Source organism: Priestia taiwanensis, assembly GCF_014638355.1.
Lineage (GTDB): Bacteria > Bacillota > Bacilli > Bacillales > Bacillaceae_G > Priestia_D > Priestia_D taiwanensis.
This window is the reverse complement of sequence record NZ_BMFK01000001.1, coordinates 721,946-779,616: the sequence shown is the minus strand read 5'-3', so window position 1 is coordinate 779,616 and position 57,671 is coordinate 721,946. Positions and strand designations below refer to the sequence as shown.

The 57,671-nt window shown below is 35.8% G+C and carries 63 protein-coding genes and 1 pseudogene (2 of these 64 running past the window's edge); 16 read left to right on the top strand and 48 right to left on the bottom strand.

The features are described 5' to 3' along the window. On the bottom strand, positions 1–126 hold the start of the coding sequence (locus IEV41_RS04165) for a GNAT family N-acetyltransferase (RefSeq protein WP_188387173.1). 330 nt of this gene lie to the left of the window's left edge; only the first 126 of its 456 coding nucleotides appear in the window; its start codon is at positions 124–126; the stop codon falls past the left edge of the window. A gap of 234 nt (positions 127–360) precedes the next feature. Here IEV41_RS04165 and IEV41_RS04160 point away from each other — a divergent pair, with 234 nt between their 5' ends. Continuing rightward, positions 361–1,566: an MFS transporter gene (locus IEV41_RS04160; RefSeq protein WP_188387172.1), complete on the top strand. Its 1,206-nt coding sequence runs from the start codon at positions 361–363 to the stop codon at positions 1,564–1,566. Positions 1,567–1,691: 125 nt separating this feature from the next. On the opposite strand, the gene IEV41_RS04155 is transcribed toward IEV41_RS04160, so the two are convergent. From IEV41_RS04155 to IEV41_RS04130, 7 genes are all read right to left on the bottom strand, one after another. Continuing rightward, entirely contained in the window at positions 1,692–2,537 is an 846-nt protein-coding gene (locus IEV41_RS04155) for a DUF2785 domain-containing protein (RefSeq protein WP_188387171.1), read from the bottom strand. A 281-nt stretch (positions 2,538–2,818) separates the two neighbouring features. After that, positions 2,819–3,685, bottom strand: a complete 867-nt coding sequence (gene fakB, locus IEV41_RS04150; RefSeq protein WP_188387170.1) for a DegV family protein — start codon at positions 3,683–3,685, stop codon at positions 2,819–2,821. 105 nt (positions 3,686–3,790) lie between these two features. Further along, positions 3,791–4,261 carry a GNAT family N-acetyltransferase gene (locus IEV41_RS04145; RefSeq protein ID WP_188387169.1) on the bottom strand — a complete coding sequence of 157 codons (471 nt, stop codon included), beginning with the start codon at positions 4,259–4,261 and terminating at the stop codon, positions 3,791–3,793. Positions 4,262–4,278: 17 nt separating this feature from the next. Further along, positions 4,279–4,965, bottom strand: a complete 687-nt coding sequence (locus IEV41_RS04140; protein ID WP_188387168.1) for a class I SAM-dependent methyltransferase — start codon at positions 4,963–4,965, stop codon at positions 4,279–4,281. Between the two features lie 244 nt (positions 4,966–5,209). Beyond that, on the bottom strand, positions 5,210–7,081 hold the full coding sequence (gene abc-f / locus IEV41_RS04135; RefSeq protein WP_505891277.1) for a ribosomal protection-like ABC-F family protein: 1,872 nt from the start codon (positions 7,079–7,081) through the stop codon (positions 5,210–5,212). A gap of 138 nt (positions 7,082–7,219) precedes the next feature. Next, a complete protein-coding gene (locus tag IEV41_RS20140) occupies positions 7,220–7,351 on the bottom strand; it encodes an RAxF-45 family protein (protein WP_268235128.1) in 132 nt (43 codons plus the stop codon). Positions 7,352–7,438: 87 nt separating this feature from the next. Next, entirely contained in the window at positions 7,439–10,465 is a 3,027-nt protein-coding gene (locus IEV41_RS04130; protein WP_188387166.1) for an efflux RND transporter permease subunit, read from the bottom strand. 254 nt (positions 10,466–10,719) lie between these two features. Here IEV41_RS04130 and IEV41_RS04125 point away from each other — a divergent pair, with 254 nt between their 5' ends. Then, on the top strand, positions 10,720–11,703 hold the full coding sequence (locus IEV41_RS04125) for a YdcF family protein (RefSeq protein WP_188387165.1): 984 nt from the start codon (positions 10,720–10,722) through the stop codon (positions 11,701–11,703). Between the two features lie 27 nt (positions 11,704–11,730). Here IEV41_RS04125 and IEV41_RS04120 read toward each other — a convergent pair whose 3' ends face one another. The 10 genes from IEV41_RS04120 to IEV41_RS04075 all read right to left on the bottom strand — a co-directional run bounded on the left by IEV41_RS04120 (position 11,731) and on the right by IEV41_RS04075 (position 19,136). Continuing rightward, positions 11,731–12,603, bottom strand: coding sequence for a phosphotransferase (locus tag IEV41_RS04120; protein ID WP_188387164.1), 873 nt, complete (start codon positions 12,601–12,603; stop codon positions 11,731–11,733). A 420-nt stretch (positions 12,604–13,023) separates the two neighbouring features. After that, a complete protein-coding gene (locus IEV41_RS04115; RefSeq protein ID WP_188387163.1) occupies positions 13,024–13,338 on the bottom strand; it encodes a hypothetical protein in 315 nt (104 codons plus the stop codon). 180 nt (positions 13,339–13,518) lie between these two features. After that, entirely contained in the window at positions 13,519–14,142 is a 624-nt protein-coding gene (locus IEV41_RS04110) for an HD domain-containing protein (RefSeq protein ID WP_188387162.1), read from the bottom strand. A 23-nt stretch (positions 14,143–14,165) separates the two neighbouring features. Continuing rightward, positions 14,166–14,591 (bottom strand): FosM family fosfomycin resistance protein, encoded by a 426-nt coding sequence (gene fosM, locus IEV41_RS04105; RefSeq protein ID WP_188387161.1) that lies wholly within the window; start codon positions 14,589–14,591, stop codon positions 14,166–14,168. A gap of 11 nt (positions 14,592–14,602) precedes the next feature. Continuing rightward, positions 14,603–14,926, bottom strand: a complete 324-nt coding sequence (locus IEV41_RS04100; protein ID WP_188387160.1) for a MazG nucleotide pyrophosphohydrolase domain-containing protein — start codon at positions 14,924–14,926, stop codon at positions 14,603–14,605. Positions 14,927–14,991: 65 nt separating this feature from the next. After that, positions 14,992–15,564, bottom strand: a complete 573-nt coding sequence (locus tag IEV41_RS04095; RefSeq protein ID WP_188387159.1) for a histidine phosphatase family protein — start codon at positions 15,562–15,564, stop codon at positions 14,992–14,994. A 54-nt stretch (positions 15,565–15,618) separates the two neighbouring features. Beyond that, a complete protein-coding gene (locus IEV41_RS04090) occupies positions 15,619–17,010 on the bottom strand; it encodes a HAMP domain-containing sensor histidine kinase (RefSeq protein WP_188387158.1) in 1,392 nt (463 codons plus the stop codon). Then, on the bottom strand, positions 16,997–17,695 hold the full coding sequence (locus IEV41_RS04085) for a response regulator transcription factor (RefSeq protein WP_188387157.1): 699 nt from the start codon (positions 17,693–17,695) through the stop codon (positions 16,997–16,999). The genes IEV41_RS04090 and IEV41_RS04085 overlap by 14 nt, the downstream gene beginning before the upstream one ends. Before the next feature lie 230 nt (positions 17,696–17,925). After that, on the bottom strand, positions 17,926–18,072 hold the full coding sequence (locus IEV41_RS04080; protein ID WP_188387156.1) for a hypothetical protein: 147 nt from the start codon (positions 18,070–18,072) through the stop codon (positions 17,926–17,928). Beyond that, positions 18,069–19,136, bottom strand: a complete 1,068-nt coding sequence (locus IEV41_RS04075; protein WP_229722140.1) for a Rap family tetratricopeptide repeat protein — start codon at positions 19,134–19,136, stop codon at positions 18,069–18,071. The genes IEV41_RS04080 and IEV41_RS04075 overlap by 4 nt, the downstream gene beginning before the upstream one ends. A 267-nt stretch (positions 19,137–19,403) precedes the next feature. Between IEV41_RS04075 and IEV41_RS04070 the strand changes: the two genes are divergently transcribed. Then, positions 19,404–19,694, top strand: a complete 291-nt coding sequence (locus IEV41_RS04070; protein ID WP_188387155.1) for a hypothetical protein — start codon at positions 19,404–19,406, stop codon at positions 19,692–19,694. A gap of 36 nt (positions 19,695–19,730) precedes the next feature. Here IEV41_RS04070 and IEV41_RS04065 read toward each other — a convergent pair whose 3' ends face one another. The 13 genes from IEV41_RS04065 to IEV41_RS04010 all read right to left on the bottom strand — a co-directional run bounded on the left by IEV41_RS04065 (position 19,731) and on the right by IEV41_RS04010 (position 31,214). After that, positions 19,731–22,301 (bottom strand): FtsX-like permease family protein, encoded by a 2,571-nt coding sequence (locus IEV41_RS04065; RefSeq protein ID WP_188387154.1) that lies wholly within the window; start codon positions 22,299–22,301, stop codon positions 19,731–19,733. After that, the gene (locus IEV41_RS04060) at positions 22,285–23,073 is read right to left on the bottom strand and encodes an ABC transporter ATP-binding protein (protein ID WP_188387153.1); all 789 of its coding nucleotides are present in this window, start codon (positions 23,071–23,073) and stop codon (positions 22,285–22,287) included. Before IEV41_RS04060 ends, IEV41_RS04065 begins: the two co-directional genes overlap by 17 nt. A 130-nt stretch (positions 23,074–23,203) precedes the next feature. Further along, positions 23,204–23,413 (bottom strand): hypothetical protein, encoded by a 210-nt coding sequence (locus IEV41_RS04055; RefSeq protein WP_188387152.1) that lies wholly within the window; start codon positions 23,411–23,413, stop codon positions 23,204–23,206. 147 nt (positions 23,414–23,560) lie between these two features. Beyond that, positions 23,561–23,830 (bottom strand): GNAT family N-acetyltransferase, encoded by a 270-nt coding sequence (locus tag IEV41_RS19950; RefSeq protein WP_229722212.1) that lies wholly within the window; start codon positions 23,828–23,830, stop codon positions 23,561–23,563. Positions 23,831–23,863: 33 nt separating this feature from the next. Next, positions 23,864–24,073: a GNAT family N-acetyltransferase gene (locus IEV41_RS19945; protein ID WP_229722139.1), complete on the bottom strand. Its 210-nt coding sequence runs from the start codon at positions 24,071–24,073 to the stop codon at positions 23,864–23,866. Between the two features lie 51 nt (positions 24,074–24,124). Beyond that, positions 24,125–24,889 carry a hypothetical protein gene (locus tag IEV41_RS04045; protein ID WP_188387151.1) on the bottom strand — a complete coding sequence of 255 codons (765 nt, stop codon included), beginning with the start codon at positions 24,887–24,889 and terminating at the stop codon, positions 24,125–24,127. 44 nt (positions 24,890–24,933) lie between these two features. After that, a complete protein-coding gene (locus IEV41_RS04040; RefSeq protein WP_188387150.1) occupies positions 24,934–25,329 on the bottom strand; it encodes a GNAT family N-acetyltransferase in 396 nt (131 codons plus the stop codon). A gap of 58 nt (positions 25,330–25,387) precedes the next feature. Then, positions 25,388–26,083 (bottom strand): response regulator, encoded by a 696-nt coding sequence (locus IEV41_RS04035; RefSeq protein ID WP_188387149.1) that lies wholly within the window; start codon positions 26,081–26,083, stop codon positions 25,388–25,390. Then, complete coding sequence (locus IEV41_RS04030) at positions 26,068–27,672, bottom strand: ATP-binding protein (RefSeq protein ID WP_188387148.1); 1,605 nt, start codon at positions 27,670–27,672, stop codon at positions 26,068–26,070. Before IEV41_RS04030 ends, IEV41_RS04035 begins: the two co-directional genes overlap by 16 nt. A 51-nt stretch (positions 27,673–27,723) precedes the next feature. Further along, a complete protein-coding gene (locus IEV41_RS04025; protein ID WP_188387147.1) occupies positions 27,724–29,256 on the bottom strand; it encodes a tripartite tricarboxylate transporter permease in 1,533 nt (510 codons plus the stop codon). A 12-nt stretch (positions 29,257–29,268) separates the two neighbouring features. Continuing rightward, positions 29,269–29,724, bottom strand: a complete 456-nt coding sequence (locus tag IEV41_RS04020; protein WP_188387146.1) for a tripartite tricarboxylate transporter TctB family protein — start codon at positions 29,722–29,724, stop codon at positions 29,269–29,271. Positions 29,725–29,834: 110 nt separating this feature from the next. Further along, complete coding sequence (locus IEV41_RS04015) at positions 29,835–30,863, bottom strand: Bug family tripartite tricarboxylate transporter substrate binding protein (protein WP_188387145.1); 1,029 nt, start codon at positions 30,861–30,863, stop codon at positions 29,835–29,837. 192 nt (positions 30,864–31,055) lie between these two features. Beyond that, a complete protein-coding gene (locus IEV41_RS04010) occupies positions 31,056–31,214 on the bottom strand; it encodes a DUF2639 domain-containing protein (RefSeq protein ID WP_188387144.1) in 159 nt (52 codons plus the stop codon). A gap of 60 nt (positions 31,215–31,274) precedes the next feature. Here IEV41_RS04010 and IEV41_RS04005 point away from each other — a divergent pair, with 60 nt between their 5' ends. From IEV41_RS04005 to IEV41_RS03995, 3 genes are all read left to right on the top strand, one after another. Beyond that, a complete protein-coding gene (locus IEV41_RS04005) occupies positions 31,275–31,811 on the top strand; it encodes a hypothetical protein (protein WP_188387143.1) in 537 nt (178 codons plus the stop codon). Positions 31,812–31,921: 110 nt separating this feature from the next. After that, a complete protein-coding gene (locus tag IEV41_RS04000; protein WP_308420333.1) occupies positions 31,922–32,671 on the top strand; it encodes a metallophosphoesterase family protein in 750 nt (249 codons plus the stop codon). A gap of 63 nt (positions 32,672–32,734) precedes the next feature. Continuing rightward, the gene (locus tag IEV41_RS03995; protein WP_188387142.1) at positions 32,735–33,682 is read left to right on the top strand and encodes a serine hydrolase domain-containing protein; all 948 of its coding nucleotides are present in this window, start codon (positions 32,735–32,737) and stop codon (positions 33,680–33,682) included. A 367-nt stretch (positions 33,683–34,049) separates the two neighbouring features. Here the strand turns inward: IEV41_RS03995 and IEV41_RS03990 are convergent. Next, positions 34,050–34,550: pseudogene (locus tag IEV41_RS03990) on the bottom strand (DUF3916 domain-containing protein). Between the two features lie 174 nt (positions 34,551–34,724). Between IEV41_RS03990 and IEV41_RS03985 the strand changes: the two are divergent. Continuing rightward, complete coding sequence (locus tag IEV41_RS03985; RefSeq protein ID WP_188387141.1) at positions 34,725–35,045, top strand: hypothetical protein; 321 nt, start codon at positions 34,725–34,727, stop codon at positions 35,043–35,045. Between the two features lie 48 nt (positions 35,046–35,093). Here the strand turns inward: IEV41_RS03985 and IEV41_RS03980 are convergent, their stop codons facing one another. From IEV41_RS03980 to IEV41_RS03965, 4 genes are all read right to left on the bottom strand, one after another. Then, positions 35,094–35,531 (bottom strand): NUDIX domain-containing protein, encoded by a 438-nt coding sequence (locus IEV41_RS03980; protein ID WP_188387140.1) that lies wholly within the window; start codon positions 35,529–35,531, stop codon positions 35,094–35,096. A 26-nt stretch (positions 35,532–35,557) separates the two neighbouring features. Beyond that, complete coding sequence (locus IEV41_RS03975; protein WP_188387139.1) at positions 35,558–36,190, bottom strand: type 1 glutamine amidotransferase family protein; 633 nt, start codon at positions 36,188–36,190, stop codon at positions 35,558–35,560. A gap of 121 nt (positions 36,191–36,311) precedes the next feature. Then, positions 36,312–37,034 carry a class I SAM-dependent methyltransferase gene (locus IEV41_RS03970; protein ID WP_188387138.1) on the bottom strand — a complete coding sequence of 241 codons (723 nt, stop codon included), beginning with the start codon at positions 37,032–37,034 and terminating at the stop codon, positions 36,312–36,314. 135 nt (positions 37,035–37,169) lie between these two features. Then, positions 37,170–37,697, bottom strand: a complete 528-nt coding sequence (locus IEV41_RS03965) for a cysteine hydrolase family protein (RefSeq protein ID WP_188387137.1) — start codon at positions 37,695–37,697, stop codon at positions 37,170–37,172. Between the two features lie 126 nt (positions 37,698–37,823). On the opposite strand from IEV41_RS03965, the gene IEV41_RS03960 reads away from it, so the two are divergent. Next, positions 37,824–38,297: a GNAT family N-acetyltransferase gene (locus IEV41_RS03960; protein WP_188387136.1), complete on the top strand. Its 474-nt coding sequence runs from the start codon at positions 37,824–37,826 to the stop codon at positions 38,295–38,297. Between the two features lie 33 nt (positions 38,298–38,330). Here the strand turns inward: IEV41_RS03960 and IEV41_RS03955 are convergent, their stop codons facing one another. Both IEV41_RS03955 and IEV41_RS03950 read right to left on the bottom strand, forming a co-directional pair. Continuing rightward, entirely contained in the window at positions 38,331–40,685 is a 2,355-nt protein-coding gene (locus IEV41_RS03955; RefSeq protein WP_188387135.1) for a heavy metal translocating P-type ATPase, read from the bottom strand. Between the two features lie 341 nt (positions 40,686–41,026). Further along, positions 41,027–41,746, bottom strand: a complete 720-nt coding sequence (locus IEV41_RS03950) for a ZIP family metal transporter (protein ID WP_188387134.1) — start codon at positions 41,744–41,746, stop codon at positions 41,027–41,029. A gap of 172 nt (positions 41,747–41,918) precedes the next feature. On the opposite strand from IEV41_RS03950, the gene IEV41_RS03945 reads away from it, so the two are divergent. Then, positions 41,919–42,233 carry a heavy metal-binding domain-containing protein gene (locus IEV41_RS03945; RefSeq protein WP_188387133.1) on the top strand — a complete coding sequence of 105 codons (315 nt, stop codon included), beginning with the start codon at positions 41,919–41,921 and terminating at the stop codon, positions 42,231–42,233. 63 nt (positions 42,234–42,296) lie between these two features. Here IEV41_RS03945 and IEV41_RS03940 read toward each other — a convergent pair whose 3' ends face one another. Both IEV41_RS03940 and IEV41_RS03935 read right to left on the bottom strand, forming a co-directional pair. Further along, positions 42,297–43,040, bottom strand: a complete 744-nt coding sequence (locus tag IEV41_RS03940) for a TIGR03943 family putative permease subunit (protein WP_188387132.1) — start codon at positions 43,038–43,040, stop codon at positions 42,297–42,299. Positions 43,041–43,055: 15 nt separating this feature from the next. Then, the gene (locus IEV41_RS03935; RefSeq protein ID WP_188387131.1) at positions 43,056–44,042 is read right to left on the bottom strand and encodes a permease; all 987 of its coding nucleotides are present in this window, start codon (positions 44,040–44,042) and stop codon (positions 43,056–43,058) included. A gap of 314 nt (positions 44,043–44,356) precedes the next feature. Between IEV41_RS03935 and IEV41_RS03930 the strand changes: the two genes are divergently transcribed. Next, complete coding sequence (locus IEV41_RS03930) at positions 44,357–45,241, top strand: cation diffusion facilitator family transporter (RefSeq protein ID WP_229722138.1); 885 nt, start codon at positions 44,357–44,359, stop codon at positions 45,239–45,241. Positions 45,242–45,284: 43 nt separating this feature from the next. On the opposite strand, the gene IEV41_RS03925 is transcribed toward IEV41_RS03930, so the two are convergent. Both IEV41_RS03925 and IEV41_RS03920 read right to left on the bottom strand, forming a co-directional pair. Further along, positions 45,285–46,277, bottom strand: a complete 993-nt coding sequence (locus IEV41_RS03925) for an MsnO8 family LLM class oxidoreductase (RefSeq protein WP_188387129.1) — start codon at positions 46,275–46,277, stop codon at positions 45,285–45,287. Positions 46,278–46,391: 114 nt separating this feature from the next. After that, positions 46,392–47,693 carry an APC family permease gene (locus tag IEV41_RS03920; RefSeq protein ID WP_188387128.1) on the bottom strand — a complete coding sequence of 434 codons (1,302 nt, stop codon included), beginning with the start codon at positions 47,691–47,693 and terminating at the stop codon, positions 46,392–46,394. Between the two features lie 183 nt (positions 47,694–47,876). Here IEV41_RS03920 and IEV41_RS03915 point away from each other — a divergent pair, with 183 nt between their 5' ends. Continuing rightward, positions 47,877–48,326: a DUF3920 family protein gene (locus tag IEV41_RS03915; RefSeq protein ID WP_188387127.1), complete on the top strand. Its 450-nt coding sequence runs from the start codon at positions 47,877–47,879 to the stop codon at positions 48,324–48,326. A 102-nt stretch (positions 48,327–48,428) separates the two neighbouring features. On the opposite strand, the gene IEV41_RS03910 is transcribed toward IEV41_RS03915, so the two are convergent. Continuing rightward, complete coding sequence (locus IEV41_RS03910) at positions 48,429–48,869, bottom strand: hypothetical protein (protein ID WP_188387126.1); 441 nt, start codon at positions 48,867–48,869, stop codon at positions 48,429–48,431. Between the two features lie 390 nt (positions 48,870–49,259). Here IEV41_RS03910 and IEV41_RS03905 point away from each other — a divergent pair, with 390 nt between their 5' ends. Then, entirely contained in the window at positions 49,260–49,475 is a 216-nt protein-coding gene (locus IEV41_RS03905; RefSeq protein ID WP_188387125.1) for a DUF6366 family protein, read from the top strand. Between the two features lie 55 nt (positions 49,476–49,530). On the opposite strand, the gene IEV41_RS03900 is transcribed toward IEV41_RS03905, so the two are convergent. The 3 genes from IEV41_RS03900 to IEV41_RS03890 all read right to left on the bottom strand — a co-directional run bounded on the left by IEV41_RS03900 (position 49,531) and on the right by IEV41_RS03890 (position 52,931). After that, positions 49,531–49,746: a helix-turn-helix domain-containing protein gene (locus tag IEV41_RS03900; RefSeq protein WP_188387124.1), complete on the bottom strand. Its 216-nt coding sequence runs from the start codon at positions 49,744–49,746 to the stop codon at positions 49,531–49,533. 10 nt (positions 49,747–49,756) lie between these two features. After that, positions 49,757–50,248, bottom strand: coding sequence for a DUF2975 domain-containing protein (locus IEV41_RS03895; protein ID WP_188387123.1), 492 nt, complete (start codon positions 50,246–50,248; stop codon positions 49,757–49,759). 166 nt (positions 50,249–50,414) lie between these two features. After that, complete coding sequence (locus IEV41_RS03890; RefSeq protein WP_188387122.1) at positions 50,415–52,931, bottom strand: U32 family peptidase; 2,517 nt, start codon at positions 52,929–52,931, stop codon at positions 50,415–50,417. A gap of 373 nt (positions 52,932–53,304) precedes the next feature. Here IEV41_RS03890 and IEV41_RS03885 point away from each other — a divergent pair, with 373 nt between their 5' ends. The 4 genes from IEV41_RS03885 (at position 53,305) to IEV41_RS03870 (ending at position 56,638) form a co-directional block, all read left to right on the top strand. After that, positions 53,305–53,916 (top strand): hypothetical protein, encoded by a 612-nt coding sequence (locus IEV41_RS03885; protein ID WP_188387121.1) that lies wholly within the window; start codon positions 53,305–53,307, stop codon positions 53,914–53,916. A 279-nt stretch (positions 53,917–54,195) separates the two neighbouring features. After that, positions 54,196–55,635, top strand: a complete 1,440-nt coding sequence (locus tag IEV41_RS03880) for a carbon starvation CstA family protein (RefSeq protein WP_188387120.1) — start codon at positions 54,196–54,198, stop codon at positions 55,633–55,635. 153 nt (positions 55,636–55,788) lie between these two features. After that, positions 55,789–56,409, top strand: a complete 621-nt coding sequence (locus tag IEV41_RS03875; protein ID WP_229722211.1) for a DUF2975 domain-containing protein — start codon at positions 55,789–55,791, stop codon at positions 56,407–56,409. A 13-nt stretch (positions 56,410–56,422) separates the two neighbouring features. Then, the gene (locus tag IEV41_RS03870; protein ID WP_188387118.1) at positions 56,423–56,638 is read left to right on the top strand and encodes a helix-turn-helix domain-containing protein; all 216 of its coding nucleotides are present in this window, start codon (positions 56,423–56,425) and stop codon (positions 56,636–56,638) included. A 224-nt stretch (positions 56,639–56,862) separates the two neighbouring features. Here IEV41_RS03870 and IEV41_RS03865 read toward each other — a convergent pair whose 3' ends face one another. Continuing rightward, positions 56,863–57,633, bottom strand: a complete 771-nt coding sequence (locus IEV41_RS03865) for a sporulation protein (RefSeq protein WP_188387117.1) — start codon at positions 57,631–57,633, stop codon at positions 56,863–56,865. Further along, positions 57,620–57,671 carry the end of a serine/threonine protein kinase gene (locus tag IEV41_RS03860; RefSeq protein ID WP_188387116.1) on the bottom strand. It continues 755 nt past the right edge of the window, so only the last 52 of its 807 coding nucleotides appear in the window; the start codon falls outside the window, past its right edge; it ends in the stop codon at positions 57,620–57,622. Before IEV41_RS03860 ends, IEV41_RS03865 begins: the two co-directional genes overlap by 14 nt.

Below are 57,671 nucleotides of genomic sequence, written 5' to 3'. Positions count from 1 at the left end.
CATAATACTATGTGTAATGCTATCGTCATACATGCTCTTATTGTCTTCATCTGCCCATTTACGTTGAAAATATGAAATTGCTTTATCTTTATACTTTGGATGTTCCCTTACATTAATAATCCGCATCTTACATTCTCCTTTCCCGCCTACCCCAATGTAAAAGCATATTCAAATGACCTCTAACGTATACCTACTTATTCATTTTACCAAAATTAGTTAAATGTTACCAAACAAATTGATTGAAATTTTCAACATTACGGCGTAATATATATTCATACTATAAAAGTTAATCGAATTAACTAATAAACAAGTTAACTATCTGCTCACGGATAGTTAACGAACAAAGCGAGAGGGATATATATGTGGAAAAATAAGAACGTTTGGATTGTTCTTATAGGAGAATTTATTGCAGGGTTAGGATTATGGTTTGGAATTATCGGCAACCTAGAATTTATGCAGCACCATATTGAATCGGACTTTATGAAATCACTTCTTATGTTTAGCGGTTTATTAGCTGGCGTAATCGTCGGACCAACAGCTGGTAGAATGATTGATCAATATTCAAAGAAAAAGATTTTGCTATACTCAGGGTTCGGTCGTTTATTTAGTGTATCATTTATGTTTTTGGCCATTCACTTTGAAAACATTTGGTATATGGTTATGTTCATGGTAACAATACAAATTTCGGCTGCCTTTTACTTCCCTGCCTTACAGTCCGTTATTCCGTTAATTGTAAAAGAAAAAGACCTATTACAATTAAATGGTATTCATATGAATATCGGAACAATTGGCCGTATCGTCGGTACCTCACTCGGTGGTATTTTATTAGTCGTAATGAGCTTACAATTTATTTACGCCTTATCAATGGTTGCTTATGCACTGTTACTCGTTTCAACGTACTTTTTACAATTCGAAGATACCAAACCAGTGACACAAGAAAAAGAAAAGAAAGAGAAAAACAAAGATGGATTTATGGAAGTATTTCGTGTATTAAAGCAAATTCCAATTGCCTATAAAGCACTTATTCTTAGCATCATTCCACTCTTATTTATTGGTGGATTTAACTTAATGGTTATCAATTTAAGTGAAATGCATGATGATTCAGCAATTAAAGGTTATATCTATGCAGTTGAAGGCATAGCATTTATGCTAGGTGCATTTGCGGTAAAGAGATTAACAACATACACAACACCATACAAATTATTATATATCTTCGCTTTTATCACAGCTATTGCTCATTTATCCCTATTCTTCAGTGATATACAATGGATGGCGCTAGCATCATTTGGATTATTTGGATTTGCAGTCGGATGTTTCTTCCCGATTATGTCGACAATTTTCCAAACAAAAATACCAAAGGAATACCACGGAAGATTGTTCTCTTTCCGAAGTATGTTTGACCGTGTAATGTTCCAAATAGTCTTATTAGGTACTGGATTAGCATTAGATACACTTGGATTACAGTACATGGTTCTTATCTTTGGAGTCATCTCTCTACTCATTATTTTTGTATCTGGATTAAAGCAGAAAAAAATAGATACAGCTGTTGTGAAATCACCAGCATAATAAAAAGTGACGTGCTCTCTAATGGGCACGTCGCTTTTATTTATATTTCTTTTTGTTTTCTTGACCTAAAAAAAGAGGTTATCCCGCTGCCAATTCCCCCTAGCTTTTTGTGCCCCTCTAACCCTTTAACTGATAGAAAATTTATTCAATTTCGCCTCAGTAGCCAGCATGACCCTGTTAAGCTCATTCCCTCGGCTATCTTGTCCTCTTCTGAAATAGAGACTACGTAAAAAATTCTTGCTGTTCACGCGAGCAATTACCTGACTGCGACTTCTCGGCAAATCGCAGCATTGCGCTAAATCACTAATCCAATCAGCAATTTCTTGATGTGACAGTAACTCTTGATCCATCATCGTATCCACGATGTTGGCCAACCGCTCATCATCCTCATCGCTAAAAATATGTCTACCATTATGAAGCATACCAGAAATAGCGACAAGAACTTCACCTAGCATTGCAAGGCTACTCTCCTCACATTGCACCAGCTCCACAAAAACATCCGCACCATGAGATACACTATGAGCCCATCCTTCTACTGGAAGGTAACCTCGCAAATCCTTCTCCTCTTTATAATAACGGAGCATTACATAGATTAATTGCTCAATTTCCGCTTGATTGAGAAATGGATTCTTTCTGTGACGTTGCACAATCAAAGCGATAGGTAAAGCAGAGAACGTCCTTGTAAAAACGGACTCGTCATCCTCACTACCAATATGATAAAACAAATGGTCCTCATTAGTCAGAACTGCTAAGAGCTTACGTAACTCATCTTCACTGAACCTATTTTCTTCCTTAATCCACATATAAAACATTGGATAAATCAGACTATCCCGCAATTCCGGCTGAGGATCCCCAATATATTGAAGTAACAAAGGTAAGAAATCTTGATGATGCTCACCTCCGCGTAACTGATACTCATCCTTTTCAATTCTTTGCAAATCTAGCATTAATTTGGTCCTTGTATCACTCATCTCCATATCCCTCTCATCATTCGTTCACTCGCATCACCAAAATTATGAGTCAATGAAAATTCTATTTATTCCTTTTAAACGAGTTGAATGTCCCTTTGAATACACATCTTAAATCTTTAAGAACGGCTTATAATCTACTTCAATACCGGTCAATCCTCTTTAATATCAGATGTCCTTTTGACATAAAAAGACCCCTTTAGATAATCATATCTAAAGGGGGAAAAGCACGCAACTTTTTATAAGCGTGCAATTTCATTTCAAATCTACATCTGCTATAATTCTTACTCGATTCCCGTCTTATTCAGGAAGAATACCGTCAATGTTCCTGGTCCCGCATGTGCCCCAATTGCAGCACCGATTGAATGAATAATAAACGATTGACAACCGAAGCGCTCTTCTAGTAATGCTTTTAATGCTAAAGCTGCTTCCTCATCGTCACCATGAGTAATACCAATTGTTTGATCTTGTAGATTTTCTCCACGTTCTGCTATCAATTCAAGCATTCGTTTCAATACTTTCTTTGAGCCACGAATTTTCTCAATAGGTACTAACTTCCCTTCTTCAACATGAAGAATTGGTTTAATATTTAGTAAGCCACCAATAAAACCAGCTACTTTACTAACACGTCCCCCACGTACTAAATACTGAAGGTCATCTACTGTAAAAATATGTTCCATATGATTTGCTAAGGAACGAACATATGCTGTTAATTCTTCTTTCGTAGTACCTTCTGCCGCGCGTTCTGCAGCTTTCAACACAACAAGACCTTGACCTAAGGATGCACACTTCGCATCAATAATCTCAATATCAAAGTCTGGATATTTGTCTTTTACTTCGTCTTTGATTAGTAAGGATGATTGATATGTACCAGATAATTCTGAGGAGAATGCTACATAGATGCAAGGAGTATTTGTTTTCGCATTATTTACAAATGTTTCGTATACTGCTTGATAAGAAGGTAGAGATGTTTTATATGCTTTTCCTGCACGCATCTCATCAAATAACTCTTTCGGTTGTAAAGAAACACCATCTTCATACTCCATTTCATTCTCATCATATACACGTATAGGAATAATATCTATATCATATTGTTGGATAAGTTCTTTTGGTAAATCTGCTGCGCTATCTGTAATAATTTTTACTTTCATCGTACTTCCACCTCTATTCATTTAAGCTAATCACGCCTTTCTATTATATAGACAAAATAGAAATTGGAAAACCCTATTAGTTAGTAAAGTTAACTATTTTTCAATTTAAGAAAAGAAATACTCCATCTCGTTACCTTTCTTTTTAAATCCTACCTTTGCATAAATTGGGCTACCCTCTTCCGTTGCGTGAAGCCATATTCTTTTCACATCTCGTTGTTTACACTCACTCATACATTGTTGCAATAATTCATTCGCGATTCCTTGCTGGCGGTATAACGGAGATGTATATATATTTAAAATATATGCTTCTAATCCTTTCAAATTCCCTGGATACGGTGGTCGCTTAAACAATACAATTCCACTCGCACCTACTATTTCTTCACCTGCTATTGCAATATAGGAGATAAATGTATCGTTATGAAAAGCATCTTCTATGTATTCGCGTGTTGCTGTAATAAGCATTTCTTCATCCTCTAGACATGTGATAGCTCGCACTTCTTTTAGCAATGAAATTCGTAAGTTAATAACCTTTTCTATGTGCACTTTTGTCGCCTTTTTAACGATAAAGTTAGCCATTCCCTTTAGTCCCTTCCTTATTTCTTCATCATATATCCCTTTACTAACAAGTTACTAAAAAAACTCCTTACTTCTTTAAATCCACATGTCTCAAACAATTCTAGTAGTTCTTGCTCTGTTATTAAATGGAATTCTGTCCCGATTGCTTTTTCAAAACGATTCCACTGTTCAAGTGAAATTCCATGCTGCAACATATAATCCTTCCATCCCTGCATAAAGATAGCCATTTCCGCTGTATCTTCAAGTCTATAAATAGTAGATAGAAAGAACGTGGACCCTGGTTTCAACTGTCCATATATACGCTGTAATAGTTCCTTCTTATTATCAATACTTTGAATAAAATGTAATACTAACATGCATATTGCTCCGTCAAATTGTTTCGCCGGTGAAAGAGCAGCAATTGTTCCATGGATAAGTTCTATTTCATTTTCGATTTGCTCCTGTTGAAGACGAAATTCTGCCAATCTCAGCATATCAAGGGACGGATCCACACCAGTGAAACGAATCTCTCTATCTTTTTTACTGAGTGTAATAATATCTTGTCCACCCCCAGCACCGATAATTAATAGTTCGGGCGACTGCTTCTTTATCGTTGAATACATGTTACCTAATAAATCAAAGAGCACGTGATAGCCTGGTATTTTCTTCCCAATTTCTTGTTCATATGTATGAACGGTTTTGTCGTTCCAGTTTTTATTAGACATTGATATTCCTCCGAATTATGAAACTATGAGATACTTATTATCTTACCGCAAAATACTTAATTTTACATTTTTTAACTCGAAATCTTTTTTCATACAAAGAGAGAGCTCCGTATTGGAACTCTCTCTAACTCTATATCACCTCATATTCAGTGTGATGGTGTACCTTACACCCAAAAGGTAACCTCTTCTCCCTTTAGTATTGCGTAAAAAACAGATATCTTTTTTTACGTAATACCTTTAATAGTTAAGCTGTTAATTCATCCAATTTCGAATACAGTTCTTCTCTTCTTCGTTCTTTTTCCAACTTCTTTACATTCATTTCTTGTAGTACGTCTACTTCTTCTATTTGAAGCATTTGTTGTTCTAATTGGAATAAAGCTTCTTCAATTTGTTCTAATTCCGATTCAAGATTTGCAATTATATCAGGTGGATTCTCAACAACTTTTTTCACTTTTTGCTTCTCTATGACTTTCTTTTCTTGTTCTATTTGTGGAACATATAGCTTTTCTTTGGCCCAACTGTAGTTTCCTTCAAACGTATATATCTGTTGATTTACTAACCAAGCTGTCTTCGGGAATAGTTTGTTTAACAAGTAACGATCATGTGATACAGCCAAGATTGTCCCTTGGAAGTCTTCAAGTGCTTCTTCTAATACTTCTCTTGAATCAATATCAAGATGATTCGTGGGTTCATCTAAAATTAAAAAGTTGATATTCTGGTACATAAGCTGAGCTAATCGCAACCTCATTTTCTCTCCACCGCTAAGTGATACTATTTTCTTAAACACATCAGGCCCGTAGAATAAGAACTTCGCTAGTATGTGACGTGCTTCGCCTTCTGGTACTGCAACTTGGTCACGAAATGCTTCTATTACAGTCCCGTTCATATTTGTCGTAAACACATGTTGAGATAAATAGCCAATTTGAACATTACTACCAATCGTTACGTTTCCACTATCTGATTCAATCTCTTGTAAAATCATTTTAAGTAATGTACTTTTCCCTGTTCCATTTTGTCCGACAAAAGCGATACGCTCTTGATACTGGATTGTCATATTAACATCTGTAAACAACTGCTTATCACCGAATGCTTTCGAAACATCAATGAACGTACATACATCTTTGCCACTTCTATCTTTCATCTCAAATTCTAAACCAATCTTATTACGCTCTAACATCGGACGCTTCATCTTCTCCATTCGGTCCAATGCCTTTTGCATACTCTTCGCTCGGCGATGTAAATCTGCATTTGGTGGTGTTGCTTGATTTGCCCATTCCTTCAAACGCTTAATCGCTTCTTTCATTTTCTTTATTTTCTTCTGTTGTTCCTGGTACATATGAAATTCTTGAAGAAGTCGTTCTTCCTTTTCTTTAACAAACGCGCTGTAGTTTGTATTGTATGTGTGTAACTCTCCATCTTCAACATCAATAATTTTCGTTACTACTTCATCTAAGAAATATCTATCATGTGAAACAACAATGATACTTCCTTTATACTCCTGTAAAAATTGCTCTAACCATTCTACTGCGTGAATATCTAAATGATTTGTTGGTTCATCTAATAGTAATAAATCTGGCTTCTGTAATAAAATTAGTGCTAGACCAACTTTTGTTTGCTCACCACCACTTAAGTTCCTAAACGATTGATGTAACAACGGAGTAATATTCAAACCATTTACAATTCGCTGAATATCAGATTCCATTTCGTATCCACCAGCAAAAGCAAATTGCTCTTGAATGGAACCATACTCTTCTATAAGTTTTTGAAGTTTTTGTTCCTCTTCTGTTATTGCCATGTTTTCTTCCAATACTCGTAATTTCTTCTCTAGCTCTCGTACATATGAAAATGCGGTATAAAGTACATCTAACACGGTATATTCCTCTACAAATGTAGGTACTTGCGCTAAATATCCTATTTTAAGTCCTTTTTTCACATGGACGTTTCCTTTATCTACATGCTCTATTTTTGTTATTAATTTAAATATCGTTGTTTTTCCAGTTCCATTACGACCAACTAAGCCAATTCGTTGTCCTTCATTTATTTCTAAGGAAATATTTTCAAAAATTGTAGTTCCTCCAAATACTTTACTTACTCGATCTAATGCACAAATAATCATTTTCCGTACTCCTCTCAATATAAAAAACCATGCGCAAGAATACACCTTGCCCATGGTTTTGATGTGTAATAGGACGAAAAAAAGAGAGCTACAAGAGCTCTCCCTTTCTCGAAAAATCAATGGGTAAAGAGTTCTCTTTTATTCAGTCACTACTATGCATTTGCTAAAAAAGGGCATACGTATCCCGTTAACAGCAAATCCATGAAAAATCGCACGACAAATAGATACATATTCTAAAAATGACGCGCGCAACGTAACTGAATAATTCATCTCTTTACTCACCTCTTTCATACGGAATGTTTAATACTAACAGTATATACCATTTCGAATATTAATTGCAAAATTTTTCTGTCTTTTTTACATATTTGGTGTTATTTTTTCTGATTTTGCACGTTCTTTCTTTATCATTCTAAAATGGAACAGTTCATACATCACTGGTACAATAAGCAACGTTAATAGCGTAGATGTTGTTAAGCCACCAATTACGACAATGGCTAATCCTTTTGAAATTAATGTTCCTTGACTTGTTGATAATGCAAGTGGTAGTAACGCTGCGATTGTTGCGAGTGCTGTCATTAAAATTGGGTTCAAACGTGTTTTACCTGCTTCAATAATTGCCGCACGAATTGATAGTTTCTTCTCATCTCGATTTTGTCCAATACGATCCACAAGTACAATCGCATTTGTTGTTACAATTCCAATTAACATAAGGAGTCCAATCATCGAGCTAAGCGACAATGGTTCCTTCGTAATGTATAATGCGCTGAACGAACCAATTGGGATGAATAGAAGCGACGTCAAAATAATAAATGGAATGCGCAACTTCTTAAAAGTAAGTAACATGACAACAAATACTAATCCAATTGCGACAACCATCGCAACTCCTAATTGTTCAAAAGCTTCTTTCGTTTCTTCATCACTTCCTCCAAATGTTACATCTACTTCTGAATCAAGTATAACATCCTTTTTAACCCCATCCGTTAATGTTAGAGTATCCTGCGCAATGTTCGTTGAATTTAAGTCTGCTGTAATACGTGCGAAGATTTTCCCATCTTTCTTTTGAATACTATTGAACACCGACTCTTCCTTCACCGATGCTACTTCACTTAACGGAATAACACCCGACTTTGTCGGAAGTAAAATTTTCTCGATATCCTGCTTCGTTGTTGCTTTCTGCGCGTAAGAGAGTAATATCTTTCGTTCTGCTTTATCTAGATTCGGTACAGAAACAGAAATAGGAGTTGTTCTCTCTGCTACAAGTCCTAGCACCATCTCATTTGTAATCCCAGCACTTGTTGCTTTTTTATCATCAATAACGACTGACCACTGTGCTTGTTTTTGCTTAAAGTTATTTTTAACTTCTTTTACATTAGACTGTTTTGCCATGTATTCTTCTACTTTAGCTGCATTCTCCTGTAATCGCTCTAAATTCGTATCAAAGAGATCAATTGTAACGAGTGTACTAGCTAATTGACCACTTCCCATTTCCACTGCTGTTAACTTAATATCACTAAAATCATCTTTTAATAATGTTGGAATATCTTCTTTTAGTTCTTTTGTTTCTACTTCAATATCTGCATCCGTCTTCAAATTAATGTAGTACGTCATCATATTTGTTTTCGCAACACCTGTTTGAACATCTATCCCGCCAACAGTCGAGAACGTTCCATCTGTGTATTCTCGATCTAAAATCATTTTCTCCACACGTTGTGATGTTTCATTCGCTTTTTCTAAACTTGTAGAGGGTGGTAGTTCCATTCCAATATACAATATTTTTTGTTTTTCATTTGGCATCATAACAAATCCAATTCTTGAAACGAAGAAGAAAGATGTACCAAGTAATACAAATGAAACAACTAATACAATCCATTTTTTCTGTAAAGAGAAACGTAATAACTTCTCGTACAACGTCTGTAATTTCCCTTCTTTCTCTTCACGCTTAACTTTCTTGAAACTGAACTTCGATAATATTGGCACGAGTGTAACAGACACTAATAGAGACGCGAAGAGTGCAACTACAACTGTAATTGCGAACGGGTAGAAGATTTCACCTGTCATCCCTGTCACGAATCCCATTGGCAAGAACACGATTGCCGTTACGACAGTTGAACTTACAATTGCTTTTAAAATTTCCCCGGTACTACTTATAATTAGCTCATCCGAAACATGTTTAGATTCTTTTCGAATACGTCTAAAAATGTTCTCAATGACAACAATGCTATCATCTACAACCCTACCGATTGCAACTGCCATTCCACCTAGACTCATCATATTTAATGAAATATCAAGTTGCTTTAAGAAAATACTTGTAATGAGTAATGAAAGTGGAATGGAGATAATTGCAATGAACGTTGCTCGAATATTACGCAAGAAGAGTAACACCGACAAAGAAGCAAATATTGCTCCGTATATTCCTTCTTTCACTAATGTATCGACACTCTTTTGGATTTCGTCCCCTTGAGAATATCCAATTGTATATTCCATATCATCATCAAATAAATCAATTACACGTTGAATTTCTTTTACCGTTTCTACCGTGTTAGCTCCTGGTTTCTTCATAAGTGTAATCATCATTGCTTCTTTGTCACCATATCGGCTAATGGAATTATATTGTTCTTCCGCTGTAATACTAGCTACATCTGATAATGGAATAACTCCGTTTATCCCTTGGAGTTGAATGCTTTTTAATGCTTCTGTTGTCGTTAACTCTTTTTTAATTTGAATTGGAATCACATTATCTTCTGAAGTAATTGTTCCTGCCGGGAAAGCAAAGTTGCTATCTTCAATTGATTTTTTTACTGTTTGTAACATTAGACCATTCGCCAATGCTTTTTGTTGATCGATTTCAATCATGACAACTCGATCTTTTTGTCCTTCCAGCATGATATCTCCAACACCATCTAACTTCTCTAATGCCGGAATAATCTTGTCATTCACCATCTTATTTGTTTCTTCATCACCGTAAATAGAAACAAAGTAAATTGGAATTCTATCCATCGATATACGTTCTACTTTTTTCTGAATACCATCTGGATATTCCACTTCACTTAAGACAGTATTAATAGAAGAGATGGCTTTCTCCATATCAGTTCCATACTCAAAATCTAATTGGTACACCGCAATATTATTCATTGCTGTCCCGTTCACATTTTTAATTCCTTCAATCCCCATTAGTCGTTTATCTGTCTTCTTCATAATCTGTTCGTCAACATCACCAGGAGAAGCTCCCGGATAAACAACTTGAACAACTATTTGTGGGATTTCAATATTTGGCATCATATCAATTTTTAATGTACGAAAGCTGTATAACCCACCAAGTATTAATAAAAAGGACACTACAAATACAGCAGCTACATTCTTTAAACTAAATCGTGCAAAAAACAAATGAATTCACCCCCAAAATTTTCCCCTACCCCGACTTCTAAAGTTTATCAAACAATTCACAAGACATCCTTTGTTAGTGTTAGACGTTTTGCGACAAATTGCATAATTATTGTCGAAAAAGTATTTTGCATAGCTCTATATCTCGATTGGGTAATATATGTTCACAAGATTCCGTCATCTATGTGTATATGTTCACAAAAATTCCTATTCGATATATACTAAAGAGCATTGACTATTATCAAAAGGAGCTCATCATGTTAGTTATAGGATGTATATTACTAGTTATTTTTTTATTTTTATTCTTAAAAGAAAAACGACGGATAAGTCTTTCCTACTTGCTTACAACAAGTATTGCATGTATTGCCATTTGGATAATTTATTTCATCGGATCGAATAATTCCAGCAACATTATTGGGATTACATTATTACTCCTTATCTTCGGTCTCATTCCTTTAGGAGTTATCTCATTTGGTATTTATCTTTTGTTTAACGGAAAACTTATGCTTCAAAAAGAAGGAAAAAGATTGGCAAATTTATTATCTGCTGCTGTCGGTCTTGTTGTTTTATCTATTATTGGAATGGGTATTTATTTTTTTGTAAGCACGTATAATCCACGTACACATATGTATTACATAGGGCTTCTACTTCTTACTGGATACTTTTCTTTCATTTTCGTTAGCTACTTATTCTATGCTATCTTCTATCACTTTCAAAAAGTAAAATACACCCCCGATTTTATCCTTATATTAGGATCAGGTTTAATTGGTGACAAAGTACCGCCACTATTAGCTTCTCGATTAGATAAGGGAATGAATGAATACATAAAATATGACAGAAAACCGAAGATTATTGTATCGGGTGGACAAGGTCCTGATGAATTAGTAAGCGAGGCATTTGCAATGAAGCAATACTTACTCGCTAAAGGTATGAAAGATCAAGATATATTAATGGAAGATAAATCAACAAATACATTTCAAAATATGCTGTTCTCCAAACGCATCATGGATAATGTAAAACAAGAACACAAAAGTATTTTTGTCACTAATAATTATCACGTTTTTCGCGCAAGTATATATGCACGTATGGCTGAACTTAAATGCGAAGGTGTTGGTTCTCAAACAGCTAGGTACTACTTACCAAGTGCTTTTTTACGCGAATATATAGGTATTTTAGTGATGTATAAGTGGTGGCATGTATTAGCAGTTTGTTTGATAATTTTTATGCTTACTATAGTATAAAAGAAAGGTAGGTCTGCTGTGGTTGACCTACCTTTTCTCTAAAAAGTGATACATGATAATTGTTTCTAATCGTTCTCGTCTATTCATCAACATCTTTGCATACTTTTTTGTTTCCGACGTTACACCATCTTGAATAAACATCGCAACAATTCCCCTGATTAACCAGACATCGATTTGTTCCTTGAGCATTCTCCAATTAATACCTTGATATCCTCTTTGGAATTGTTGTAACGCATGAATCATCCAACTATCGTTCGATTGCCAATCTATCGTTGACGTAATAACAGCCGCTAAATCAAAATGTTGATTTCCCTTTCTCACTTCTCCAAAATCAATTATGTATATATCCTGTCCATAAAATAGTAAGTTCCATTTCCCTAAATCTCCATGAATATAACCAGTATCATCCTCTTCATAGGCTAAACACTTCTCCACTATATGATATAATCCTCCTTGAATTTCTACATTCCTATGGATAAGCTCTTTCCACATATCTGATAATGCAAACCGGTCTGGTTGCTCATAAATACCTTCTATACTTCTTATAACATCATGAAAAGTCAAAATTACCTTTCCTAACATTTCGAAATCAATCTCTCGCTTAACTATGTCATGTTTTATATATGGCTGAAGGTTATAAACACTTTCGATGCGATGAACATAAGGCAACTGATTTTTTGTTTCTACTATTGTAGAAGAAATCTTATATTCAGATAAGGCTTTACTAATGAGAAATTCCGTTTTGGCCTGCTTTATATCCTTTATCCGTCGCAAAACATATGTATTATTAGTTGTAGTAATTAGTATAGGTCTAGATGTATTTCCTTTTTTTAATTCAGCTATTTGCACAATTGGTTGGATAGGATATTCGCGGAGTATATCAATTATTTTGCTATTCATATATATCACTCCATTGGTTCATTATATTAGTTCACTTAGTAGAGGTTGTTGATTAATCAAGCTTAAAATATGGTCCGTGAAATTTCTAGCAACTCACACTAACTAGGCTCATCAGTTAGATTAAATTGCTACTTTCTTTTTCTCCATAATTTTAATAAACAGCTGCCATTCTCTTCGGCTTGTAAGTTATTTCTCCCCATTTTCATCGTTAAACTCTTTTTAGACATCTACTAGGATTAAAGCTATTCCACTCATTTATCTCCCTCCCCAAATGTTTATTCTTTATTCGTCATTCACTTTTTTAGCCACATACTATCTCGTATGTGGCAAGTGCTTTCAGTGCTGAATACAATCTTACACTACATACTCATGACAAACTTTGACTGTCGCTAGCCTTTTCATGTATCTCCTGAATCCAAATTAAATAACTATGTTTTGAACTGCTCCGAAGATAATTGTCACGAGTAAAATAACAAAGAAGCAATTAATAATAAGGGATATATACCCGGAACGAATCTTATTAATCTGATTGTAATAATAATTAGCGATACCAAGCGTTACAATGTTACCTGTAATATTAAGTAAGAAAAAGGATAAATCATTAACTTCTTCTGGTACAAAGATTAACGTGAACACATTCGCTAAAATATGATATGTTTGAAGTAACATCAACACTCCAATTGCTATCCGTGCACCTATTTCTTTATTTCTCTCCTTCTCATCACGATCATGCACAGCCCCATCTCCTCCTATTTACTTGGATAAGATTTCTATTGTTAACATTTGGAAATTAACTACTAACTGAGCAAACTCCTCTTTCAAATATATGACATTGAGTAACATAAATACTTATTAATCGCTTCTGAGAAAACAAATAGATATTGTACGTCCTATCTTCCGCAGCAATAATCTCTTTTATTTCATAAGGTTAGCCTTAATGTTTTCTACATCAATCCCAGCCTTATGTAGCTTCTTTTCTCCTTCCACTTCAATTAAACCTTTGAATTGCTGTAATACTGGATCAAACGCTACATGCTTGTCCATCATAAACGTCATTTGATGTTCGATTTCTAGCCATGTAGATATATCCGCTTCATTATGCTGAATCTGGACTTCTAGCTTATCTAATGCATTCGCTACTTTTGCTTCGTACGTTTCTTTCGTTTCAAATTCAAACCATAAATCATATAGTTCTATACCTAAATCGTCTCCAAGCATATCTCTTATATTCTCAATAGCTTTTGCCTCATTCTTTACTTTTTGTTCCTTCAACTCAGCACTATTCATTGTGTCAAATGTAGGAATATCTCCCGCCTCTGCTTCTACTAAATCATGAATAATAATCATCTTTAACATCTTCAGCAAGTCTACTTTTTGCGGAAGATACGGCTCAATTAAAATACCCATTAACGACATTCTCCACGTATGCTCAGCAACACTTTCTTGTCGACCATTTGAGAGCCAACTATGTCTCATTTCAACCTTTAGTTTTTCTGCTAACTTTATCACTTCTAATACTTTTACTAATTGTGCGTTCATTGTTACCCCTCCTAATATATCTACTATTCATCGTAAAATGTCATATGTATTTTATCTTGCTTATAATAAGCTAATCGATCTTGTAGTGTGCCGGTATGAAATTCAAATTTATGACCGTCTAAATCTGTAAAATAGATAGACTTCTTATCCCGTGCATCACGCGAACGACCGGATAAAACATCCACATGTAATCGTTCTAATTTTTCATACATTGCTTCAAATTCGTTCTCTTCAATTGTAAAAGCAACATGTGTATATGATTGCTGTATTTCGTTACGTGGAATGTCCCTCTCCTCGTTAAGCGCTAACCACATTCCATTCAAATCGAAGTACGCAGTCGTTCTTCCTTTCACCAACAACTTTGCATCAAACACTTGCTCATAAAATACAATTGATTCTTCTAAGTTTGATACAGAAAATAAAAAATGGTTTAATCCCTTTACGAACAATTTAGCCACCTCTATTTCTTTAGCGCATAGCGCTCACTTAGCTTATTTCGGTGCGCTTTAAAAATATCCTCTAGCGGAATCTCATATTTATTCGCAATGACAATAAGGTTCCCTAGCACATCACCAAGTTCTTCTGCGAGTTCTTGTTTTTGCTCCGTATATGTACCATCTACTTCATCAGGTCTATCACGCCCTATTTCAAGCGCTCGTATTGCTCGTGCTACTTCTCCAGTTTCTTCTGCAAGAAAACCGATGCGAATGAAAATGTCTAAATCAGACCAGCCTCTCGCCTCATAATACTCTTTAACCCATTGCTGAAATTCATTAACGTTCATATATATCCCCCCCTCAAAATATAAAGCAAAAGGCACTCCCATACAATGAAAGTACCTTTTATGTATTAACCTAGATGGATTGTACAGTTATATAATTCACAATCCCACCCTGCATCTGTTTTTACTAAACGTGTAATCGATGTATTTTTCGGTGAGACAGTTAAATCAATACTTGGAACTAGTGCTTTTAACATATGTCGAGTGAATGCACCATGCGAAACGATTAAAACATTTTTCCCACAGTGTTTTTCCATGATTTCATCAACAACTGGCATCGCTCGTGCGATAACACTCTCTGCTGATTCAATCCCCAAATCTAACGATCTCCAATCTTCTCCCCATTTCTCAATTCGCTCTTGTTCCGTCGTTCCTTCGATTTCGCCACCACTTGCTTCTCGAAGTCTTACATCTAAAAGTAATGGAAGATTCGCTAGTCTTTCTATTGCTTCAGCTGTTGCTCTCGCTCTGGATAAATCACTCGCATAGACAACATCCCATTTTTCGTTACGAATTCGTTCCCCAAGCTTATCTGCTTGAAGTAAGCCAGCCTCATCTAACGGAATATTTGAAAGCCCTTGTGATCTTTTTTCTTTATTCCACGCCGTACTTCCATGACGAATAAATCCAATTGTAGTCATTATGTATCCTCCACTATCTTTTTCTTATGAACATTTATTATATCAGATACTGCACTACCTATCCTTATCTATTCTCTCACAAGGAATTGTTACATGTACAGTAAACAATCGATTTTTACTTTCTATCAAAACCTTTCCACCATGTAGTTCAACAATGCTTTTTACAATAGCTAATCCTAGCCCAGAACCTTCTGTTGAACGTGCTGTATCTTTCTTATAAAAACGATCAAATAGACGTGCAATTTCTTCCTCTTTCATTGGTTCAGCATAATTTGTCATAGAGATACGAACATACTTATCAACTATTTCCGTTGCAATTACCAATGGCGTTGATTTCTCACTATATTTAACGGCATTTGTTAGTAAATTTTCAAATACACGTACCATCTTCTGTGTATCTAATGAAACCGTGCATTCTTCGTTTGAAAATATTGTTTCCAAAGAAATATCTTCACCGAGAATTGGATAATATTCTTCAACTATTTGTTCGAGGAAATAATGTAATGGTATTTCCTCTGTTTGAATCATTGTTTCATTATTTAGTAGCTTCGTATAATCAAATACGTCTTGCACTAAAATATGAAGATTCGTCGCCCGTCGATATGTAACATTAATATAATTATTGCGCTCTTCCTCCGATGTATATTGCTTTTCCTTCAATAACTGTAAATACCCAATAATAGATGTAAGTGGTGTTCGTAAATCATGAGAGATATTCGTAATTAACTCTTGTTTCATTTTCTGCGACCTTCGTTCTTCTTCCATCGCCTTGTGTAACTGCTCCGACATTGTGTTAATATGTTCCGCTAGATCTCCTAGTTGATCATTACTTTGACGCGGTATCTTATATCCTAAATTACCACTTGCGATTTGTTCCATGCTTTTTGCTAGCAAGCTAATTTGGGCTAACTTCTTTCGCGTTAACACATAGTAAAATACAAGAGTCAACACAAACATAAATACCAGCAAAGATGGTGTTGTTACTCGTCCTGCTACAAATACTCCTTTGTTTTCCTTTGCAAGAATGATATAATACTCCTCTTTTTCCTTTGAAAATGGAAGGATGCCGTATACAAACTGTTCTTCTTTAACATTTAGCTTCGCTTCATGGACATCGTATATCCGTTTATATAAAGGTGGACTATTTACCGATTGTAAGAAAAGCTCCTCTGTTTTCGTCAATATATAAAGATGTACCTCCTCTGCCTCAGAAGATGTATCTAATATGTATTGATAATTCTCAGATGAAGAATTCTTTAACTTTGCCACAACATCTATTCCAATGTTTTCTACATCACTTGGTAAAATATCTTGATAACGCTCTTCCTTTGGTGTTAACACAAAAAAGATAATACAATAACTCGCAATGAAACTAATAACGAAATACAAAATGAACTGAATTTGTAAATTTTTAGCAATACGTTGTAGGAATCTATTCTTTTTCAATTTTGTATCCTACTCCCCATACTGTTTCAATGTATTTTGTTGGCGTGACTGCAGCTATTTTCTCTCGAATTTTGCGTATGTGAACCATCACTGTATTTTGAGATGAAATAGCTTCTTCCTTCCATACCGCCTCATAAATACGGTCTGTACTAAAGACGATACTACGATTCTTCGCGAGTAAAGCTAAAATATCAAACTCGCGACGAGTAAGTACTATTTCTTCTTGATCTATGAATACTTGATGTCTGTCGGTGTTAATTGATAAGTGACCTATCTCAATATAAGATTCTGCTTGTTGAACGATAGGAGTGCTATGTGTATAACGTCGTATATTCGTTTTCACTCGTGCAACTAATTCAAGTGGATTAAACGGCTTTGTTACATAATCATCCGCACCTAAACTAAGCCCAGTAATCTTATCCATATCTTCACTTTTTGCCGTCACATAAATAACAGGAATCATCGATTCTTGGCGTAACTTCATTAAAAACTGCACACCATCCATCTTTGGCATCATCATATCTAAAATAATACATTGTACAGATTCTTTCTGAATAAGTTCCCACGCTTTTTCTCCGTTCTCAGCTTGAAGTAAATGGTAGCCTTCATTTTTCAGATAAATAGAAATAAGATTACGAATATCTGGATCATCGTCTACAATCAATACAGTTGAGATATGCTTCATATATATTCCTCCGAATTTTTAGATTTATTTCTACTTTTTATGATAAGAGATTAGTATAGCTTTTCAAGTAATGTGTCTTAAATTTTGCTATAAATGCATACAATTTTACAGCTAGCCCTACCTTATTAGAAATAAAAAAGAAGATGGTTCTATATCCCACCTTCTTTTTTATTCACCTATTACATTATCGAGTTATCCTTATGTAGTTAATAGTTAGTGAGACTATACTACTAAATCCCTTGCCCATGGCCATACATTACTGAGAATGTATGTTGGATTCTTTCTTTCGAATATTCTTGTGAAGTTGGAGTACTTAATCCTACATATAAAACAGCTACACTCAGTAAAGCTACTGTGCTTAATTTAAACTTTTTCATTTTAACGCCCCCTTTTTTTGTAACATTTCTTTTGCTTGATAGCTCATATGAAAATAAATACTAGCTCTTGTTCCTTCACCAATATCGAACCATTGAATAGCCAAATCTTCTGCATATTCCTGCACATGGTTCCACAATTCTTGTTTCTTAAAGTATTCTATACCCTGCAGTGTAATTCCTTCCAATTCTTGAACATCAAAGGAACTGCTTTTTGCTTTTAAGATTAAAAAATGATGCCTATATTCTTTATTGCATGATTTTAAACCTTTCTCAATATACTTTTCCACTTCTTCTAGATTGTTAAGTTTAAAATGTTCGCGTGCTAGTAAATATGTTGTTCTATCATATTTGTAATCTTCAATCGTTTCATTGAAATGTCTTATTGCTATTTCAGATAAATTTTGATCTGCATATAATAACCCTAAATTATGTCTAACTCGAGAAATAAGTACAGGGTCATTCGCTTTTTGAAAAATATCCAGGGCATCTATAAAATATTCTTCCGATAGTTCATATTGCTTTAATGAACTACAGGCCATTCCTAGCGTATTTTTACATGCACCTATTTTAACCTCATATCCTTTATGCTGAGAAAAAAACTCTTGCGCTTTTGTAGCATAATGAATGGATAAGACGTATTGTGATATGTAGTAATAAAATAAAGAAACACGGTAATTAAATTCTGCTTTTTCTGCTTCATCTGGAATGTTGACCAATAACTCTTCTGCAAGTTTACAATACTCTCTCGCACTATTGTAATCCCCAAGTTCTGTTGCATAAATAAATTTAAAAAAGTGATAGTAATAATTCAAGAAATCATCTGTTTGTTGTTCTGCGATAGATTCGCTCAAACTTGCTTCAAAATCACCAATTAACATTCTATATCTGAAATCCAATAATGAATAATAAGCAAGAACATCTTGAGCTTCGTCTATTCTAGCAATCTGATTATCAATTTCTTCTTTTAATTGACTTGCCTTAACTATGTGCTGCGCACGCATTTCTTGATACCATCCATTTAATAAGTTTGTGATTTCTTTTTTTGTAGTAATTAACTCGTTCACTTTAATCCCCCCCACATTAATATTATTTCATATTTCTATTTTTTCTGATAATTATACAATATCTTACAATATTTTTGGTGATTTGTAACCTTTTTGTAACCTTTTGGGATTACGTGCAATCTTTTCGCCTGATAGATAGTTCTTCGCGAAAAAAGCCCCACAATATGAAACGTCTATCCTATTTCTATCATTACTCCTTCTTTTAGTAATGAACCTAATTAATGGTATAATGATAGCTATGTACGTATCACAACATGGAGGTAACCAATGAGATTTCTACTAGAATTACTTCGTATCATCATTCTATTTCTATTAATTGGTGGCATTGCATCGAATATTATTACGAATATCTACTCCAATTTTGACATTAATATAGATTCGTATATTTGGTTTATACATACCGCTATTTTTCTTTCCTTTTTTGTTCTATACCGTAACAAATTGCAATTTAGTGGCTGGTATGTGGGTAAAGGAAGAGAAAAACTCCCTGAAACCGTTTCCGCTGTACTTATTTGCAGTTCAATCTTATTACTGACTATACCTCCAATTTTTATATAAAAAGGATTGATGCGGAGTAGCATCAATCCTTTTCCGTTATGCAGATAATTCTTTTAACGTATCGTGTAACGAAAATGATTTTAATTGTAAAGCTGCGATACGTGCTGCAATACCTCCTAAAGCAATACTTACACCTAAAAGCATTACTATTTCAATTACTGGTATCCTTACGACATGTAGCTCCATTGCATTGAGAACACCAGTGCTAAATAATAGTCCACCACCTACGCCAATAATCCCTGCGCATGTCCCTAGAAGTATTCCTTCCATTACAATTACTTTCACTAATTGGGATGATGTCCCACCAATTGCACGAATCATACTAATTTCTGCGCGGCGATCATGAATGCTTGCAACAATGGCATTCATTAAACCAATTGCAGAAATGATAGAAATAATAACAACAAGGCTACGAATTAATAGTGTAATTTGCGATAAGAATTGCTGTTGTTGTACCAATAATTCATGACTATTAATGATTTCTGCACTTTCGTGTCCTTTCGTAATACGCTTCATTTCGTCTTTTATTTTTTCTACAGATGCACCGTCCTCTAGCATCACTTCCAGTGACTCATATCCTACTGGCTCAAATGTTGTTTGTACATATTCTTCATTCATAAATACCGCACTACCTTCTCTGCGTATATCTTTATCAATGATTGAAACAACTTTCGCTTCCTCTATTTCTCCATTCTCTTTCGCTAATGACAATGTATCATTTATATTTAACCCTACGTTCATTGCCATTTCTTTTGTTATAACTGCTTCATTATTCATTAATGGCTCCTTTAGCTCTTTTCCTTCTACGACAGAAATAGTTGCCATCTCTATAAACTGCTGCATATTCGTTCCAACTACTTTTACCTCTGTATAATCCATTCCTCTCGTTTCGTAAAACGCCATCCATTCTGCATCTGCTTTTGAGAAATCATAATTCGTTAGCTTTGTCGGGACAGTAGATGTGAATGCTGTCAATTCTCGAACTCCTTCTATATTTGAAATCTTCTCTTTCCACTCAACTGGTAATGATTCTCTATGTTCTACTTCTATTGGCACACGGACAACAATATCCGCTGGTATATTTCGTTGCAACCCTTGTTTCGTTCCTTCATAAAGCCCTTCTACATACATATTGGCTGTAATAGATAGCATGAATCCTAATGACAAAATGGCAACTGAGATTGCTGCTTTCCGTCTATATTGAATCACATGACGTTTACTAATCATTGCTTCTATTTTGATAACCTTCTCAAACGGACGAATAATTATTGGCACAAGATATTGAATAAAGAAAGGAATCAAACAGAGAATACCGATTGCGAATAATGTTGTTCCAATAATACTCGGATTAAATCCAAGTACATTTTCCATTGTTGGCCCGAAAAAACTAATTACAAATCCAATTACTACTAGTACTAAATAAAAGGAATTTTTCTTATTACTAGTTAATACGGTATTTGAAATTTCTAAACGCATTACTTGAACTGGCTTAATCTTCCGAATGATGAATGCTGGGATAATGGCTCCTATTACCGCCATCGTAACCCCTAAGATAAATGGTATAATCAGTAATTCCCAGGCGATAGTAAATGTATGATTGCCTCCTTCTATGCCTAACCATTCATTCATTTGTTCCGTCACAATGTACTGTGCACCAATACCCATTACTATTCCAATGAATGCACCAATTGCTCCGATAAAACATGCTTCTATTAAAATGATACTCATAATGTGGCTTATTTTACTTCCCATCGCACGCAAAAGCGCCCATTGTTTCATTCGATTACGAACGGACAAATAGAAACTGCCCATTACTAACAATGCAACAACAAACAATGCAATTGCTCCTAAACTATATACTAACGGTTGCATTACATGTAATTTGTCAAATGCCTTGTCCATATAAATACGTTGATCAATTTTTACGTCTGGAAACTTTTCACTTATTTCATCCACTAACCAACGTTTTTGATGGGTATCACTCACTTTCACTTGCACTACGTTTACTTTTCCTTCTTTTTGTACTTGTTCTTGTAGCCACTGAATTGGAAAATATGCACTGTGCCCCATTGCAGCCATTTCAGGTGCATCAAGTACACCAACTACCATTACTTCTTTTTCACTGTATGGTGGAAACGGCATAGTAATTATGTCTCCAACCTGAATCCCTTCACGTTCTATATAGTCTTCTGTAATTGCAACTTCTGCCCCGCTCTGCGGATAACGACCTGTTACCAATGAGAATGCTTGCATATCTGGCGAATCCGCTTCCACTCCCCAATATACTGGTTTTCCTACAAGTGATTTGTCATTTGCTACTGGATATGGAAGAAAGACCTTAGACATGTTTTCTGCTACTTGTAATGCTTCTAGTTGTGCTATATCATTTTCATCCATATATGTATCATTGCCTGTATAACCGAACTGTAAATGATAGTCACCGTACTTTTGGATTACTTGCTTCTCCACATTTTTATTCGCTATATCATTTCCAAGTAACAATGTTACCGCTAACATCACTCCAAGCGATGTGCCGAGCGAGACAAATAACACCCTTATCCAATTTTGTTTTATTGATTTCCATGCATACTTATATATCCATCGCATGTTTCATCCCCCCTTTATTCGTACATTGATTCATAATGTGCTGAATTCGTGCTACTTCATCATTCATATTTCGGAATTGCCACTGTTCCATCGCTACATAATCTTGGACAACTTCTCCGTCAAATAAGAAAATAATTCTGTCTGCATGTGCTGCTACGAACGAATCATGCGTAACAACAACTGCTGTTTGCCCTAATTCATCACATGCATTACGAAGCGTTCGAATAATCGTATTCGTATTCTCAGAATCAAGCGCTCCTGTCGGTTCATCAGCTAATAATAATGCTGGTTCATTTGCGAATGCTCGTGCAATAGCAACACGTTGTTGTTGTCCTCCTGATAACTGCGCTGGTAAATGTTTTTCTTTTCCCTCTAGTCCTACTAGTTTCAGTAATTCATTTGCTTTTTGTGATGCTTTTTGACTTGCTACATTATCTAACATGAGTGGTAAAGTTATATTTTCCTCTGCATTAAAAACGGGTACTAAATTAAATTGTTGAAAGATGAAACCAATATGTTTACGGCGGAACAATGATAATTGTTTTTCTTTTTGTTTTGAAATCGTCACGTTTTTTACGGTGATTTCTCCAGATGTCGGCGTGTCCAATCCCCCTAATAGTTGTAATAACGTCGTCTTTCCTGATCCACTTGCTCCCATAATACAAACGAACTCGCCTTTATGAATTGTAAGATCAATATTTCTTAAAATAGGAAAGCTTTGGTTACCAAGTATAAATGATTTATTTAAACTATTTATTTGAATCATGTCCATTTCCCCTTTGTTTGAAGTTGTAAGCTTAGTATAAAAACAACTTCTTAACAAAACTGTTCAAACTTTCTTAAGTTTTTCTTAAGTTATAGAAAAAGAAAAAGTGCTACTCGCCGTGAGTAACACCTTTTCCTCAATATCTCTTCACTGTCTTTCGTAAATAATACACCATCCATTCCATCGCAATAAATGGTATGATAATCATCAAACCTATTAGGATAAAATTAACCGCTACATGATATGGATATAATAAGTCACCTATTTTCCCCATAATCGAAGTTATAATTAAAAAATTCCCAACAAAAATAATTAATCTTATCAGCATTATCGTCATTCTTTCCATATACTCTCTTCCTCCTTCATATGCGTTATTATTAGCTTATGCACACTACAAGGATTCGTATTTCATTTAAACTACTGTATCTAATCGGAATATTCGTTAGTTCTTCTTTCTAACCAATCTTTCTTCAACAACGAATAGGAATAATGGTCATAATAACGACCACGATAAAAAATGTTTATCTCTGTATACCCCTTCTTTTTTAAAAGCTAAGCGTTCAAGAAGTAACGTAGATTTCTCATTTTCTAATGCAACGAACGCATTAATCCGGTTCAATTTCATATTCTGAAATCTACTTTCAATCGCAGCTGTTAATGTCTCCTGCATATAGCCGTATCCCCAACATTCATGCCATAAATCATAACCAATTTCCGCTATGTGATTATATCCGTCCCATGAGTCAAATCCACACGTTCCTATTAGAGCATTATCCTCTTTCCTGACAATACCCCATCAATTACGTCCTTTTATTTCCGGATTAGCATTCCACTCAATGAAATCTGTTGCATCTTCTATATTCGTATACACTTCTTCGTCATACAAATACTCGCACATCTTTTCATTACTAAATAATTTGAAAATGAATGGTGCATCCTCCATCGTTAGTTCTCTCAACAACAATCTTTCCGTATTTAATTCCGGAAAATGCTTTTTGTTACTCATGATTTGTACCCCTTGTATGTAATACCTTTTCCAATACAAATTCTACTTATTTTATCTACCTTCCGGAACTTGAAGTGCTGGAAATCCCGCACGACTCCATAACCATAAAGGAGTATGGACATCGATTGGAGCAACTCCACTATCCATTAATGCTTTTTTCCAAGCTTCGGAAACAAGCTGGCGATCCTTAGTGGTACCATTTAATACGTCTGAAGCACAGAGTCCTAGCTTTACTGTAGCTTTTAATATATGTGTATCTGGTGCTATGGTGATGAGCTCACGAGATTTCCATTTGATTCCTCCATAGTTCTCCATCACATATAACCAATAATTAAAGAGTTTAGGACCAGAAAGGTATGGGAATTCCATTTTACGTTTTACTTGTATGATATTTTTCAAGATCGCAATATCATATTCAGCCGATTCAATTAGTCCTAATACATCTTTTGTAATAGAAGATTGAGTAATACCTTCCGATACACGTTTCCAAATTTCAGGGTGACGATTTGATTGTAAAGCAACTCGGTAATGAAGTAATGCTTGATGTAAATCTTCTATATTGCTAGTAGAAACTGTATACGGATTAAAAATCCACTTCGTACTATCATCCATATATGCTTGTACAATTGAACGCCATAGTGCATAAGAGTCCCTTTGATAATTTAAAGACATTCCCAATGTTAATACATTTAATAGTTCATCATCTGAAATAACATTAATTAAAGCATCTTCTGGCATTATCTCGCCACCAAGAAGTCCTTGAGAATGCATGTGTAACAATGATTTTATATGTTCAAGAAGAGGTTCATCTATCATTTTTCTCCCCCACGCCGTCAGAATAAACAAACTGATTCTTTAACTTACTCATATCCTACTAATTTTTTCTCCAACACGATCTTCACTTCATTCTGCTTATCTATATACGTATGAACAATATCAAAACCACTCTTAATATTTAAGATAAGCATATTACGCCACCTATTCATTGTCTTTGTCTGAACTACTTTGTATCCTTTTTTCCATAAATATTCATGCTGTGCTTCCATTAAAGCTGAAGCAATTCCCGCACCTCTATATGATGGATTCACTCCACCTAGCCAACTATAAAACGTATCCTGATTTAATTTGTATCCAACCTTATAACCTACTAGTTCGTAATCAACGAAAGCAAGATTAATCACAAACACATCCTTTGTTTCAAGCTTTGTGAAAATATCTTTTGCTTCACCAAAAACACTTTCATGTAAGTGGTTCATTTTCTTTTGTATCTCTCTATCTGGCAGAGAATAATATGTTTTATATGTATACACTTTCTTACGATGTTAGCAACGAATAGACTCGCTCTGGTCTACCAACAGTTCCATATGAAAGCTCTGCTTCAATCTTTCCATGTGACACGAGAAATTCGAGATAACGTCTTGCCGTTGTTCGACTCATCCCAACTTCTTTCCCTAACTGTTCCGCTGTAAAGGTATTCTTATAGTTTGTCATCGTAAAAATGATTTTGTCTAACGTAAGCTTGTCTATCCCTTTTGGTAATAACGAATTTTCGGTACGATACGTTTTCGTCACAAGCTTATCTATATCTTCTTGTGTCAAGTGTAATCTATTTGTATACTTGGCATTGACCTTTTGATGAAATGCATAATAATTTGTTAATGTCTGTTTAAATCGCTCGTAAATAACTGGCTTAATGATAAAATCAAATACTCCTTTACGAAGTGCTGTACTTACCGTTTGGAGCTCTTGAGCTGCTGTTATCATAATAACATCACAATGTAAGTCTTGTTCTTTTATATATTGTAAAAAATCCAGTCCATTCATGTCCGGAAAGAACACATCTAGCAACAATAAATCTGGCTGTAAAATATGTAATTGTTCTTCTGCATCCAATCTGTCTGTCGCAATACCAATTACTTGGAACCCTTCCATGCGTTCAACGAAACGTTTATGAATAGTAGCAATTTGCAAATCATCTTCTACGATTAATACTTTTATGACTTGTTCCATGTTCTTTCCCCTTTCTTCGGTATAACGATTGTAAAGTTTGCCCCTTTTAGATGACTTTGTGAATATGTAATATAACCATTTAATTTTGTTACTGCTTGTTTCACTAACGGTAAGCCGAATCCACTATTCCCTCTATTCATCTTAGTTGAAAATCCAATTTCAAAGACACTCTCTTCTAACTCTTTCGGAATACCTGCTCCGTTATCATCAACTTCAATAATTAAATCCGTTCCTAAATCAGTGAAGAATACTTCAACTAAACGTTCTCCTTCTTCATTATCAAGAACAGACTCAATTGCATTATCAATAATATTACCGATAATTGTAATGAGATCATCCCTACTAATCTCACTAGGGACATCTTGAAATGTACTATCTTCATTAATAACTAAATGAACTTTCGATTCACTTGCTTGATTTAACTTCCCAATTAATAATCCGGCTAGCATTGGGTCTGGAATAGCCTTCATGAGAAAATGAACGATATTTTGCGTAATATCCGATTCTTTTGTAATATATTCGATTGCTTCTTGGTACGATTTCAATTGAATAAGTCCTGATATTGTGTGTAACTTATTAGAATATTCGTGTGTCTGTGCCCGTAATCCTTCTGCATATTTCTTAATATTCGACAATGCACGTGATAAGCGATTAATTTCCGACTTATAACGGAAGCTTGCTACAGCACCGATGATACGTTTTTGCTTACCATAAATCGGGAATCGATTTACGATAACAACTTCATTATGTAATAACATTTCTTCATCATACTCTTTCTTTCCTGTCCGAACGACTTCAATTAAATGAGAATTTGGCAATACGTTCAAAATGAACTTTCCTTCAATCTTCTCATTCTTTGGAACTTGTAACATCGTCAATGCATTTGAATTAGCAAGAGTAATAATTCCGTGCTTGTTAACCGCTATAATTCCTTCTCGTACTGATTCTAAAATGGCTTGTTTTTCTTCATACAAATGAGCAATTCGCTCAGGTTCATACCCAAACAATGAACGTTTTACCTTATATGCAATTAGAACTGCACCAATAACAGCAATTGATAACAGTATAATACTCATTCGAATCATTCGATAATGATACTCACTCATGTCTTCTGCTATCTCTTTATTTAAAAATCCTACCGAAACAATCCCAATTATATTTCCACCTTCACCAAACACAGGGGTCTTTCCTCTTAACGATGGACCTAAAGAACCAATTGAGCTAGAAATAATACTTTCTCCTCTCAATACAGCCTCATTATCTCCACCGACCATTTTCTGACCGATACGCTCTTCTTTTGGATGCGCATAACGGACTTCTTCTGTATTACCGATGACGACATATTCCGCATCAGACATGACACGGTATTGTTCTGCTAATGGTTGTAAGATTGCTGATGGGTTATCCTCATAAAATGCTTTTTTCACATCTGGCAAATCTGCAATCATTTGGGCAATTGTTAATGCTTTCGAACCTGTCTCATTCTTTATTACATCTGTCAAAATATTCCGAAATAAAATTTCGTACGAAATGCTTGTAATAAAAACTAACAAACTAATAAACAAAATTAACTTATTATGTAGGCGCATAACGTTCCCCCGCATTAATCAATAAGAAAAACCCTCTTTAAAAAAGAGGATTTAGCCTTCTACATTTATTATAACGTTTTTGCCACGTGCTTTTAAAATAAAAGGTATTAATAACCATAAAACCGCAACAATTAAGAAACCTAAAGACATTGGTTGTGTTAAGAAAATCATATAATCACCGTTTGAAATCGTTAGAGCACGGCGCATATTATTTTCAATCATCGGTCCTAATACTACTCCTAGCACAAGCGGTGCAACAGGATAATCATGCTTTGTTAAGAAGTAACCGATAATACCACATGCAAGTAACAACCATAAGTTAAATATTGATACTTGTACTGCATACACACCAAAAATTGAGATAGCTACGATAATTGGCAATAAATATTTTGGTGGTGTTGTAATAATTTTTGCAAATATTTTAATAAGTGGCATGTTCAAAATCAATAACATTAAGTTTCCAATAAACATACTCGCAATTACGCCCCACGCTACTTCTGGGTTATCTTCAAATAATAATGGGCCTGGCTGAACACCGTACATTATGAATGCTCCCATTAAAATCGCTGTCGTACCTGATCCAGGAATACCCAACGTTAATAACGGAATTAGTGCTCCCCCTGATGCAGCGTTGTTTGCTGACTCTGGTGCTGCAACCCCTTCAATCGCACCTTTACCAAACTTATCTTTGTTTTTGCTAATTTTCTTCTCGGCACTGTACGAGAAGAAAGATGCTAATGTTGCTCCTGCCCCTGGTAATACCCCGATTAAGAATCCAAGAATCGAACCACGTGCAATTGGTGCGGCACTTTGCTTCAACTCTTGCTTCGTTGGGTAAATGCTCGTAATCTTCGCTACATCTCCGTCATTACGTTCTTTCTCTACAATACTTTTAAATACTTCTCCTAACGCAAATAAACCAACCGCTAGCGTTAAGAATTCAATTCCTGAATATAATTCCGTGTAATCATATGTAAACCTAGCTACACCTGATACAGCATCTATTCCAATCGTCGCAAGTAACAAACCAACAACCGTCATTAAGAGCGCTTTCGTCATCGACTTACCAGCTAATCCACTAACCGCGCATAGCCCTAGTAACATTAATGAAAAGTACTCTGCCGGTCCAAATGAAATTGCTAGCTGTGAGAATGGTTCTGCTAGCAATACTAATGCAATAACTGAAATAAGTCCTGCTACGAATGATCCAATTGCCGCAATAGATAAAGCACTCCCAGCTCGTCCTTGTTTGGCCATTTGATATCCATCAAGTGTTGTTACGACAGACGAGGATTCTCCTGGTGTATTTAATAAGATAGACGTAGTCGAACCACCGTACATTGCTCCGTAATATACACCCGCTAATAAAATAATCGAGCTTGTCGCAGCTTGATCGGCAGGTAATCCAAGACCAGATGTTAAAGACGCTGTTACCGGAATCAATAACGCTACGCCACTCATCGGTCCAATACCTGGTAAGACACCAACAGCTGTTCCAATTAGTACACCGAATAAGGCGAAAAGTAAGTTGTACCAAATGAACGCTGTACCAAATCCTTGTAATAAATAATCAATTGTTCCCATTACTTCCCCTCCTTAAAAAGGTAACCACTCTGGACTAGGTAAAGCTCCTTTTAACACGTGCACATACACATAGAATGTCCCAACAGCAAAAGAAGATGAAACGATAATAGATGTTAACCATTTGCCCTTTTCTAATGTTTGGAAGCTAATTAATAAGAAAATGAACGTACAAATGACATAGCCAATCGTCTCCAAAAAGAAAACATATAAACAAGCTGTAAAGAAAATAATGAAGAAGCTCTTATAATCGTATGACTGCTTCTCTTTCCCCTCTTCTTTATAACGGAATGTTTCATACAACAAACGAAGGCTAATAAGCATCAAGATAATTCCTAATACAAATGGAAAAATATTCGGTCCGACATTACTTCCATACGCAGATGTTGAAATTTTCTGACTCTCATATGTAAATAAAAAACCAATTAATAAAAAGAAAATACTAGCAAAACGATCAAATGATTTACTCATTCTAAGTTCCTCCTCTCACTTACATAAAGTGAAATGTTACGCAGTGGAGTAAATACCCCACTGCGCATAAGTATTACTATTTATTACATAAGGGATGGATGATCTTACACTTACTTCGCCATATTTAACGCTTTTAACAGTTCTTGAATTTGCTTTTCCTGCTCTCCAAGGAATTTCTTGAAGTCATCACTATTCTTATATTCTTCTTCCCAACCTTGTTTCTTCACTTCGTCTTTCCACTCTTTCGATTTTGCTAATTTATCGATAGAATCTTTCCAGTACGCTTGCGCATCTTTAGACATTTCTTTTGGACCAAATACCCCTCTCCAAATCGTGAACTCAGCATCAACACCTTGCTCTTTCATCGTTGGAATATCTTTTAATTCTTCTGATTTTTGTCTTTCAGCTGCTGTAATTCCTAATACACGTACTTTTCCAGCTTTTAATTGTTCTTTCACACTAGAAACATCTGTCGCAATAACATCTGCGTTGCCTCCAAGTAATGCTGTTAATGCTTCGCCGCCACCATCATACGGAATGTATTTTACTTTTAAAGGATCTACACCGAACTTGTAAGCGGGTAAAACACCAATTAAGTGATCCATCGATCCTGGTGCAGAACCACCTGCTAAGTTAATCGATGCTGGCGCTTCCTTCATCGCTGTTAATAATGATTTTAAATCTGTATACTTCGAGTCCTTCGCTACAACTAACGCACCGTAATCTCTCGTTAACTGTGCTAATGGTGTTGTATCTTTATAGCCAAATGGGCTATTTCCTTCTTTCTTTAAATTGTTAATAAGAATTGGTGGTGAATTAACGAATAATTTTTCGTTATTCTTCGTGTCTTGCGTTGCATATTGTGCCATGAATGTTGCACCGCCGCCACCTGGTTTATTTTCTACTGTCATCGATTGTTCAACAAGTTTTGTTTCTGTTAACACTTTAACGAATGTACGTGCTGTTATATCCCAGCCACCACCAGCACCAGATGGCGCAACGACAGTAATTGCTTTTTCTGGATACTTGCTTTTACTACCTTCTTTAGATCCCGTCTCTTTTGATGAATCTGTACAAGCTGCTAAACCAATAGCTAAAGCGCCTGTAGCTAATAATGCAAATGTCCTTTTCATTTTCATTCTAGATATCCCCCTTCATCCTCTCTAAATAGAAAACGCTTACTAAATGTATAATACCAATAATTAGTCGAATAATTGGTTTTTATCCTTAAAGAGTATAAAGTTCATATCTACCATTTTGTTCATATTGTTTACCAATTATTTCACAATAAGAGAAAAGCTACCTATTTATTGATCTAGGTAGCTTTTCTCTTATTCTTCTTTCTCTTCCCCTTTTACATATTTAAAGTATAAGTTCCGTAATATTGCCGTCCGATATGTTTCTAGTTTTCTTAATTCCACTGGATGCCTGTAAACTCCTACATTCTTCAATTCTTGTACAAACCATCCTTTTGAGCCGTAATATGCCATTCTCTCTCCCCCTCATACAAGCTGACTGTATATTGTATTCAGTAAATGATGAAAAATGAAATGATAATAGAAATGAAACAAGAGGCTCGCAAAGAAGTAACAAATATGTTAGGAAACAACGAAGAGATCATACACATGTTAGCTACGTCAAATGAAGATGTAAAAGCAATGCAAATGGCTTCTACGATGGGGTCTGGCTTCGGATTAACGAATAACTTCGGGGTACATACAATCATCACTCTAACAAACGAGCACATTCTTCTTTCTTACTTCGATATGGCAGGAAACTACATCGAAACAGCTAACTACTTATACAAAGAAGTTAGAGGTATTACGACATACAACCGTTCAAAATTAGAATGCCTCTATATCGATACTACTCATAACAAACACTACACTCTTTTTGCTAGTAACTCCCACTACAATGAACTCTTCCAAGTACTACGCAACATCCCAGCTGCATCCGCATTAGTAACAACAAACGCACTCGAAATGACAAACAAGAACTTAAAGCAAAAGAATAAAAAGTGGAATGTCTTCGGGGTTGCCGCATATGCATTTATTGCGGTAACAGTGATTTTGACGACACTTAACTAAAATAGCGAGTAGGACATAGTTGGTGTCCTACCCGCTATTTTATTTATTTATTTATGTTACTCCTATAAATATTGTATAATCCCTTAAAGGGAATAATTGGAGGTTGATTCATTATAAGAGTTGGAGTTATCACAGACATTCACGGTAATGATTCTGCTTTAAAGGCCGTACTTCATGAATTAGACAAACTACAGGACATTGAACACATCTACTGCCTAGGAGATATGATTGGTATTGGGCCAAATACAAATGCAGTACTTGAAATTTTATTTTCTAGACACGATATTTCTATGATTACAGGGAATCATGATGAAGCGATTTTGGCGATTTTGAAGGGAGATGAGCACCCTCTAAGTCATTCTCATGCTAAAGAGCACCATCAATGGATTGCACATCATATGAACAAGAACTTTATTCCGAAGCTAGAACGATTACCTCGCGCAATTAAGAAAACAATGAACGGACATGCCGTTTTATTTACTCATTACCATATGGAGAAAAACAAATTAAATAAGCCCATTAGCCAAGATCCTTTCAGTAAAATCGTTAAACCTAGCTTAGAAAATGTAACTAAATTATTTAAGGGCTATGAAGAAAGCTTAATCTGTTTCGGACACCATCACCCAATCCATTTGTTCAAAAGTGAAAAAACAATTTACTTAAATCCAGGTTCTTTAGGATGTAATACAAGAGCTGTTGCACCATATTCAATCGTGAATATAGAACAAGACAAAATAGAAGTTCGTTTAGAAGAAGTTGCTTATGACAATGTTAATTTCCTAGCATCGTATGAGCGGTTACAAGTGCCTGACCGCGATTTTATTTTGAAAGTCTTTCATGGTAACCAATCATATCTATAGTACGGATGATTTACAGGAATCTGATAGGTTCATGTTAAATACGAATAACATAGGAGAATATAAATGAACGAAAAATCTATCATAACCAATGAAAAATTAATATCTGTTGATTCCTTTATTAAAACGTCTAAAAAACGTATTCGAAGTCTTGTTATTTCTGAAAAAGACACAATCATACATGAAATCTACTTCCACGACGAAGGTTTCAAAAAACTTCATGAAATGCGTTCTATCACAAAAAGCGTTATTTCTACACTTATCGGCATTGCAATCGATCAACAACTCTTAACAGGTGTTACTCAAACATTACGTGAAATCTTTAAAAACCAAACGATGTCCACTGACATCGGGAATATTACGATAAAGCAACTTCTTACAATGACTTCAGGTATTCAAATAACAGACAAGGAACTACTTTCTCTAGCAACAAAAGGGAATCCGATGCAAAAGATATTTTTCGCCAACGTACATACAGCTGCACCTTTTTCATACAAAAGTATCGATCCTCACCTACTATCTATTATTTTGTCGCATGTTACTGGAAAGTCTGCAAAACAATTTGGAGAAGAAATGTTATTTTCCAAGCTAGGTATTCACACTATTCACTGGCCAACTGATACATTAGGTCATTCCATCGGTAGTACGGGACTTTCCCTATCACCTCGTGATCTTATAAAACTAGGAATGCTCTACTTATTTGGTGGTGAATGGAACAATACTCGCATCCTTTCTGCTGATTGGATACATGATACAGTTTCAGTCCATGAAAAAGGACTAAGTAAATACGGGAAATATGGATACTTGTGGTGGATAAACAGTGAAAAAGAATACTACAATGCCGCTGGATTTGGTGGGCAATATTTGTATGTATATCCTAAACAAGAAGTTACCGTTGTCATCACAGCTGATACAACTCTTCCACACGATGATACGAGTGAGATTTTTGAGACTTTTATTTTACCTTCTTTAACAAACAAAACATGTGGGGGAGGAAATCTATGCATGCAGTAAAAGGTTTTTCCATTTACACAACCATAAATATTATGTTGATTTTTGGTAGTCACTTCCTGCTAGGAATACCTTTGCTAAGCATACTAAGTGATTCAGCATCTATGAATGAAGCTTTCCCTATAAACAACATTATTTTCTATTTATTCAGTAGCTTCCTTCTCGCATTACTAATAGGATTGCTTCTTCGAATGTTGATTAAAAAACGACAAGTACATAAAGAACAACGTAATAAGGAAGTCACAATTTATATTTGTAGCATATTACTAACATTCTATGCTTACTTAGTATTTCTTTATCAGTTATAGACCAACAAAAAGAGTAGGATTACGCGCCCTACTCTTTTCGCTGTTTTATACTCCCACTAATTTCATTCCAGTTCGCCTATAAACCAAATTCCTCCTTCATCATAATATCCCTCTTCATCCACAATACTTTCTTTGAATCCTACTAGCTGCATTTCATCCGGAATACATAGTTCCCATTCTATTTGAATGCTTCAATCGCTTGATAAACGAAGCCATTTCTGATATTCATCGTCTCGACAAAAGAAGTCCTTAAAATAAGTATCTCCTTTAAAAATAATTATTTGTGAGTTCCATAGATTAGCTAGATTAATAGCCGCTACTACACGATATGTTTCTTTTTCGTTAGGTTTTATTTGTATTAAATACTTTGCTCTATCGATTAATGTTTGCATACATAATCGCTTAATTTTCATTGGAGTTTTCGTTGAATTTATAAACTCTTGCGCAATCGGTAAATGCAAATGCCAATACCCATTATAAAATTCTACCGGAAACTCTACTGTATGTGCTTCAATCAGTTTATTCGTCTTCCGCTTCATTCCACGCACTCTTTTCTCTCTCATACGTATCTCCTCTTTATCCTACAACCCTTTATCTTTTAAGCAACTAAAACATGTAAAAAAATCAGATTTCAAATAGCTTCGACATTAGGATCTGGTTTCGGATTAACGAACAACTTCGGCGTACATACAATTATCACTCTAACAAACGAACGCATCCTTCTTTCTTACTTCGATATGCTAGGAAACTACATCGAAACAGTTAGCTACTTATACAAAGAGGTAAGAGGTGTTACGACATACAACCGTGCAAAATTAGAATGCCTTTATATCGATACTACTCACAACAAACACTACACTCTTTTTTCTGGTAAGTCCCACTACAATGAACTCTTCCAAGTACTACATACAATCCCAGCTGCATCCGCATTAGTAACAACAAACGCACTCGAAATAACAAACAAGAACTTAAAACAAAAGAATAAAAAGTGGAATGTAGTTGGCATTGCAGCATATGCATTCATCGCAGTAACAGTTGTTTTGACAACACTTAACTAACTAGAAACGAGTAGAACGCAAATGATGTTCTACTCGTTTTTGGCATGACTACTTAATTTCACCAACATAAACGGGATTTTCCGTATTACCTTTATGAAACTCCATAATAAGCTTTCTAAGTTCTACTGGAAACAACGGATAATCTAGCAAATTCTCGACAGGTAACCACGAAACATCAGTTTGTTTATGATCCATTTGAAGAGTATCACTTCCCACAAGTGATACTAATTTGCCGACATACATAAACTCCACCCTATGAATACCAGCATCCATAAAACATTCTCGTATGAATAAGAGTTCTCCTTCTTCCACTTGGAAACCCGTTTCTTCAAGACATTCTCTTTTCAACGTTTCGACTAATGTTTCTCCTGCTGTTTGCCCTCCACCTGGAAGTAAATGATACACTCCATCTCCGCCTTCATATGTTGTTACTAGTAATTTATCTTCATATATTAAAATTACTTTGACTGAGTTTCTAATTTCCATTACTTATCCCCTTAGTTTGTCATTCTTTACTTATTTACCGCGTCCATTAACTGAAAAAAGTACTCGGATTGTTGAGTCTTATTTAAATTGTACCAAGCATGCAATGTATCCGTTGCAAATACGTCTAACTGTTTTAATACTTCCATTGCAAATTCTAACGGTGCTATACCTGATGCAGTAATCAAATAATTATCACACACTACAGGAGCTATCTCATAAAATGTTTCACCGTTATAATTAGGACAAACCATTTTCAAATATTCTAAATCATTACTCGTATGTCTTCTAGAATCTAAGTATCCACTGTTCGCTAGTCCCGTTGTTGCTCCACAAATAGCTGCAACAACGATACCAAGCTTTAAAGCTTCGTCAATTTTTCTTAAGATAGGTTCATGAATAATTTCTCCCCATGTATTTCCCCCAGGTAAAATAAAAAGATTTGTACGCTCCAGATCACACTCATCAAGGGAAATATCCGGCTTAACACGCAATCCACCCATTGTAGTAATCATTTCTTTCGTTAATCCTACTGTAACTACATTTAGCGGGGATTGGCCTTTCTTAAAATACCTTCCTGAATTTAGTTCAGCAAGTAAATATCCGTATTCCCAATCTGACATTGTATCGAATACATATAGATAGACTTTATTTGTTTGCATATAATAACACTCCCATCGTAGTTTAATATCCTCTATGATATCTAGTCGTTATGCAGTAATTTTCTCGCCCGAACTAAGCATCCATAAGATCACCCGCATATTATCATCTCTATCTCGTTATTTACGCTCTTCCTTTATCATTCTTCGCTTCTATAATTAAAAAAGCAGGTGTCTTCATTAGTTTTTGATACGATTCTTCGTTCTGTTTCTTAAAATTTTCTGTTGGTGTTGGCTCTACCATACGTGAAAATGTAAAATGCTTTATCGTATCATTAATAATCACTTGAAGCGGTCTGCGATAATAATAGACATCCACTGACTTTCCACCTTTCTTCCACGTATCCTTCACTAACTCACAATTAAAATATACGTCGCTAGGAGAAAGTTGTTGATCCATCATTGGATGGTGTACGGAAAACAGAAATGTTCCATCTTTCTTCAGCACACGTGAGAACTCTTGAAATGTTGTATCCCAGTCTTGTATGTAGTGTAGTGTCAACGAGCTAACAATAAAGTCAAATGTATCATCTTCAAACGGTAGCTTCGCTGATAAGTCCGCACACATCACCGTACATGTATCGCCTACTCTTCGTTTTGTCGCTTCAATCATTTCTGGACTAACATCAATTGCCGTTACATGTGCTCCTAAGTTAACAAATTGTTGTGCATACCATCCAGCTGCACAACCAGCATCTAACACATTTTTATTGGGTAAATCCTTCGGTACACACTCCATCATCGTCGGCCGTTCGTATTCGCAGTTATACAACGCACTGTGATCCACACTATGCTCATAGTCCGCTGCGAATGTATTAAAGGTCTGAATTACTTTATCTTGAATCATCGTATCCCTCCTTTTTATCACGGATAAATATTTTACTATTTTTCATATTAATAGTAAAATGTTTTCACAACCAAAATTAACAGCTCTCTTCTAATAACAAAAGAACGATACATCATGGTCCTTGTTATCAGTCATTTATAACTTTATCTCACTATCAATAACAGTGAGAAATCTATTATTCCACATAGACTCATGATGCTTAATAATATCACTTGCATGTAAAACTGCACCATTAACTGTACTATGTGTCTCTTTAAAAAGTATATTTTGTTGGTACCCTGCACTAAAAGCCGCTCTAATCGTTGTGTCGAAGCAAAATTCAGTCTGTGCACCTGCAAAAATAAGTTGCTCTATATCATTGCTTCTTAAATAGTCTAAGAGTTCAGTTTGATAGAAAGAATCCCATTTTGATTTTTGAATGATTTTATCAGTAGAAGTTATTACTAGCCCCTCATGAAGTTTCCAGTCATCTTTCCCTTCAAACATTGTATGTTCTTCGTCTTGGCTAGTATGTTGAATAAAAATAATTTGTATGTTTTTTTCACGCGCCTGCTTGATTAATTCATTAATATTTACAACTACTTGCTCTTTGTTTAATAAATAATTTTGAGGATGGTTAAAAAAAACTTCTTGCATATCAACAACTATTAAAGCCTGTTTCATTGGAACAACACTTCCTTCTAGTTTCTTTTTAAATATAACAGCTACCAGTTCAATTTTGAAATAAAAGGAAAACAAATATTTTTATCGAATATTCATCTAACAAAACTAATAAAGGAGTAACACACGATGATCACATTAAAGTCAATAACTGCAGCAAATTTCGAAGAATGTATACAATTAAAACTCACAAAAGAACAACAACACTATATCGCTACAAATACCTACAGTTTAGCAGAATCATATGCCATGATAAATGACGGCACATACACTCCAATGCCATATGCTATTTACTCTCATAATATAATGGTTGGATTTATTATGGCTATATATGATGCTAATGAAAGCACTTATTACATAAGTCGCCTCATGATTGATACGAGCCATCAAGGAAATGGATACGGAAAACAAGCACTCCTAAAAATGATAGAAGTGATGAAAACTTTCCCTCATGGACATACAGATGCTATTCTTCTCTCTTGCTCAAAAGCAAATGTAGTTCCATATAAATTATACGAATCAGTTGGATTTATGAATACTGGCAATGTTGATGAAGCTGGAGATTGTTATATGAAATTAACATTAAAGCACCATGCACATTAGGTTTCCCTAATACGCATGGTGCTTCTTTTATTCTTATAAATTATCTACTTTCAACGCACGCATTGCATTCATAATTGCGAGTAACGTTACACCAACATCCGCAAATACTGCTTCCCACATTGTTGCAATACCGAACGCACCTAATAATAAAACAATACCTTTCACACCTAGTGAGAAAATGATATTTTGCCATACAATTTTTCGTGTGCGTTTTGCAATTTTGATTGCTGTTGGAATTTTGGATGGTTCGTCTGTCATAATGACGATATCGGCCGTTTCGATTGCGGCATCTGAGCCTAAACCACCCATCGCCATTCCAATATCTGCTCTCGCAAGTACTGGTGTATCATTGATACCATCACCTACGAAGATTACTTTTCCTTTTGATGACTTTGTCGCATCAATTCTTTCTAACTCTTCTACCTTTTGGTGAGGCAATAACTCAGCGTATACTTCATCTACGCCTAGTTTTTGTCCAACGGCTTCGCCGACTTTCTTTGCATCCCCAGTTAACATGACCGTCTTCTTCACACTAACTTCTTTCAACGCCTGAATTGCTTGTTTCGCATCTTCTTTCACTTCATCAGAAATGACGATAGATCCAGCGAACTGTTTGTCGACAGCTACGAAGACGAACGTGCCTACTGTATTTACTTCTTGATACAAGATATTCTCTTTGTTCATAAGCTTTGCGTTTCCAGCTAACACTTCTTTACCATCTACACGTACTTTAATACCATGCCCAGCTATTTCTTCGTAATCAGCAATACTATCTTTGTTCACGTCTTTGTTATATGCACGTAAGATTGATTCAGCGATTGGATGATTTGAATATACTTCTGCAAATGCTGCATATTCGATTACTTCTTCTTTCGTGAAAGAGCCGTTCGTATTTACTTCTGTTACATCGAATACACCTTTTGTTAATGTACCTGTTTTATCAAATACAACGTACTCAACATCATTTAACGCTTCTAAATAGTTACTACCTTTTACTAAAATCCCACTCTTAGATGCTCCTCCAATTCCACCGAAGAATCCTAGTGGGATTGATACGACAAGTGCACACGGACAAGAGATAACGAGGAATACAAGCGCACGGTAAACCCATTCACCAAATGTCGCATCTACCATTACTAACGGCGGGATTACTGCAATAGCTAATGCTGTTAGCACGACGGCCGGCGTATAGTAGCGAGCAAACTTCGTGATGAAGTTTTCTGTTGGTGCTTTACGGCTACTTGCATTTTGTACTAAGTCTAAAATTTTGGATACAGTGGACTCACCAAACTCTTTCGTTACTTCAACGGTTAATACACCGTTCTTATTGATAAATCCACCTAATATATCATCACCATGTTTCACTTCACGTGGTACCGATTCTCCTGTTAATGCAGATGTATCTACCATCGATGAACCGCTAATGACTTTGCCATCTAGCGGTACTTTTTCACCTGGCTTAATAATAATGATGTCACCGACTTGCACATCTTCTGGATCTACTTTTTTCGTTTCATTCCCAACTTGTAAGTTCGCATAATCAGGACGAATGTCCATTAATGCACTTATTGACTTACGAGAACGATTTACTGCTAAGCTTTGGAACAGTTCACCGACTTGATAGAACATCATTACTGCGACACCTTCTGGATATTCTCCAATAGCAAATGCCCCTAATGTTGCGATACTCATTAAGAAATTCTCATCAAACACTTGCCCTCTCGCAATATTACGTAATGCCTTCCAAACGATATCGCCACCTGCTAGTACGTATGCAATAACAAACAAGGAAACTTCAATTGGTGTAGACATATCTGTTAATGCCGCAATTGCTGTTAATGCCGCACTAATCACAAGTCTTGTAATTAATACCGCATGGCTTTTTTGTTTTGTTGATTCAGATTGCTTTCGTTGCTTTTCTTCTACACGTATTTCTACGTGTGGTTCTAATTTGTTAATTACTTTTTTTGCTTCTTCTACAGTACGTTGAAGAGTCGATACCTGTTCTGTTTCGATTGCTAGTTTCTTCGTTACAAAGTTAAAGTTTGCATTCGTTACATTCGGTATTTCTCTAACATGATGTTCAATCTTTGCTGCACAATCGGCACAGTCAACTCCGTTCAATATTAATACTTGTTTCGACTGTTTTTTGCGTTCTTTTTCTATTACAACAACGTCTGGCTCTAATTTACGAACGATATCTTTTGCCTCTTCTGCAATCTGACCATTCGTACCGTCGCTTTCAATGATCATCGTCTTATTAACAAAGTTCACATTACATGCCGAAACTCCTGTTAACTTTCGAACATTATCTTCAATCTTACTCGCACAACTCGCACAATCCAGACCGTCTAACGTATACTCTCTCTTTATTTTTCTTTCTCCCATCTTCCTCATCTCCTTACATTTCCCTTGATTATGCACGGACCGACTTTTTCTTATTATCGACGAAACTTAGATGTTCTAGCCAATGCATGTTCTATGTGCATTTCCCAAAAGACTACTTGACCTAACATTCAAATGTTTGTTTGATTATACTTTTATTATATGCAACTTCTCTTATAAATTCAAACGTTTATTTGAATATTAGGCGCTTTTTTTCAGAAAAAAGAAAAAACAGAGTAAAAGACCTACTTCTTTTACTCTGTTTTTAGAGAGACAAGCTATTCAAAAATAAAATCATGATAATTCCCTTACTTATATATATGCAAAGATTCTTTTGAGGTACCTTAATGATGTCCACTTACTGTACTATACACCGCAATGACGCTGATTCCGATGAAAAGATATAATAAAAACGATAGGAAGTTCATCCGTTTCTTTGCTTTCCAAAGCATTTCATGAACGGTAACATAACCAATTCCTCCTATAGCCAACCCCATCATAATCCCTTGAAGACGAAGGCTTTCAAGGATAATATGACCACCTAACCATGTACATATACTCAACAAGCTCGAAAGAACTATAATGCCACTTATGTAAAACATCATTCCTCGTTTTATAAATAGACATGGAATCATAAGGGCGACACCTTCAGGAATATGATGCAAAAAAATCGCTGCTAAAAGTGTAATATGTGAATGACTATTATCTGTTAACGTACTTCCCCACGCAAAACCACTCGGGATGTTATGAATAAAGATAGCAACAATAAGAAAAAGGAAAGAATACATACTCGGTTGCATATCGTGATCATGATGGTGAGGAAAAAGTTGTTCAAGAAGGATCATAATCAATACCCCCCCTACAACTCCTATGGTAACACTTGCAAAAGGCTGATGATGGAACGTTTCAGGAATAATATCAAATAGTAATAATCCAGCTAAAATACTTCCACAAAATGCATGAAGACTATATATGTTATAGCGATTCATTTTGCCAAACAAATGACTAAGAACACCACCAATAACTAATCCCATACACGCTAATACTCCGACTACTATAGGCATATCGTCTACAATCTCCTCTTTTCTAATTTGTCCTATATATCATTAGCATATTTAGTATAGGTAGAAGTTAGTCCACAAACATCGCATATCATGTTACACTATAAGTGGATAAAAGTTATATCCAAGATAGAGAATACATATTGTATACGCATTGAAATGGAGGATACAAACAATGATTATGACAACAACTGCAACACTTCAAGGAAAAGAAATTACAGAATACTGCGGAATCATTACTGGAGAAGCAATTATGGGTGCTAACATCGTTCGCGATATTTTCGCTTCAGTACGTGACGTTGTAGGTGGCCGTTCTGGTGCTTATGAAGAAAAATTAAAAGAAGCAAGAGAAATTGCTTTCGCTGAAATGCAAGCAGAAGCAAATAAACTTGGTGCAAATGCAATCGTTGGTATTGATGTTGATTATGAAGTAGTACGTGACGGCATGTTAATGGTTGCTGTTAGCGGTACAGCTGTAAAAGTTCAATAATATAACCGAAGCCTCTTCCCTACATGAAAAATGTGAGGAAGAGGCTTTTTTATTACATCTACTCTAATCTATGTACACATAAGGATTCGCTGGCATATTCACTTCCTGCACTTCTTGTACGTCTATAATTGGGAATGTTAAACCATTTTGAACTGTTTTTTCGATTTTCCCTGTTACACGCACCCACTCATCGTTTTTTAAATTCGCTACCATGTCCCCCTTTCCTAGCATGCCAACAACAATGGAATCGGCAACACAACAAGCCATGCCAAACCTTGCTACATATATTTCGTTATCTTTTGTATTACTATCTCTATATATAAATCCAGTGAATGAAATTTCCTTACCTACAAATAAGTCGATGTCATTACTAATGGCACCTAACGTGAAGACTATTTCATCTTCTTGAATGTCAATTCGCTCTGCATCGATTAACGCTTCATACCCCCCTGTACTTGCTTGTGCTGTTCCTATTTGAATCCCACGCTTTTCCGCAATACTTGCATCCATAACATTATCATGAAATAGGAAACCTGTCACAATTGGAAGAATGAATAACAGATATGTTATGAACGTTCGCTTCTTTCGTTGTGGACGACAACATGAACATGCACTTCCTTGTTTTTTCACCAATCCTAAGAAATGAACACTACCTAAAATAAAAGCAATGGCCATTAGTACGTACATAAACTTCATCATTCTCGGTGCGATGAAATGTTGGATGTTCCCTGTTAAAAGAAGCTTTACGATTAATAAGAAAAAACCCATAAAAATAATTCCTCGTATATAAGATTGAAACGATGACATTTCTCTTCCTCCTTTCTAGAAGTACGATGCGATCATAGTCACACCATATACACTTAACGCAACAAGTACAATAAATGATAGAACAAATCGTTTTTTAAAGTACGCTACCATCATTAGCGTATTCTTTACATCAATCATGGCACCAAACAACAAAAATGCTAATAATGACTCTGCTGAAAATGTATGAGAAAAGGAAGCTGCTACAAAGGCATCTGCTTCTGAACAAAGTGATAATACGTAAGCAAAGCTCATCATCACAAGTGGTGATAACGCATCATTATCGGCTATCACTGTCAACCATTCTCGATTCAAGAACGTTTGAAACAGACTAGCAATACATGCACCTATTAACAAATACTTTCCTGCTGAAAAAAATTCATTGCTAGCATGGACAATTACCTCTCGCCATCTACTCATTTCTTTCATAACATGGTGTGATGACTTTTCCTTTTTGTTGACTAGTTGGGATGTTCCATTATATCGCATATATACGACAGTACCGATGATAATAGCGATTAAGAAAGCTAGTCCAACACGTAAATATGCCATTGATTCATTGGACGAAAAAGCAAAATATGTAGAAGCAAAAACAAGCGGATTAATAATTGGCACACTAACTAATAGCACCATACCAATATGAAGTGGTAATCCTTTTCGGATAAGTCGATGAACAACTGGCACGATGACACATTCACACATAGGCATAATAACACCGATTAACGAAGCTGGAATCATCGCCATAAATGCATGTTGTGGAAGTATCCGTTGGATACGCTCTTCGGTGACATATGTTTGAATCCAACTTGATACAAATACACCTATCATGACAAACGGGATTGCTTCTAGAAAGATGCTTAAAAACATCGTATTCATATTAAGAAAACTCTTTGGGATAACGCTTGTATATTCCAACAACGAAGTGAAATCAATAAAAATAAACAGAAATAAAAATAATGCGATTAACAATAAACCAATACATTCTTCCCCTATTCTCCTTACCATTTCGACTCTCCTTTTATAAGAACAATTCCGATTTAACTCTGCTAAGTTAACACTTTATACACTATATGCTTGTCCCATCTTTTTATGTCTATTTATTTGACGTTAATATGTTCCACTGTATGGAGAGCAGAAATAGGACATCCTAAGAAAATAAGGTTCATTTCCCTTATCCATAAAGTTTGGTATAGGGCAACTAATTTGTTCTCCCTCTAAAAGTATATTCTTGTGCAATAATATTGCTGTAGACCCACATGATTTTCACCTGTTATACTTTATTGGCGGTACGAAATGAGAACGAAAAGGAGGTACAAATCGTGGATAGTACTTTACATAAACGAATAGACCGAGCGGCATACATAAGCATGACTGCTTATATTGTATTGTCTATTTTGAAAATAACTATTAGCTATATCGCAAACTCGAATGCACTTCGAGCAGACGGATTAAATAACTTAACCGATATCGGTGCAACGGTAGCAATTATTATCGGACTAAAAATTTCGCGTAAACCACGTGACGCAGACCATCCGTACGGACATTCGAAAATGGAGCAAATATCGTCCCTTGTTGCCTCATTTATTATGGTGGCTGTTGGTATTCAAGTATTATACGGAGCAATTTCACATGTATTTGACAGCAAAACAGTCGCACCTGATCCCCTTTCAGCATGGATAGCTGTTGGATCAGCATTCGTTATGTTCGGAGTATATAAATATGTGATGGGTATTGCGAAAAGTGTTCACAATAAAGCTCTAGAAGCAGCAGCGAAGGATAATATTTCAGATGCATACGTTAGCGTTGGTACAGCTGTCGGCATCATCGGCGCACAATTTGGTTTCCCATGGATTGACCCTCTTGCAGCAGTTATTATTGGTATTATTATTATAAAAACAGCATGGGAAATATTTAGTGAAGCAACGCATATGTTAACAGACGGATTCCATCCAGAGAAAATAGAAGAATACAAAGAAACAGTTGATGCAATTGAAGGTGTGGACCATATTGTTGATATTCAAGGTAGAATGTACGGCAATGCGATTCACTTAGATGTAACAGTTGAAGTTGCCGGTGAATTAGATGTGTATAAAAGTCACGACATCGCAGATGCGATTCAAGATGAGCTTAAAGAGAAACATAACATCCCGTGTACACATGTTCATATCGAACCATTAAAAGAAGAACGACAACCACAAAATTAAATAGAAATCCCCGTGTACGCTACTTGTACACGGGGATTTCTATTTATAATAGCTCTTTTGCTAATAAACGATACACATTTAATCGTTGCTCCTGTGAATGAGGAATACTACAAATCATTGCTTCGTCAAAGCCATAATACTCCTGTTCTTTCTGTAGGAACGAAGCAACTTCTTTCGCCGAACCAACGACATGGCGTTTACGATTTTCTTTCATCATCAAACGATCCATCTCTGACAACGGGAATTGCTGCGCTTCTTCCGGTGTCATAAACGGGATAATTTGCCCTCTCATGAAAAACAAATTGAAAATATCTTTTGGCAATGCTTCATACTCGGCCTCTTCTGTTGTTTCAGCCGTTGTTACTAAGTAAGATACACAAATAGTTGGCTTTTCCATAAATACAGATGGTTTAAAATTCTGTTTGTATGTGTCTAAGACTTCTTTTGGCATTTCGCCGGTGAAAAATTGCGCAAAAGAATACCCTACTCCTATTTCTCCTGCTTTTCGTGCGCTATTCCCACTGGAGCCTAGCAACCATGCTTCCGGTAACACAACATGAGATGGTACAGCTTTCGTTTTTTGGTACAACTCATCTGTCGGTATTTCATCATTTATTAGTTGCAATGCTGTCTCAAACTTCTCATACATATTATGCATCATCGGTTGGCGTCCTTCGGCCAATGCGTACATCGAATGTGTATCTCCTCCTGGCGCTCGACCAACACCAAAATCAATTCTTCCAGGTGATAAGGCACTAAGTGTGTTAAATACCTCTGCCATTTTCAGCGGTGAATAATGCATCAGCATTGTCCCACCAGTACCAATCCGCATCTGTTTTGTTTTCGCAGCTAAGTGGGCTGCCGTTACTTCGGGCGCCGAACTTGCGAAAATACGCGATCCATGATGCTCCGCCATCCACATACGATGATAGCCTAATTCATCTGTCAAGATTGCTAATTCCTCCGCTCGCTTCAACGCATATGCTTCACTTTGTCCTTTCGTCACAGGCGCTTGATCTAGCACACTTAACTTCATCTATGTAACATCCTCTCTTTTACTTCCTTCTATTGTTCTCTCCTATTCTATCATTTTTTCTTCCTGTATACGGAAAGAAGCTACCGACTCACATATTTTTCGGTAGCCTGCTCGCTATATTCGTTTTAAATAAACATATACAGGTAACCCTGACAGCACACCTACTAAAGATAAGATGCATGTCATTGGTTGATTCAACAATGTACTTATAATAACAAATACAGAACCTATAATGGCAAGTATCGGCATAAATGGATAGAGCGGCACACTATAGACACGTGTTTTATTTTTCTTACGTAACAGAAACACCGCAAAGAACGCCATCACATAAAACAAATAAATGATGAAAACAGAAATCTCAGATAGACGATCTGGATTAGCTAACAACATCATAATGGTCGCTAATGCAAGTTGCATATAAATTGCATTAGCTGGTGTATGGAATTTCGGATGAACACGGCTAAATGTAGTCGCAAACGGCAATTGTCCTCTTTCCGCCATTGCGAATGGTATACGAGGAAACGTCATAATTTTTCCATTTAAGCAACCAAAAATAGAAATAATAATTCCGATACTAATTAACTTTCCGCCAATAGCCCCAAACAAAAGTGTTGCTGCCGTTGCCGTGGCATTTTCTCCCAAACGAACAATATCTCCCGCAGGTAACACCTTCATGAGTGCAATATTAATAAATACATACGAAAACGTTACAACTAATAACCCCACAAAAATCGCTTTTGGTAACAACTTCGCTGGATTTTTCATTTCTCCACTAATAGACGCTAACAAAATCCATCCATCGTATGCAAATAACGTTGCTAAAATTGCCATGCCGATGCTTGTACCAGCAGCTGGCGGTACAAGCACGTTAAATACTTGTGCCTCTCCTTTCCATAAACCAAATATAATAATAAGTGCGATTGGTGCTAGTTTTCCAACTGTCGTAATCGTTTGGACCGCACCACCATACTTCGTTCCAATAATATTAACAACACCTAAAAAAACAACTGTTCCAATGCCAAGTGGCACGATAGAAGCTGTATGCAGTGAGAAAAAATTCACTAACAACGAACCAAAGTATAAACCTAACGTACCCATAATTGCCGGTCCATAAATAATCGTCTGCATCCAACCAGATAAGTAACCCCAAAACTCTCCGTATACTTCTTCTAAGTACACGTACAAGCCACCGGTCTTCGGAATTTGTGCACCAACTTCGGCAACTGTTAAACCACCCGCCAATGTTAAAATCCCGCCGATAACCCATGCTGCGATTGCCATAGTTGATCCACCCGAATAGGCAAGCACACTTCCTGGCTTCATAAATACACCCGAACCGATAATTGTTCCAATAACAATGGAAAGTGCCACGCTAAAGCCTATTCTCTTCTGTAATGTTGCCTCTTGATGTTCCATCTTTATTCGACCTCCCATATGATATAACTTCTCCTAAAATAAGCAAAAACACTCCCTTTCTTTAAAAGGTATAAGTGTTTTTTACACATATAAGCACATATTCTATATGTGCAGGTGAATAAACATTCAGTATATGTGTCTATGCTATAGCTATTCTGTCTTCAAGAAGAAAGATGGTGGCATATGAATATTGATAGCGTTCTCAAAAAGAAAAATGTCTTGCAGCGTTATCGGAACTGGTTTGTCTTAGATGACATGGCTTTCTCTGTTCGTGACTTGTATGACGATGTTCTGTCAATCACAAACACATTCTCTGCTTCCGTTATTTTTTGTGACAGCTGTGAGGCAAACCAAATAGCCGATGAATTAGGTGCAGAAGAACAAGAATTTTTGTACGACATATCTGGCATGTACTGGCACGAATTAAATATTGTCTTTATCTTTCACTTTGATAACTACACCCAAACACTCGAAACACTCTTTCATGAATGGGTGCATACGATGCAATTTCAAAGTGAGGATGGACGACGAATCCAACAGAAAGAAACCTCTCTCCCCTATGAACAACGTCAATTAGAGAAACAGGCATTTGCACTAGCAAAAGAAATGATGGAAGTGTACAGACTAAGATAAAAAGGTGTAACACTCAACCTTTTATCTTAGTCTGTTTCCTTCGTCCAAACAGTAAGAAACACCATTCTAATTAAGTAAACTTCCATGCCCTTCTATGTAGAATTAACATGTTAGATTTAGAAGTGTATCTTCCATCTCTTTTAATAAAAACTCATAATTATCTTCGTTTTGATACGTTTCTTTTATATACAACAATTTTTCTTTGTATGTATAATCAAATGCTTTTGCTTGTTCAACTGCTATATCTGGGATTATTCCTGCCCCTTCCCAGCCTGTATTTGTAATAGGACTGATTGACCTTCTATTCGGTATTTTCATGCGAATACTATCCATTTTTCCTTTTCGAATTTCATCTTCACGTATTAACTCTTGCATACTCTTCGTATGTTGTTTAATAACAGTCGACGGACTGTGTAACACGTCTAAATGTTTATCCTTCGTTAACTCCTGCAACTCTTTAGTGAGCGCTACACATAATTCTTCTTGGTTATCAATGAGATTATACTGTCCCTCTTTAAAGTTCTTAGTTAACTTTCCCTTCACTATATATAATTTTGTTCGATATGATGAATCACTTGGTGTAAAATCTCTTCTTTTTCTTTTGTTTTTAATACAGTTACCATATTATAGATCATCTTTTAATAAGGTATGTGAAATTAAAAGATGCAGTAGTACCTTTATATAAAGTTCCTTCCCATTTTAATCTTGGTTTATTTATAACATTAACTTCAACATTTACTTGCGAATACCTTTTACTCCAACACGTAAAAGATATGTTTCCACTTCTATTGCTAGGAAGGATTGTACAAACCATTAACGAATACTTCTTAAAGAGACTAATATAAAAAGTAACTACTCATTTATGATTCGAGAAGCAAAGGAAATTGATGACTCTGGACTCAAAAAGTATGTATAAAACAAGGAGGTCTTAACATGAACGAAGCAAAAGAAACACCTGAAGAAAAAAGAGAAAAGCTAAGACAAGAAGAATTAAAAAATAACCCAACTGGCAACTTAAATGATTCCGTTACTAGATCTCAAACTGGTGGCCTCGCTGATTTAGTAGGAAGTTTAGGTTGGAAAGGTACTGGAATAATTATCCTCGTACTTATCCTCGGCCTAATTGTTGCATCTCTCCTCTTAAAATAATAAAAACGCATTGAAATTCAGCTACAAATTTCAATGCGTTTCTTTATTCGTTCATCTATTCTCCATCGTCCATCCGATACTCTAAAATATCTCCAGGTTGGCATTCCAGTGCTTTGCAAATGGCTGCTAACGTTGAGAATCTAATTGCTTTTGCCTTGCTGTTTTTCAGGATAGAAAGGTTAGCCATTGTTATACCGACTTTATCCGTAAGTTCTGTTACACTCATTTTCCTTTTTGCAAGCATTACATCAATGTTCACAATAATTGCCATATCATTCACCTCAGACTGTTAAATCATTTTCTGCTTTTATATCCATAGCATTTTGTAATAGCTTTTGAAGAACAGCAGCAAAAACAGCAATGACAATGGAAGCAAAAATAACAATCAATCCTATCATTATAATAGTCGGGGCATCTTCCACCTCTTTCATTGAATGTAAGACCGGCATGAAAAGGAATATATTTAATACTTGTAAGCTACTGATTATACTTGCACAATACTTAATGTTCTTTAAAAACTGTACAGGTAGTTCTGAGAAAACGATACCTTTATCAATATACGCTAAAAGCTTTAACGTTTGATACAGTGCAAAGAAAAATGCTAGCGCTGCTGTGTACACTCCAATTACAAATGGATATTTTAAATAAGCTAAATTAGGGACCCACTCTTCGTAAACTTTTGCTAAGCTCGGTACCCCAAACACACAAAGCCCAAGAATTGTAATCCCCATAAGAAAAACAACTATCTTTAAAAAGAGTGTCTCTCGTTTCATAAAAAAAGCACCTCATTTATTTATTTTCTATATTGAATTTAACACGAAATATATCGTTTAACAATATTTTTTTATCATAAAACACAAACAAAGAGCATTTCTCATAACAAAGAAATGCTCTTTTAAATTGCTATTCAATATAGACTACAAACTTTCTAAAGTTAGCTTATCTCTTACTAATCTTCTTCTCTTTGAAGTTTTGTTTGTCCATGTGTCCACGTGTTACACCTAATTGGTTTGTTGCTTTTAGTGCTTTCCATACGCTTGTACCTGTACGCTTTCCTTCAAGTGCTTCGCGATATAGCTGGATTACTTCTTGTACTTTTTTGCCGTCTTCTTCTAAGAACTCGACACGGTAGCTATTTACACCTAACTTTAAGAATTGTGAAATATACTCTGCACCCGATTGCTCAATTGCGTTAAATACTGTGTTACGGCAACCGATGTCAACGCGCACTGGATGCTCCATACCGATTCGATCTTGTAGGGAGATAGTGTGTTCTTCACAAGGACGACCACAGTTTGTAAAGTCTGTTCCATCACTTAAGAATGTACAATATACACAATGCTCTGTATGGAACATCGGTAAATGCTGATGAATAACAAGCTCTACTTTATCCGTTTGCGATACTGCAAGCATGTCCATCATTTGTTGTGTATTTAAGTCATAAGACGGTGTGATACGGTCTAAGCCATGGCCAAGGAACATATCAACTGCTTTATGATTGGCGATATTTAATGAATAATCACCGATTAACGGGATGTTCAAATCTTGGCTTGTGTAGAATTGAACAGCACCTAAGCTACGTACTAGAATAGCATCTGGTTTTGCACGAAGAATCCCAGTTAAAATACCATTCTCACCTGGCATATGAATACGTGGTGTCGCAAGTGCAATTTTCTTATTACCAGCGTGTGCTACTTCTACTGCTTTCCGATAATCTGTTGTGAACTCAAAGTCAGCATAAATATAATCAATATCTGTATGCGTTGCTGCTTCAATTTGTTCTAATGAACGGCAAAGTGCAATTAATTGTGGATGTTCCACTTCTTCTGCTAAGAATTCTTGACGAGAAGCAAACGCATCTACACCAGTATGTGTATAGTGATATGGTGCTTCACGTAATGCTAACAACTGCTCTGCTGCTTCTCTACGCATACGATTTAATTCTTTTACTGGTACGATAACATTACCGGTCACATGCATCTCTAAATTATTTAATCCGTAGATTGTACCACCTAAACGACCTAGTTGCTCCGCTAAATATTCTTCTGTTAACGGACGCTTTAGCGCTTCTTCTAACTTACCTTCTGATTCAATTGTAACCGTATTACCATTTGCATCGTCCGACCAAATCGTTACTAACGATTGTCCAATTTCTCCGTATACTTGTACACTTATCGGGAATACTTTGTATGCTTGTTCTTTTTCGAACGTCTTCTGAAGACGACGATTTAATTCCTGGTCACTTGTCTTCCATACGCGATCACCAACACTAACTTTCGTTAAGTTCACATCATGGCGACCAGGTACGATTTCGATGATTCCACCTTGCACTTCACCTTCTACTTTTACGCCTTTTTTACGTAAATCATAAATACGTCCGCCTTCTTCTTTCTCTTCTGGACGTCCACGGTCAAATACGATACCGTCACCACGTTTGATTGGTGCTCCTGTGTCAATAACAACTGCGTCTTTTAATACTTTCTTTACCGTACCTAAAAATACACCACGGCTCTTCGGATACGTACCATCTAATAACTGTCTATGATTCGTTCCATTTAAGAAACCATGTGTAAATCCACGGCTGAAGCTCTGCTCTAGCTCACGGATTTCTTCTTTTGATGGATTGTACTGTCGCCCCGCAATATACTCGTCAATCGCTTTACGGTATTTGCTTACAACGTTTGCCACATACTCAGGTGACTTTAGACGTCCTTCAATTTTGAATGAAGATACACCCGCTTCGATTAAGTCTGGAACTAGCTCGATTGCCGCTAAGTCTTTTGGTGAAAGTACATAAGCAACATCACCCATTTCTTTCACTTCGCCATCTACTACGATATCGTATGGAAGACGACACGCTTGCGCACATTCACCACGGTTCGCAGAACGTCCACCCCACATTTCAGACGTTAAACATTGTCCCGAATAGGATACACAAAGTGCTCCGTGAACAAATACTTCTAGCGGTGTATCTGTCTTTGAGGTAATTGTCTTAATGTGTTTCATGTTATTCTCACGGCCAAGTACAACTACTTCTAAGTCATACGGCTCTAAAAACTTTATTGCTTCTGGTGATGTAATTGTCATTTGTGTTGAACCATGAATCGGGAAATCCGGTGAAATCTCACGAATCATTTTCATTAAGCCCATATCTTGTACAATTAATGCATCTACGCCAGCTTCCATACATGCTTCTACAAGCGTCTTAGCATCTTCTAATTCATTCTCAAAGATTAAAATATTTAATGTTACGTAGCCGCGCACATTATATTTATGAAGATAAGCCATAACTTCTTTTAGCTCATCCATTTGGAAGTTCTTTGCCCTTACCCTCGCATTAAACTTTTCAACGCCAAAAAATACTGCGTCTGCCCCGTTTGCTACAGCTGCTCTTAAGCATTCCCAGTTGCCCACTGGTGCTAATAATTCTATCGTTTCTCTCGTGATGCGCTTCAAATAATTCACTCTCCCGTACAAATTTACTTTCCTATATTCCCTACAATACAGGCAAATATGTACATTATAGCGAAATTCCTTCTAAATAGCTAGGGCTCAACGCTACATACTCATTTTTCATTGCTTTTGTGCTTACTCTAGAAACTTAGAAAAAATACCCTTTTTTGAACAAAAGTGTTAAAATTAATTCACCTTATGTTGCTGTTACCAAAAATGAAAAGGATGTGATTGACTGAATATATGAAAATATGTAACTCATACTTAAATGCAGCATACATAACTATTCGTTGATATCATTATTTTGCACTACATTAACCTACTATTATACTTATTTTCTTATGAATTAGAGGTGTTAACTATGGAAAATCTATTTATGGCTTTACTCTTAATGGCGTTTATAGCTACGTTATCCTTACTAGTAACTTCACTCGTATTTTTTGTGAAAAAGAAAAAGAAAGCAAAGAAACTTCTAAAATTAGCCGGTGCTACTTTTGCTTGTTGTATCATTTCATTTATTGGATTTGGTCTAACAATGACACCGGAAAAGCAACAACAATTACGTGATAAGCAGGTGGCCCAAGAAGAGCAACAAGCAAAGGAAGAAGCAAAACAAAAAGCCGAGAAAGAGGCAAAACAAAGAGCAGAAGAAAAAGCAAAAGAAGCTGCCGAGAAAAAAGCAAGAATGCAAGCTAAGCCAACAACAAACGAAGAACCAAAGCAAAGAGATAACCAAACAGACGACGAAGAAAACGATCAAGAAGATGAAAATTACGATGAACAAGAAAATGAAGACTATGATGACCAAAACACAGTTATTCCACCTACAAAACCAAGCACTGGATCAACGCATAAATCGAACAATAATGTAAAAATCAAGCCTAATACCAACTCAAGTACTAAACCAAAAAGTAGTTCAAGTACTAAATCAAGCGGTGGCTCAAGTACGAGTAGTGGGTCCAGTAGCAGTTCAAAACCTAAACGATAATATACGTATAGTAAACCAAACCTTATAAAAACCACACAAACACTATCATTTGTGTGGTTTTACTTTTATTTATCCCCCCTTTTTAAATTTTTAAAATATAATAATTAAACCACTTTCTTTTTCACAATCTCACTTTATGGTTATCGCTTTCATTCCAGTATTACCAAGGTTTACACTATTTTCACTAGATTGCTATTTTAAACCTTGACTTTTTATAAATATTTTACAATAATGGAAGTATAGTAGTGATATAGACATATATTAGAGGGGAGAAATACGATGATTACATTCATTCTTTCGATTGTTCTACTCGTTCTTGCATACTTCACGTATGGCAAATATGTAGAGAGAACTTTCGGCGTACATAATGAACGTCAAACTCCAGCCTATCGTTTGAAAGATGGCGTTGACTACGTTCCAATGGGGAAAAATCGTAACGGTCTTATTCAATTATTAAACATTGCGGGTGTTGGTCCAATTTTCGGTCCAATTATGGGGGCCCTTTACGGTCCAGTTGCTTTCTTATGGATTGTGTTAGGTTCTATCTTTGCAGGTGCAGTACACGATTATTTAACAGGTATGATTTCCCTTCGTAACAAAGGTGCTCACTTACCTGAGCTTGCTGGTAAATTTTTAGGGAAAACGATGAAACATGTTGTAAACGCTTTCGCTGCGTTGTTGTTGATTTTAGTTGGTACAGTATTCGTTACATCACCAGCTGCATTAATTTCAAGCTTAACACCTGACTGGGTGACAATGAGCGTTATTATCGGTTTTATTTTTGTGTACTATATTTTAGCAACATTACTTCCAATTGATAAAATTATTGGACGTATCTATCCATACTTTGGTGCATTACTATTAATCAGTGCATTCGGTATTGGTGCAATGCTATTCATTAAAGGTGCTCCAATTCCTGAGTTAAGCTTAGAGAACATGCATCCAGCTGGCATTGGTATTTTCCCAGCATTATTCTTTACTATTTCTTGTGGTGCCCTATCTGGTTTCCATGCGACGCAATCACCAATCATTTCACGTACTACGGAAAAAGAAAAAGAGGGTCGTTTCATTTTCTACGGAATGATGATTGCAGAAGCAGTTATCGCAATGATTTGGGCTGCTGCTTCAATGAGCTTATTTGATGGACAAACATTAAACGAAATGTTAGCAAATGGCGGCCCTGCTGCTGTAGTAAACGAAGTTTCTATTATGATGCTTGGTGGAATTGGTGGAACATTAGCAGTACTTGGTGTTATCGTCTTACCAATCACTTCTGGTGATACAGCATTCCGAAGCTTACGTATGATTATTGCTGACTACTTCAACATTGAACAACATAGCTTTATGAAACGTTTATACATTGCAATTCCATTATTCGTTATTTCGTTCGGCTTAACGAAAATTGACTTTAACATTTTATGGCGCTACTTTAACTGGGCGAACCAATCAACGGCAGTTATTGCCCTATTCGTAGGCGCGATGTACTTATATGTGAAAGGACGTAACTACTTCATCGCCTTAATCCCAGGTATATTCATGCTATATTGTGTAAGCGTTTATATTTTAAACCAGAAGATCGGATTCAACCTACCGATGAACATTTCTTGCATCATCGGAGCTGTTATTACACTTGGATTACTCATAATGTTCATGATGTTCGCCAAGAAACAAAAAGCATTGAAGCTACGTCTTGATGACGATGCTGATATTGCTGCATAATAGCTACTCCCCTTCTCCGTACAACGGAGAAGGGTTTTCTTTTTCTCATCTTTTTTAATTAACAACATTTTTTTACTGTTTTTCAATAAATAATGGTTGCTTAACAAAAATAACCAACATATACTAGAACTATAGGGAGGGATTTATTTGGAAATGAAAATGGAAGTGAAAAAGAAAAAGAGAAATATTTATTGGTGGTTACAAATAGGTGTGACAGTTTGGATGGCTTATCAACTTATTCAAATTTTTATTCTTTTGTATATGGTTATATTTACTAAAGAAACTGCAAAATTCACTGCTGGAATGCTTGGCTTAACTTTCCCCTATTCATCAGATAATTTTGAAATGCAGATGTATTTCATAATCTTACCACTCGCTATTTTGCAATTACTCGTACTTTGGTATGCACGTGGCTTTTTGAAAAATCTATCGAATAATGTTATTTTTTCAATGCAAAATGCAGATTATTTACGTAATACAGGCATTGTTTTCTTTATTCAAGCGGTTTTCGGAAATATTATGGTGTATCTTTCAGGTAAAGAACTTTTCCACTTTCTCAAACAAGAACCTGAAGATATTATTAACACGTTAATTACTTACAATTGGTTTATTTTTAAAGAAGAAAGTTTAATAACAACCCTACCAAAAGGTGATGTGACATTTTCATTTGACTTTCAAGTATGGGGATTTATAACAGCAATCGCCATTCTCATCATCAGCATGCTATTCAGAAAGGCTGTAAAGGTTGCACAAGAAAACGAACTAACGATTTAAGGGGTTATGTAAAATGATCCGAGTAAACGTAGACGTCATGATGGCAAAAAGGAAAATGTCGCTCGGGGAACTGGCAGGAAGAATTGGTATTACGAATAGTAACTTATCCATTTTAAAGACCGGCAAGGCGAAAGCGATCCGCTTCTCTACATTGGAGGCTATTTGCAAAGAACTCAACTGTCAGCCTGGGGATATTCTTGAATACGAAAAAGAAGAAGCACAAGAATAATTTTTTCTTGTGCTTCTTCTTTTTTAACAAATAAACTTAGTCCTCGTTTCGTTTTTTGCGTAAAAGAACTAGCTCTGAAGCCATAATGCCAGCTGCGAATAAAATAGCCGATAAAGAAGATACAAACATGCTGTCCCCTTCTTTCTACATACGTATTTTTACTTACTTAGTAAGTCAAAATACTACGCAACACTTCAAAACGAGGTTATGTGATACGAATAAGATTAAATATATTTACGAATGACATTGCGCAGCATTTGCTCCACTTGCCCTCTATCACTTTCAGAAATCGTCAATCTTACAATTGACTCATCCATATCTAATGCTTCTAGGAATGAACCCATAAGTCCTCTTGCCTTTCGGTCCACTTCCAAAATAACTTCAACAGACGATGAAGAGTTCGGTAAGATAATTACCTCTAACTCATCTAATTTACGAGCAAATTCTCCTGAAGTCGGTACAAATTCGAACTCTTGTACGAATAATGTACGGTTACGTAAAAATGAAGGTGCTCTCTCTACTTCTACTTGGCGAAGACGGAATCCTAAATTTTGTACGCTTGAGAAAATCTCATCCATCAATTCATTTGGACTAACTTCCATATAATCATTATCAGTTGGATCAATCGCATTTTTCACATCAAGACTTGTATGTACCCATACTAACTTTCGACCAAATGTAAGTGGTGTTGTTAATGGTACATGAAGTGTAAATGGAATTGTTTGCTTCTCCCCTGCACGAATCGAGATTGCATCTGTTAACTTTATTCTATTCTGCACTGCCTTGTTCGTGACCTTCTTATCGTTAATCTCTTCTACATAATATGAATACAACGTTAAGTGAATTGCGTCTATGTCTTGGTGAATGTTACCACCCGTGATTTCAACTCTTCCTCGTACATCTTCTCCAACTACTAAACTACTATTTTCTAAGATGGTGTCGACTTTCACACCACCAATTCCAATGCTAGCTAATGCTTTTTTAAAGAACGACATCTTGACTTCCTCCCTCTATCACACAATCAATATGCTGA

Coding starts and splice junctions, on each gene's coding strand:
- IEV41_RS04160 (WP_188387172.1), top strand. CDS start 361: ATGTGGAAAAATAAGAACGTTTGGATTGTTCTTATAGGAGAATTTATT.
- IEV41_RS04155 (WP_188387171.1), bottom strand. CDS start 2,537: ATGAGTGATACAAGGACCAAATTAATGCTAGATTTGCAAAGAATTGAA.
- fakB (WP_188387170.1), bottom strand. CDS start 3,685: ATGAAAGTAAAAATTATTACAGATAGCGCAGCAGATTTACCAAAAGAA.
- IEV41_RS04145 (WP_188387169.1), bottom strand. CDS start 4,261: ATGGCTAACTTTATCGTTAAAAAGGCGACAAAAGTGCACATAGAAAAG.
- IEV41_RS04140 (WP_188387168.1), bottom strand. CDS start 4,965: ATGTCTAATAAAAACTGGAACGACAAAACCGTTCATACATATGAACAA.
- abc-f (WP_505891277.1), bottom strand. CDS start 7,081: ATGATTATTTGTGCATTAGATCGAGTAAGTAAAGTATTTGGAGGAACT.
- IEV41_RS20140 (WP_268235128.1), bottom strand. CDS start 7,351: ATGAATTATTCAGTTACGTTGCGCGCGTCATTTTTAGAATATGTATCT.
- IEV41_RS04125 (WP_188387165.1), top strand. CDS start 10,720: ATGTTAGTTATAGGATGTATATTACTAGTTATTTTTTTATTTTTATTC.
- IEV41_RS04120 (WP_188387164.1), bottom strand. CDS start 12,603: ATGAATAGCAAAATAATTGATATACTCCGCGAATATCCTATCCAACCA.
- IEV41_RS04110 (WP_188387162.1), bottom strand. CDS start 14,142: ATGAACGCACAATTAGTAAAAGTATTAGAAGTGATAAAGTTAGCAGAA.
- IEV41_RS04100 (WP_188387160.1), bottom strand. CDS start 14,926: ATGAACGTTAATGAATTTCAGCAATGGGTTAAAGAGTATTATGAGGCG.
- IEV41_RS04095 (WP_188387159.1), bottom strand. CDS start 15,564: ATGACTACAATTGGATTTATTCGTCATGGAAGTACGGCGTGGAATAAA.
- IEV41_RS04085 (WP_188387157.1), bottom strand. CDS start 17,695: ATGAAGCATATCTCAACTGTATTGATTGTAGACGATGATCCAGATATT.
- IEV41_RS04080 (WP_188387156.1), bottom strand. CDS start 18,072: ATGAAAAAGTTTAAATTAAGCACAGTAGCTTTACTGAGTGTAGCTGTT.
- IEV41_RS04070 (WP_188387155.1), top strand. CDS start 19,404: ATGAGATTTCTACTAGAATTACTTCGTATCATCATTCTATTTCTATTA.
- IEV41_RS04065 (WP_188387154.1), bottom strand. CDS start 22,301: ATGCGATGGATATATAAGTATGCATGGAAATCAATAAAACAAAATTGG.
- IEV41_RS04060 (WP_188387153.1), bottom strand. CDS start 23,073: ATGGACATGATTCAAATAAATAGTTTAAATAAATCATTTATACTTGGT.
- IEV41_RS04055 (WP_188387152.1), bottom strand. CDS start 23,413: ATGGAAAGAATGACGATAATGCTGATAAGATTAATTATTTTTGTTGGG.
- IEV41_RS19945 (WP_229722139.1), bottom strand. CDS start 24,073: ATGAGTAACAAAAAGCATTTTCCGGAATTAAATACGGAAAGATTGTTG.
- IEV41_RS04045 (WP_188387151.1), bottom strand. CDS start 24,889: ATGATAGATGAACCTCTTCTTGAACATATAAAATCATTGTTACACATG.
- IEV41_RS04040 (WP_188387150.1), bottom strand. CDS start 25,329: ATGAACCACTTACATGAAAGTGTTTTTGGTGAAGCAAAAGATATTTTC.
- IEV41_RS04035 (WP_188387149.1), bottom strand. CDS start 26,083: ATGGAACAAGTCATAAAAGTATTAATCGTAGAAGATGATTTGCAAATT.
- IEV41_RS04030 (WP_188387148.1), bottom strand. CDS start 27,672: ATGCGCCTACATAATAAGTTAATTTTGTTTATTAGTTTGTTAGTTTTT.
- IEV41_RS04025 (WP_188387147.1), bottom strand. CDS start 29,256: ATGGGAACAATTGATTATTTATTACAAGGATTTGGTACAGCGTTCATT.
- IEV41_RS04020 (WP_188387146.1), bottom strand. CDS start 29,724: ATGAGTAAATCATTTGATCGTTTTGCTAGTATTTTCTTTTTATTAATT.
- IEV41_RS04015 (WP_188387145.1), bottom strand. CDS start 30,863: ATGAAAATGAAAAGGACATTTGCATTATTAGCTACAGGCGCTTTAGCT.
- IEV41_RS04010 (WP_188387144.1), bottom strand. CDS start 31,214: ATGGCATATTACGGCTCAAAAGGATGGTTTGTACAAGAATTGAAGAAT.
- IEV41_RS04005 (WP_188387143.1), top strand. CDS start 31,275: ATGATAATAGAAATGAAACAAGAGGCTCGCAAAGAAGTAACAAATATG.
- IEV41_RS03995 (WP_188387142.1), top strand. CDS start 32,735: ATGAACGAAAAATCTATCATAACCAATGAAAAATTAATATCTGTTGAT.
- IEV41_RS03985 (WP_188387141.1), top strand. CDS start 34,725: ATGCTAGGAAACTACATCGAAACAGTTAGCTACTTATACAAAGAGGTA.
- IEV41_RS03980 (WP_188387140.1), bottom strand. CDS start 35,531: ATGGAAATTAGAAACTCAGTCAAAGTAATTTTAATATATGAAGATAAA.
- IEV41_RS03975 (WP_188387139.1), bottom strand. CDS start 36,190: ATGCAAACAAATAAAGTCTATCTATATGTATTCGATACAATGTCAGAT.
- IEV41_RS03970 (WP_188387138.1), bottom strand. CDS start 37,034: ATGATTCAAGATAAAGTAATTCAGACCTTTAATACATTCGCAGCGGAC.
- IEV41_RS03965 (WP_188387137.1), bottom strand. CDS start 37,697: ATGAAACAGGCTTTAATAGTTGTTGATATGCAAGAAGTTTTTTTTAAC.
- IEV41_RS03960 (WP_188387136.1), top strand. CDS start 37,824: ATGATCACATTAAAGTCAATAACTGCAGCAAATTTCGAAGAATGTATA.
- IEV41_RS03955 (WP_188387135.1), bottom strand. CDS start 40,685: ATGGGAGAAAGAAAAATAAAGAGAGAGTATACGTTAGACGGTCTGGAT.
- IEV41_RS03950 (WP_188387134.1), bottom strand. CDS start 41,746: ATGCCTATAGTAGTCGGAGTATTAGCGTGTATGGGATTAGTTATTGGT.
- IEV41_RS03945 (WP_188387133.1), top strand. CDS start 41,919: ATGATTATGACAACAACTGCAACACTTCAAGGAAAAGAAATTACAGAA.
- IEV41_RS03940 (WP_188387132.1), bottom strand. CDS start 43,040: ATGTCATCGTTTCAATCTTATATACGAGGAATTATTTTTATGGGTTTT.
- IEV41_RS03935 (WP_188387131.1), bottom strand. CDS start 44,042: ATGGTAAGGAGAATAGGGGAAGAATGTATTGGTTTATTGTTAATCGCA.
- IEV41_RS03925 (WP_188387129.1), bottom strand. CDS start 46,277: ATGAAGTTAAGTGTGCTAGATCAAGCGCCTGTGACGAAAGGACAAAGT.
- IEV41_RS03920 (WP_188387128.1), bottom strand. CDS start 47,693: ATGGAACATCAAGAGGCAACATTACAGAAGAGAATAGGCTTTAGCGTG.
- IEV41_RS03915 (WP_188387127.1), top strand. CDS start 47,877: ATGAATATTGATAGCGTTCTCAAAAAGAAAAATGTCTTGCAGCGTTAT.
- IEV41_RS03905 (WP_188387125.1), top strand. CDS start 49,260: ATGAACGAAGCAAAAGAAACACCTGAAGAAAAAAGAGAAAAGCTAAGA.
- IEV41_RS03900 (WP_188387124.1), bottom strand. CDS start 49,746: ATGGCAATTATTGTGAACATTGATGTAATGCTTGCAAAAAGGAAAATG.
- IEV41_RS03895 (WP_188387123.1), bottom strand. CDS start 50,248: ATGAAACGAGAGACACTCTTTTTAAAGATAGTTGTTTTTCTTATGGGG.
- IEV41_RS03885 (WP_188387121.1), top strand. CDS start 53,305: ATGGCTTTACTCTTAATGGCGTTTATAGCTACGTTATCCTTACTAGTA.
- IEV41_RS03880 (WP_188387120.1), top strand. CDS start 54,196: ATGATTACATTCATTCTTTCGATTGTTCTACTCGTTCTTGCATACTTC.
- IEV41_RS03875 (WP_229722211.1), top strand. CDS start 55,789: ATGAAAATGGAAGTGAAAAAGAAAAAGAGAAATATTTATTGGTGGTTA.
- IEV41_RS03870 (WP_188387118.1), top strand. CDS start 56,423: ATGATCCGAGTAAACGTAGACGTCATGATGGCAAAAAGGAAAATGTCG.
- IEV41_RS03865 (WP_188387117.1), bottom strand. CDS start 57,633: ATGTCGTTCTTTAAAAAAGCATTAGCTAGCATTGGAATTGGTGGTGTG.